The sequence below is a fragment of the Cupriavidus sp. C2SS-8b genome, assembly GCF_057073745.1.
The window spans coordinates 394139-451192 of record NZ_CP172716.1 but is presented as its reverse complement, the minus strand read 5'-3'; the positions used below and the strand labels follow the sequence as shown (position 1 = coordinate 451192).

The following is a 57054-nucleotide window of genomic DNA, read 5'->3' as shown; positions in this document are numbered from 1 at the left end:
GAAGTAGCCGCCCTCATGCTTGCGGAACACCAGCGCCGGGCTGGGGAATGGCTTCTCGACGCCGAACCATGCGAAATGGTTGGTCAGCATGCGGCGCGTGGTGCCGAAGCCGCCCTCGTTGGCCGTACGCAGCTGCGAGTTGATGCCGTCGGCACCGACGATCAGGTCCGCGTCGATGGCGTTGAAGTCGGCGATGCGCTTGTTGTAGGTGACCCGCACGCCGAGTTCGCGGGCGCGCTGCTGCAGCACGGCCAGCAGGCTGATGCGCGGGATCGCGCCGCCGCCCGCACCGGGCTTCTTCATGACGATCGGCTGCTCGTGGCACACGATCGCATGCTGGTCGTTGAACCGCATGACCGTGGCCAGGCGGTCGACCACGGTCGGCGATGCCGAGCGCAGGTTCGCCAGGCCGGTGTCGGCCAGCACCACGCCAAAGCCGAACGTGGCGTTCTCCGGGTTCTGCTCGAAGACGTCGATCTCGACATCCGGCAGGCGCTCCTTGAGCAGGATAGCGAGGAACAGCCCGGACGGCCCGCCGCCGATGATGGTCGCTTTCATTCCGAGACTCCCGGCGCGATCACCAGCGCGTCCATGTCGAACTGGCGGATCTCGCCCGCCAGGCCGCCGGTCAGGGCGCCGTACCACACGGCGGGCTTGAAGCCCAGTTCCTTGCGGCGGAACTGCAGCGTCGGGTTGCCGTCGATGCGCACATAGCCATTGCCGAGCGCCGTGGTGCGGTAGCCGTCGGTCTTGCGTGCCACGTCGATCAGCGGCGCGAACTCGGGGACGTCGAGCACATAGACCGACGCCTTGTCCTTGTCGACGCCCTGGCCCTCGATATTGCCGGCCTTGCGCTGCCAGACCGGCTCGATCGACGCGAATGCCGCGCCATCGTCGCGAGCCCGTTCCAGTTCGATCGCCGCGTCGATGGTGAGCGCCGCATCGCGCTGGTCGGCATCGCTGAACGGGCGCACCTGCCATGTGATCTCGATCGGGTAGCCGTTCGGGTCGTTGAAGTAGATCGATTCGATCACCTCGTGGCGGATCTGGTAGCGCAGCGGAATGCCCACGGCTTCGACGCGCTGACGCCATTGCAGCAGCTCGGCCTCATCGCGCACGCGCCACGCGGTGTGTGTGGCACGGTCCTGGTAGTGCTCGCGCACCGTCAGCCAGTCCGGCCGCTCGGTGCCGATGTAGTAGAAGAAGGCGATGGTGCTGCTGTTGCCGCTGTCGAAGAAGAAGTGCAGGAAATCGGCGTGGTTGTCCGGGCCCCAGCCCTTGGCCGAGATCGCGTGGACCAGCGGCAGGCCGAGCAGGTCGCGGTAGAAGTGCACGGTCTCGGCCAGCTTCCAGGTTGGCCGCGCGGTGTGGTGGACGCCGTGCAGCGCGACTGCGGGAATGGCGGCTTGCGTGGATTGGGTCATGTCTGTTCCTTGTTCACTGGCTTTGCTGAACGGCATCTTTGTCCGCGGCTTTTTCCGCCTCGGCTTGCAGGCACTGCACGATGCGGTCGCGCAGCAGCACCTTGCTGAGTTTTCCAGAGGCAGTCAGCGGAAACTCCGGAATGATCTCCAGCCGCTCCGGCCACTTGAATTTGGCAAGGCCGGCTTGTTCGAGGAACTGCGTCAGGGCTGGCAGCGTCAGTCCCGCTGCCACAGCGGCGGGCTTTAGCAGGACGAATGCGCACACGCGTTCGCCGTAGACCTTGTCTGGCATGCCGACCACGGCCGACGCCAGCACCGACGGGTGTTCGTTGATGACGTTCTCGAGTTCCTCGGCATTGATCTTTTCGCCGCCACGGTCGACCACGTCCTTGATGCGGCCGCGGAAGAAGTAGTAGCGCTTGCCGTCCACCACGGCCGACGACATCAGGTCGCCCGAGCGGTAGAAGCCATCGGCGGTGAAACGCGTGGCATCTTCCTTCTCGGACTTGTAGTAGCCGCGGATCGTGTACGGACCGCGGAACAGTGCCTCGCCAGCCTCGCCGTCGGGCACATCGTCCTCGGTGCCGGGATGGACGATGCGCACTTCGTCGGCCGCCGAGACCGGGCGGCCGACCGATTGCTCGCGGATCTCCTGCGGGTCCTCCGGACGCGTGAACATGATCACGCCTTCGGTCATGCCGAAGATGTGGTGCGTCGGCGACCCCGTCAGGCGCGTCAGGTTGGCCGCATTCTTGGGCACGATGAAATTGCGCCGCAGCCGCTCAGCCGGCGTCGATCGCAGCAGCACCGGCGCGATGCGGTTCAGGATCGGACCGGCGACGCCGAACCAGGTCGGCTCGTAGTCGCGCACCAGGGCCTGCAGCGTGTCTTCGGAGAGATCGGGCGCCACGGTCACGGTCGCGCCGCTCAACAGGAACGGCCCGAAGAAACAGCCCATGTTGAGGTTGTGCATGTACGGCGTGGGGAAGAACAGCACGTCGTCGGCCGTGTAGCGGTTCCATTCCGCCACCGCGCGCATGTTGTACAGGTACTCGTTCTGGAAGCGCGGAATGATCTTGGGCACGCCCGTGGTGCCGCCGGACAACTGGAACACCGCGGCCTGGAATGGCTCATGCGTGACGTCGGCCAGGATGCCCTGCGCGCGCGCCAGCGGCATGTCGCGAATCAGGTCTTCCAACAGCACGGCGCTACCGCGGCGTGTCCCACGTGCCTGGAGGATGAACGCAAGGCTCGGCACTTCGGCCTGCATGGCCTCGGCAAAGCCCACGTCGTCGAACTTCGGGTCATCGCCCTGCACGAAGTGCAGGCGCGCGTCGCACAGCTTGCCGAGATAGCCGATCTCGAGCTTGCGGAACGCCTGCAGCGAACACAGCGGGATGATGCCGGCCTTCAGGCAGCCAATGAAGGCCAGGAGCAGTTCATTGCAGTTGCCGCACTGGAAGATCGCGCGGTCGAGCGGCTTCAGCCCCAGTTGCAGCAGCGCGGCGCCGAGCCGGTCGGTCTGCTCGTCGAAGGCCTGGTAGGTGAACTCGCCTTCCGGCCCGACCAGCGCGAGCCGGTCCTTGTGGTCGCGGAACGACTGGCGGAAGGCACCGACCAGCGTCTCGGTGCCCAGGTAGCCGTCCGCCACATACTGGCGCAGCCGGTTTTCGTCGGGATAGCGCACGCCGTCGAGCAGCACTGACGGGCGCACGTGGGTGGGTTGCAGCATGTCTACCTCTGTCGTTTTATAGATTTGTCCGGCGGTGCCGGCTCAGGCCATCGTCTCGCGCAGCCACTCGACGATGTGCCGGCCAGCGATGCTTTGGCCGGACGGTTCCTCACGGCCGAGGGCCATGCCGTGGTGGTTGCCCCGCACGCGCAGGTGTCGCTTGCGGGCCGCGGGAATCTGCGCGTAGATCTCGCGGATATCGGCGGGAAAGGTGCACTGGTCGCCGGTGTATTCGATCAGCAGCGTGGGCTGGTGGAGCGTGCCCAGCGTCTTGTCCAGTGCGGCATTCGAGGACAGGCCCGACCACGTGGACAGCCACGACTCCGGCGTAACCGTGCGGCCAAAGCCGACGCTGCCCCAGTTCGACGTGAACGGGTCCTTGCCCCAGAGCGAACCGGTCTTCCGGTCCGACGGATCCAGCGTGATATCCCACGAGCGCAGGTCGGCGTCGGTGCGCCAGACCTGGAAGATCGGCGCATGCGCGCCCATGCGGCGATCGGCCTCCGTGGCGACGCCGGCCTTGAGCGCAGCGCGCGCTTCGTGCTTGGCGCGCAGCATCGCCCTGGCGCGCGCATCGATGCGTGCCACGCGCGCGGTTTGCGCTTCCCGGTAGCGGGTGACGAAGTCTGGGGCGTAGTGGCCCTTTCCGGTTTCGGCGTCAAACCCATTGGCCGTCGAAAACGGGTCCAGGGTCGGATCGGTCTGCATCGGATCGTCTTCATCGATGACGGATGGATCGATGCCGCTCATCAGCAACTTGCCCTGTCCCGGATGCGGGGACACGAGGATGAATGCGTCGACCTCTGGCATGTGCAGTTCGCCCAGGTTCGTCGGACGGCCAGCCGGCGTGCGCGCGATGCGCTGCTCGCGCGGTGTCAGCGCCTGCTGGTTGTAGAACGTATAGAGGCCGGCGCCCCCGGAGTTGCCGAGCATCACGATGTTCTCGTAGCCCAGTTCGCGCAGATGCGTCATGCCGGCGGCCACATCGAACAGCGCGATCTCATGCTCCAGGCGCAGGTCATTGCCGATCGAGCGCGGACCCTGCACCCAGCAAGCGCAGCCGGCATCGAGGACGAACGGCACGAGATAGTGCGTAATGGCCATCTCGCGCGGATGCATCAGCGTAACGACAGTCTTCTCCTTCCCGGTCGTGGTGAACAAGAAGCCAAGCGTGCGCTGGCCGTCGGCAGTGGTCAACGCATAAGGCACCATCTGGTATGGACGATCCATCAAGCGGGCGTCCCATGAGGCGCCTCGCATGCCGGCCGTCACTTGTGGCTTCTGGTGGTCTGTCACGCTGTCTCCTTCAATAAATGTCACCGTCTCAATAATCTAGGTGTTATTTGAGACTATGTCAAATAAATGTACGGCACTTCGAAAGGACGCACGGTTGCAACGCTTTGATATTTCGACTATATTCGAATAATGGAAACCGATAACGCCCTTGAAGCGCTTGCTGCGCTCGCCCACGCCATCCGCCTGGCCGTGTTCCGTCTGCTCGTGCAGGCCGGCCCCGAAGGCCTGCCGGCTGGCCGTATTGCCGAACTGATGGAGACGCCGGCGTCTTCGCTATCGTTCCACCTCAAGGAATTGCATCGCGCCGGATTGCTGGCGAGCCGCCAGGAGGGCCGGTCGATCATCTACATGGCTCGCTTCGAGACCATGAACGCCCTGCTGGGCTATCTCACGGAGAACTGCTGTGGTGGCAATCCGTGTTCGCCAGTGTCCTCTTGTTCCGTCGCCACGGCGTCCTGAACCATGAAGCGCTTCCACATCCAATGGTCGCCTTGATCCCGCACCATGTCTGAACTGATCACCCCCGTATCCGCCGAGGCACCGCAACCCAGCGCCATTGGCTTCTTCGAGCGCTATTTGACCGTCTGGGTGGCGCTCTGCATCGTCGCCGGCATCCTGCTCGGCCAATGGCTGCCGGGCGTCTTTCAGGCCATCGGTGCCATGGAAGTCGCACAGGTGAACCTGCCGGTCGGCATGCTGATCTGGGTCATGATCATCCCGATGCTGATCAAGATCGATTTCGGCGCGATGGGCCAGGTGGCGGGCCACTGGCGAGGCATCGGCGTGACGCTCTTCGTCAACTGGCTCGTCAAGCCGTTCTCGATGGCGCTCCTGGGCTGGATCTTCGTGCGCCATCTGTTCGCAGGCTGGCTGCCGGCCGACCAGCTCGACAGCTACATCGCGGGCCTGATCCTACTGGCGGCGGCGCCCTGCACGGCAATGGTGTTTGTCTGGTCGCAACTCTGCAAGGGCGATCCATACTTCACGCTGTCGCAGGTCGCACTCAACGACGCCATCATGGTCGTGGCCTTCGCGCCGGTCGTCGCGCTGCTGCTGGGTCTGTCGTCGATCACCGTGCCTTGGGACACGCTCATCACGTCGGTCGCGCTCTACATTGTGGTGCCGGTCCTGATCGCGCAGCTCATCCGCAAGGCGTTGCTGGCGCGGGGCGAAGTCACCTACAAGCGCGTTGTCGGTGCCCTCGGTCCCTACTCGATCACCGCCCTGCTGGCGACGCTCGTGCTGCTGTTCGGCTTCCAGGGCAATGCCATCGTCGAACAGCCACTGATCATCCTGCTGCTGGCCGCGCCCATCCTGATCCAGGTCTTGCTGAACTCCGGCCTGGCGTATTGGCTGAACCGCAAGCTCGGCGTGGCGCATTGCGTGGCCGGCCCATCGGCGCTGATCGGCGCGAGCAACTTCTTCGAGCTGGCCGTGGCCACGGCCATCAGCCTGTTCGGCTTCCAATCCGGCGCGGCGCTCGCCACCGTCGTCGGCGTGCTGATCGAAGTCCCCGTGATGCTGTTTGTTGTCGGCGTCGTCAACCGCTCGCAGCACTGGTACGAATCGCACTGAGGGATTCCCATGACCGTCACCATCTATCACAACCCGGCCTGTGGCACGTCGCGCAACACACTGGCCATGATCCGCAATGCCGGCATCGAGCCAAGCGTCATCGAGTACCTGGCCTTGCCGCCTGACCGGCAGACCTTGCAGGCGATGATCCGCGATGCCGGGCTCACCGTGCGCGAAGCCATTCGCGAGAAGGGCACGCCCTTTGCCGAGCTTGGCCTTGGCGATCCGGCGCTGACCGATGGCCAGTTGCTTGACGCGATGCTGGCCCATCCGATCCTGATCAACCGGCCCTTCGTCGTCACCGAACTTGGTGTGCGGCTGTGCAGGCCGTCGGAACTCGTGCTCGACATCCTGCCGGCGCCGCAGCAAGGCGCTTTCACCAAGGAAGACGGCGAGGCCGTGGTCGACACGCAAGGCCGGAGGATCCATTGACCGGCGAGCGAAGCCCAAACCGAAGACACCGATAGCGGTGAAGTGGAGTAGCGAGGGTTGGCCCTGCATGCGGCCACCCATCACCGCCTCTGCTAGCCGACGCGCCGAAGGTCCCTTCGCCGCCGGTCTCCCTTGCGCAGCGAATGCGTTCAGCAACCAGCGATATCACCGCTATCAGAGGTCGTCAGCAGCGCATACAGCATGCGCCCCATCAGCAACTGCGTGTCTTCATCGCCGAGGTACTCCGGCCGCATGAGCGCCATCGCGCGTGGTAATGCCAGGATGGTGTGAAATGCCATGAATCTGGCCTTGGTGCGATCCCGGACCCGGACCTCGTCGGGAAAGCGCTCCATCAGCGCGTCAGTCGCCATGGAGGTCCAGTATTGCTCCGGCTTCACCAGGTCGAGCCGCACCAGTTCGTCGTAGTGTGATGACTTCACGAACAGGTCCCGGTCGAGCAGAACCCATTTGTGCAGCATTGGGATGCCGATGTTGAGCAACAGCATGATGCCGTCGAACAACTTCGTTGATGGCGGCAATTCTTGCAGCTCCTCGATCAACCGCTGACGCGCTTCGGCACGAAAGTCATCGAAAATGGCGACGACCAGTGATTCCATGGTCGGGAAATACTCGTAGATCGAACTGACGGCCACCCCTGCGCGCACCGACAGCCGCTCCAGCGACAGCGCGGCGCGCCCTTCCTTTTCCAGAATCTCCCATCCGGCCTTCTTCAGCGCATCGACCAGCATCACCGAACGCTCTTGCCTTGGCCTCTTGCGCGGCCTCGCAGGCAAGTCAATCTGCAAAGTCTCGGCGGGTACGGGGGGTCTGCGAGATGTCATGGCCGGTACTCAACGGGCTGGAAAACGGGGAGCGAATGCCTGCGTTGGGCCAAGCAAGCGAGTTAGCTTGCCTGCAATGGCCAAGGCAGTCCCCTCCCAAATCGGATGCATCCGGAGCGGCGTTCCGCATGCGGAACGTGGCTATCCGAAACGCAGAGCCACCCCCTTCCTCATCATCCCGTTTTCCTTTTCATTCAAACACTTGCAACCAGAATCCGGCCTCGGGAATCCGGAGGAAAAATCGCGTTTCGCGCTCCTATACTGACCTGCCGGCAAAGAGCGGACGTCCTCCCGGCGAGGATTGCGTCGCTTCCCTTTTTCCCTGACCGGAATCCCAATCCAGTGAGCGAGTCTTGTCCATGTGCCCTGCGCAAGCATCCTTAGAGAAAAAAGTCGAACTGCTGCTGAACGACCCGGCGGCGCTCGCGAACCATAACGTCCATGCGTGGCAGCACCTGCCGCGAGCGGACGTCGACGCCATCCAGCTCGCGGCCCTCAAGCAGCGCTTCGCGTTGCTACGCGACCGCGTGCCCGTGCTGAAGAAGCTGGCCGACGCCGAGGGCGTGACGGAGGTCGAAAACTTTGACGATGTGGTGCCGCTGCTGTTCGAGCACACCGTCTTCAAGTCCTATCCGCCGTCACTGCTCGAGAAGAAGAGCTTCAGCCAGATCAACAAGTGGCTCGGCAAGCTGGTGACGCCGGAGATGTCCGACCGCATTGCCAGCGCGGACGTGAGCGAATGCAACGGCCTTGACGACTGGTTCGCCGCGATGGAACTGGCGGTGCCCGACCTTCGCATCAGCCATACGTCGGGTACCTCGGGTACCGTCTCCTTCCTGCCCAACAGCGTGCGCGAGTGGGAAAAGGCAGCCGCCGACCGCAAGCTGTTCGTGTGGCGGCAGGAAGGCCCGGACATGCCGGATCCCAACCTGCACACGGCCTACCCTTACTTCAAAAAAGGGTACCTCAGCCATGTGCGCGCCAATGAGTTCATGATCCGCGCGCTGCTGCCCGGGGAACAGAACTTTCACGCTGCGTATCCGGCCACGCTTTCCAGCGACGTCCTTCACCTCGGCGCCAAGATCCGCGCCGCCCACGCAAAGGGCACGCTCGACCGGCTGGAAATCAGTCCGGCAATGCTGCAAAAAAAGAAAGAATTCGACAAGCTGCAGGCCGAGATGCCACACCATCTCGCCGCATTCTTCGGCGAGATGGCAACGAAGCTGCGTGGCAAGCGCGTGTATATCGGCGCAACCTGGAACCTGTTGCACGGCATGGCCAAAGCGGGTCTGGAACGCGGACTGGAGGGCGTGTTTCACCCGGACTCGTTCATCTCCACCACCGGCGGCGCCAAGGGCGTCGTTCAGCCCGAAGGCTGGCGCGAGGATGTGATGCGATTCACGGGCGTCAGCTGGTTGAACGAGACCTACGCCATGTCCGAACTCGTGAGCGGCTCGAACCCGCGCTGCGAGCACGGCAACTTCCACTTCGCGCATACCGTGATCCCGTTCGTGCTCGATCCCGAAACGAGCCAGCCGCTTCCGCGCGAAGGCCGCGTGACGGGACGCGCGGCCTTCTACGACCTGGGTGCCGATATCCACTGGGGCGGCTTTATCACCGGCGATGAGGTCACCGTCGAATGGGACAAGCCTTGCGCGTGCGGCCGCCCGAGCCGCTATGTAACGGGCGGCGTGCAGCGCTACAGCGAGAAGAACGGTGGCGACGACAAGATCACGTGTGCCGCCACCGAAAGCTCGCACCGCGAAGCCATGGATTTCCTGAACACCATCGAGCAGTAACGCTGCCATCACTGGCACCAAGACCGAGACCTGATACATGTCCCAACCCAATACCCTTCCCATCGCACCGATGGTCATTCGTGGCCAGGTCATCACTGACCATCTCGTCGAAGTCGGCGGCCGCGGCGGCGACCTGACCTTCATGACCCCCGACGCGCACAAATATCTCGACAAGCTGCCGTTGGGCAATCCGGCGAGGCTTGCCGACCTGTACAAGCTCAGCTTCGACGACATCCTCGACTACGCCGAAGCGCTCGGCGAGCGTCTGAACCTGGCGACCAACCCGTACCTGCGGGAAGCCTGCGAACTGTCCTACCACACCGCGCCGGTGACGCCGACCATGGTCAAGGGCGGCTACATGGCGCTGCCCAACATGCTGTCACGCGCGGCGATCACCGAAGCCGTGGAAAGCACCGTGGGCATTCGGTACCTCGAAGGCTGGGTAAAGCAGAAACTGATCGACGGTACAGACCTCGAAGTGCGCTGCTTCGGCGCGCGCACGCTGCATATTGTCGCGGGCAATGCGGCCGGCCTGTCACTGGTCACCATCATCCGCAACATGGTGCTGCGCAGCGACGCGATCATCAAGGCGCCGTCCAATGACCCCTTCACGGCGCTGGCCATCGCCCGCACGATGATCGACATGGCGCCCGACCACCCGCTCACGCGGCACCTGAGCGTGGCCTACTGGAAGGGCGGTGACAAGGCGTTTGAAGCGCGCCTGTACCAGCCGCAGCACCTGGAGAAGATCGTCGCCTGGGGCGGCTATGCGTCCATGAAGCACGTAACGCAGTACATCCAGCCGGGCCTAGAACTGATCTCGCTCGACCCGAAGCGCAGTGCCAGCATCATCGGGCGCGAAACCTTCGCCAGCGAAGACGCCATGCGTGAAGCGGCATTGCGCTTGGCCAGCGACATCGGCGCACTGAACCAGAAGGGCTGCGTGTGCGCGCGCGTGGTCTATGTGCAGAGCGGCACCGACGACGATGGCCTGCGCAAGCTGAACACGTTCGGCCGCTATGTCTACGATGCGATGCTCGGCCTGCCCAACACGCTGTCGACCGCGCCCAAGCGCTATGACGCCGGACTCAAGGCCGAAGTCGACGCACTGCGGCTCGATGACGAGTGGTACCAGGTCATCGGCGGCAAGGATGGCGAAGGCGCGATCATCTGTTCGCAAATTCCGGAGCCGGTCTCCTTTGCCACGCTGCTTGACGACCGCACCGCCAACCTTGTGCCGGTCGATTCGCTCGATGAGGTGATGGCAGCCGTGGACGCCTACACGCAGACCGTCGGCATCTATCCGGAAAGCATCAAGGAAGAACTCAAGGACAAGCTGCCGCTGTACGGCGCGCAACGCATCGTCTCGCTTGGCTACGCTGCCGCAATGAAATGGGCCGCACCGCAGGACGCGATCGAGCCGCTGCGGCGCATGGGCAAATGGATCTCGAACCAGGTCGCCTCTCCCGAAACGTCACCCGCACCCTGGACACGCCCGAACATCGAGGCATAAGCACCGCCCGGTCCGGCCCGCATTTGCGGCCCGGACCCTTCTTCCTTCTTCGCTATGGAATCCGCGACCATGACCACCTGCAAAGCCTACGGTGCGTGCGAAGCGCACGCCGACCTCACCCCCATTGACATCGAGCGCCGAGGGCTGCGCGCCGACGATGTCGCCATCGCCATCGACTACTGCGGCATCTGCCACTCCGACGCCCACGCCGTCAACAATGACTGGGGTACGACCGTCTATCCCTGCGTGCCCGGGCACGAGATCGTCGGCCACGTCACCGCCGTGGGTCCGCAAGTCACGCAATACAAGGTCGGCGACCGTGTCGCCGTCGGCTGCATGGTCGACAGTTGCCAGGACTGCCCGTCCTGCGACGATGGCCACGAACAGCACTGCAGCAAGGGACTGACCGCCACCTACAACGGCAAGGACCGCCATACCGGCGCCATCACGCACGGCGGATATTCGGAGAGCATCGTCGTGCGGGAGAAGTTCGTGCTGCGCGTCCCCGATGCGCTCGACATGAGGTTTGCCGGCCCGCTGCTGTGCGCGGGCATCACCGTCTGGACACCGCTGCGCCGCCATGGCGTGGGCAAGGGGACGAAAGTGGCGGTGGTCGGCCTGGGTGGTCTCGGCCACATGGCAGTCAAGCTGGCCGTGGCCCTTGGCGCGGAAGTTACGGTCATCACAACCTCGGCCGGCAAGGCCGACGACGCCCGTGCCCTCGGCGCCACCGACGTGCTCCTGTCGAAGGAGCCGAAGGCCATGCAGGCAGCGGCCAATCGTTTCGACTTCATCCTCGACACCATCCCGACGAAGCACAACGCCAACCCATACCTGATGCTGCTGGGGCGCAATGGCGTGCTTGTGCTGGTGGGCGCGCTGGAACCGCTGGAGCCGATCCACGGCGCGCTGCTGGTCGTGAACAACCGCTCGATCTCCGGGTCGCTGATCGGCGGTCTGCCGGCAACGCAGGAGTTGCTCGACTTCTGCGCCGAGCACAAGGTGCTGCCCAGTTGCGAGATGGTGGACGTGCGCGAGATCAACGCCGCCTTCCAGCGCATGCAGGCCAACGACGTCAAGTACCGGTTCGTGATCGACATGGCGTCGTTGCGCGAGGTCTCCGCCGGCTAAGCGAGCGTCGACACCCGCCCTACCACGAATGCATCGCGGCGCCCTCGGGCGCCGCGATGCATTGCAAGGGGCCCGCGAGCCCCCATCGTTCAGGCAACGTTCCGGCCCTTGCCCTCCCAGTACTTGTCCCGCACCTGGCGCCGCAATACCTTGCCCACCACGCTGATCGGCAAGACTTCGACAAACGTGATTGACTTGGGCCCTTTGAACCGGCCGAGCCGCTCCTTGACGAACTCGATCAGCTCGTGTTCGCTGGTCTGCGCGCCGCTGCGCAACTGGACCTCGGCATGGACGGCTTCGCCCCATTCCTCGTGCGGCACGCCCACCGCGGCCGACATCGATACGGACGGATGCGCGTTCAGCGCCGCTTCCACTTCGATCGCATAGACGTTGAAGCCGCCGGTAATGATCATGTCCTTCTTGCGGTCGACAAGGTAGACGTAGCCGTCCTCGTCGAGATAGCCAAGGTCGCCCGACTTCCAGAAGCCGTCCTGGAACTCCGCTGCCGTCGCCTCGGGATTCTTGTAGTAGCCGGAGATCACTCCGCGGCTACGCGCCCAGATCTCGCCGACCGAGCCGAGCGGGGCATCATTGCCGTCGATGTCGACGATCCTGACTTCGACATGCGGCTGGAGGCGACCGGCAGAACCGAGCTGCTTGTCGGTAGCCGTCAGGTGGTCAGCCTTGCCGAGGATGCCAACCGACTGAAGGCTCTCCGTCGCGCCGTAATACTGCACGAACACATTGCCGAAGCGCTCCTGCGCACGGCGCAGCTTGGCCGGGCTCATGGGCGCGCCGCCGTAGGCGATGGTCTGCAGCGACGACAGGTCGTAGTTCGTGGCTTCCGGCATGTCGAGCAGCCGGTAGACCAGCGTCGGCAGCAGCAGCGTCATGGTGATCTTCTCGGCCTCGATGTTCTTGCACATCAGCGCCAGGTCCGGCAGGTTCTGCGTGACGGTGCAGGCGCCGCGGAACAGCGTGGCCAGCACACCAAAGCCGGAACCGTGGCTGATCGGCGCCATGTGGAGCATGCGGGTATCCGGCAGCTGGACCTGGTCGGCCTCCATGAACATCGTGTCGCGGCAGGCCAGCCAGTTGTCCATCGTATAGGCGGCGCATTTGCCCGCACCCGTCGTGCCGCCGGTGAAGCGGTAGACCAGGATGTCCTTCTCCGCGTCGCTCTCGACGCCCGGATTGTGGTCCGGCACGCCTTCCATCAAGTCCCAGAAATAATGCAGGCCGTCGCGCGGCCCGGCGGGCGGATCCATGCAGACCACCGTGCAGCCCAGTTCGCGCAGCATGCCGTAGTAGCGGTCGAGCAGTGCGGTCTCGATGAACACGACCTTGGGCCGGATGTACTCGGCCTGGCGGCGGTGCTCGTCGAACGAATCGCAGAAGTTGGTGTAGGCCGCCGCCGCGTCGCCCTTGAGCGCGGTCCAGAAATGCAGCAGCGACATATTGTCGTTTTCGAGCACGCACAGATAGATGTCGCCGCGGCGCAACTGCAGGCGGTCGCGCATCATGTTCACGATGCGGTTCGTTACCCCATGGAACTCGCGGTAAGTGTAGCGGCGGTTGCGCTCGATATTGACCAGCGCCTCCCGGTCGCCGAAGCGCAGCACCAGGTTGCCGAACAGGCGTGCGAAATTCGTCTTCATGTTCTGTCTCCTTTTTTGTCTGCCCGCACCGTAAGCCGGCCGCTTCGATGCGGATCGGGCATGCCAGTATGCAGAAAGGGAATCCCGCGCCGCTGGCCGGGATTCCCTTACTCATTACAATGCGCCCACAACAGCGAGCTCAGGCGGCCTTGGCATGCTGCATCATGGTGGAAACGAAAGCATGCACCTGATGGTTGGCATCGTCGCGGTAGACCGACGCGCTGAAGTCATTGATCTGCGCGAAGTGGGCCGCCACGGCATCGACCGACAGTTCCTGGCGCGCAATGTACACGGGCGCGGTTTCCTCCATGCGGATCGAGGAAAATACGCCGCCGCTCGCACCCAGGATCACCTTGTTCGGTGCGTCTTCGCTGACAAGATAGAGCGCACCCGGCGTGACCTGCTCCGGTCCGGTGGCCTTGAGAATATCTTCCGGCAGGACGTCTTCGGTCATGCGCGTGGCAGCCATGGGGGCCAGCGTGTTGATGCGGATGTTGTTCTTCTTGCCTTCGAGCACCAGCATGTTCATCAGGCCAACCACGGCCATCTTGGCGGCACCGTAGTTGGTCTGGCCGAAATTGCCAAACAGTCCCGCCGCCGACGTGGTCATCAGCACGCGGCCGTAGTTCTGCTCGCGCATCGTTTCCCAGACGGCCTTGGTGCAGTACACCGAACCCATCAGGTGCACATCGACCACGGCGCGGAAATCGGCCATCTCCATCTTGGAGAAGGTCTTGTCGCGCAGGATGCCGGCGTTGTTGATCAGGATGTCGACGCGGCCGAACTCGGCCTTGGCCTGCTCGACCATGGCGGTAGCCTGCTCGAAGTCCGCCACGTTGGCGCCGTTGGCAATGGCTTCGCCGCCGGCCTTGCGGATCTCCTCGACCACGGCCAGCGCGGCATCGGACGAACCGCCCTTGCCATCGCGGCTGCCGCCGAAATCATTGATCACGACCTTGGCGCCGAGGCGGGCCAGTTCCAGCGCGTGTACGCGGCCCAGGCCGTTGCCGGCACCCGTCACAATGGCCACACGGCCGTCGAAGCGAATCGTCATGGTAATTCCCCTAGCCGCATGCCAGTCCGGCATTGAGCGCGGCAAGTCCTTCGCCCGGAGCGCCCAGCACAGCGTCCGGCGCCACGCTGACGCCATCGAAGGTCAGTTCCTCGACCCAGGTGCCGTCGTGCAGCGGCAAGGGCTGGCGGCCCAGTCCCGGCGCATCGCCATCGACGAGCAGCAGCGTGATGCCGTCGGTATCCGCTACCCGGGCCGACACGATGAACGCATGGGCGCCGAGCGCGCCGAGCACGAGCGATTTGCGACCATGCAGCACATAGTGCTCGCCATCGCGCGCCGCGCTCAGGGCCACCGGTTCCGCCATGCCGCGCGATGCCGGTTCGCTGTAGGCCAGCGCGATGCGCAGCGATCCCGCGCCGAGCCGCGGCAGCAGGCGCTCCTTCTGCGCCACCGTGCCGCCCGCCGCCAGTGTCTGCGCGGCCATGACCGCGCAGCCGAGATAGGGCTCGACCACCAGGCCGCGCCCCAGCTCCTGCGCAATGATGGCGGTATCCTCCAGCGTGCCGCCGAGACCGCCGTATGCTTCCGGCAGCGCGGCCATCAGCCAGCCGTTCTCGGCGAACAGGCTCCAGTTGCCGGGGCTGCCGTTCCTGCCCGCTTTCAGCAAGGCAGTGCGCGCTTCGAAGCTGTACGCCTTGTCGACAAAGCGGCGCACGCTGTCCTGCAACAGCCGTTGTTCCGAACTCAGATCGAAGTCCATGCTATGTCCTTTGCGGCCGCCCGGGTGCCATACCACCGTCAGGCCGGCCATCTCAATACACTGGGCTGCAACACGCCAGGTCGTGGTGGACGCCAGCGCGCATTGGCGTGCGAAATCATCTTAGAGACGCGGGGCCGCTTTCTTCCCCTCCCCTTTTTGCAGGGGTATGGCATTCCCGCGGGGGGCCTTGCGCTAAACGGCAACCAGGACGTTGCGGCGGCGGCGCAGTTGCAACCGCCCCATGGCATCGATCTCACCCAGGTCCCGTGTTCTGAAGAACCCGTCCGGCGTCAGGCTGTCTGCGGTCTTTTCCCGGGCCTTGAAGTAACCCATCATCTGACCCGGGCTCTTGACCAGGACCTCGCCATTGCCGTCGACACGGCACCTCACACCCGGATTGCACTGGCCCACATATCCGTCGCGCCCTTGCCCCGGCACGCTGAGGTGCGAATAGCCGAAGTTTTCGGGAAGTCCATAGCCCTCGATCAGTTCAAGGCCAGCGGTGCGGAACCATGCCCGCACCGCAGGCGGCACCGGCGCGCCGGCGGCGAAGGCGATCCGCGTCTGGTCCAGCCCGATGCGGCGGCGCTGCAGCCAGCGCAGTGCGCGTGACAGCCCCGGCACGGACATCAGCCAATGATGGAGGCGTGGCGGCACCCAGGCACTGAACGGCAGGTCGCATAGCGCCCAGGCGCGGGGTATGGCGTGGAAAATGGTGGGCCGCGCGCGGCGCAGGTCCTGCAGGATCGTGTCGGGCCGTCCGGAGAAGTACACGCGGTAGCCAAAGCACAGCGACGCGCATTCCACGACCAGCCGGCCTGCGCACTGCGCGAGAGGCAGATAGGCCAGCAGGCGATCGGCCGAGGTACGCCCCTGCTGCCGCGGCAGCAGGCCGTCGAGCGCGCGCGGCACTTCACACAGCGTGCGAAAGCGGTGCATCACGCCCTTTAGGCGGCCGGTGCTGCCCGGCACATAGAGGATGGTCGCCAGCGTGTCGGGGTCGGGCAAGTCGATTTCCCGCAGCCGGGCGGTCGCCGCGACAATCGCATGCCAGGCGTCGCCGCGGCCGGGACTGGCCTGCGGCAGGCGGATCACCGGCAGTTCCGGCGGCAACGCCGCTTCCGCGGCGCGCCAGCGCGCCGCGTGCTCGCACGGCAGGCCGACGAATGCCAAGCGCGCTTCGCTATGGGCCAGCACATAGGCCACGCCGCGCCCGTCCGCGTCCGGGTACACCGGCACGCTGACGTGTCCCGCCATCCATATCGCCAGGTCGGCAATGATCCAGTGCGCGCTGTTCTGCCCGAGAATCGCAATCGCAGATTTCGGCGGCAGATCCAGCGCCAGCAGGTACGCCGCCATGCGCCGCGCCTCGTCGGCGACTTCGCACCAGCGGTAGTCCACCACCGTGCCGTCCGGTTGCGGCTGGGTCAGGTAGACCGCGAGCGGGGTTTTGTGCTCCCAATGCAGCAGGCAATGCACCGGGGTCGTCGGGGACAGCGGATCCGGCATGGTGGCGACTGGCTTCAATCCGGGCAGCCTTACAGCCCGCCCAGGCAGAGGTACTTCATTTCCAGGTACTCGTCGATGCCGTAGCGCGACCCTTCGCGTCCCAGGCCCGATTGCTTGACACCGCCAAACGGCGCGACTTCATTCGAAATCAGGCCGGTATTGATGCCGACCATGCCGTACTCCAGCGCTTCCGCCACGCGCCAGACGCGGCCGATGTCGCGGCTGTAGAAGTAGGAGGCCAGCCCCGACTCCGTGTTGTTGGCCATCGCCACGACTTCCGCTTCATCGCGGAAACGGAACATGGCAGCCACGGGCCCGAAGGTCTCTTCTGTGGCGATCAGCATGTCGTGCGTGGCCTCGGCGAGCACCGCCGGCCGGACAAAGCGCGCCGAGCCGCATCCGGCTACCAGATCGCCGCCGGTCACCAGCCGCGCGCCTTTGGCGAGAGCGTCGTCAATGTGTTCGCGCACCTTGGCCACGGCGGCATCGTCGATCAGCGGGCCCTGTGCCACACCGGGCTCGAAGCCGTCGCCGATCTGCAGTTCCGCAACCCGGCGCGCGAGCTTGTCGACGAAGGTGTCGTAGACCGAGTCATGCACGTAGAAGCGGTTCGTGCAGACGCAGGTCTGGCCAGCATTGCGGTATTTGGAGGCAATCGCCCCTTCGACCGCTGCGTCGATATCCGCATCGTCGAACACGATGAACGGCGCATGGCCACCAAGCTCCAGTGCGAGCTTCTTGACCGTGGACGCGCTCTGCTGCATCAGGATGCTGCCGACCGGCGTGGATCCGGTAAACGAAAGATGCCGGACAACGGGCGACTCGCATAACACCTTGCCGATCGCCGACGAGGCCGAACCGGTCGGCACCACATTGATGACGCCCGGCGGGATGCCGGCGCGGTGCGCCAGTTCCGCCAGCGCCAGCGCGCACAGCGGTGTCTGGCCAGCCGGCTTGATGACGATGGTGCATCCGGCGGCGAGCGCAGGGGCCGCCTTGCGGGTGATCATGGCGATCGGGAAGTTCCACGGCGTGATCGCGGCGCAGACGCCAATCGGCTGCTTGAGCACCATGAGCCGCTTGTCCGCTGCCGGCGAGGCCAGCACGTCACCGTCCACGCGCCTCGCTTCCTCGGCAAACCATTCGACGAACGACGCGCCGTAGCCGACTTCGCCGAGAGCCTCGGGCAGCGGCTTGCCCTGCTCGGCCGTCATGATGGCGGCGAGGTCCTGCGCATTCGCGGTCATCAGGTCGAACCAGCGCCGCAGGTACGCCGCGCGCTCCTTGCCGGTGCGCGCGCGCCATGCGGGCAACGCAGCCTCGGCGGCGGCAATGGCCGCCGTGGCTTCTTCAACGCCAAGGTTGGCCACGCGGACGATGGTGCGGTCGGTAGCGGGGTTCTGGACGGGGAAGGTGCTGCCGTCGCTGGCCGCCACCCAGTTGCCGTTGATGTAGGCCCGTTCGCGGATAAGCAGGCCGTCTTGGATGCGTGTGTGGAGGGAGGACATGATCTCGGAGGATTTCCGGCCAGGCATGCGTGGCCGCGTATGGTTCGCTGCGCCGAGATTAGCCGCCGCGCAGGCGTGCCGCCCCTCTCGCATGGGGAGGGGCGGCCCTGGCGCGGCACCGTCCCCTCTCCTCAGGGGAGGGGCATGACGAAAAACGGCACTCCTACACTGCTCCGGCAAGACCACCAGAAGAAAACCACGGAGACAGACAGCGATGAACATGGACTTCGCCCGCGCGATGGGGCAGGTGGCCGCGCAGTTCGCCGACCAGGAGGCCCTCGTCAATATCGAGCGCGGCCGGCGCTACCGCTTCCGCGAGCTGCATCAGTTGACCAACCGCATCGCCAACATGATGCTTACGCGCCTTGGCCTGCGCCTCGGCGATGTCGCGCTCTGCATCCTGGAGAACGACAACCTGTCGCTGCTGCATGCCTGGACCGCCTTCAAGGGCGAAGCCGCCGTCGCGCATACCAATATCCGCGACGCCTTCGACGAGCATCGCTGGCAGGTGGAGTTCATCCGCCCGAAGGTCGTGTTCCTGGAAACGCCGCTGCTCGATCGCTATGCCGACATGCTGCGCGAGCGCGGCGTGACCGTGGTGTGCATGGACGCCCCGCCGGAACCGCGCGATGGCGTGCATGTGTTCTGGGATCTGCTCGAAGGCATCTCCGATGCCGCACCGGGGGTGCAATCCGATACGCAATCCGACATCCTGATCTACCGCTTCACGGGGGGCACCACAGGCCGCAGCAAGTGCGCGCAGTACACCATCGACAACTGGCTTGCCGCGCGCGACACCATGTATGCCGACCCGGAGCAAAGCGTGGCGCTGAACCAGCGCACGCGCTACCTGCATATCGCGCCGGTCAGCCATGGTTCCGGCCTGTCGTTCCTGCCGACGCTGTTCCGCGGCGGCTGCACGCTGACGCAGAACGCGGCCGACCTCAAGGCGTGGTGCCGCAATGTCGAGACAGAGAAGGTGACCACCACGCTGATGGTGCCCACGCTCGTCAACATGCTGCTGGATCTTCCCGAGGCGTCCGCGCACGACTTGTCCAGCCTGCGCACGCTCTACTACGGCGCGGCACCCATGAGCCCGGCCAAGCTGGGCCAGGCGCAGCAGCGCTTTGGCAACATCTTCTTCCAGCTCTATGGCGCGACCGAATGCGCGCAGGCGGTCTGCACGCTGACGCAGGCCGACCATCTGACAGCGGTGGAGACCGGGCGGCTCGCTTCGGCTGGCCGACCGACCGTTGGCATCGAGATGCGGATCGTCGATGAGGCGGGCAACGATGTCCCATCTGGCGCCACCGGTGAAATCTGGCTGCGTGGCCGCGGCACGATCAACGGCTACTACGGCAACCCGGAAGGCACGGCGTCGGAGTTCTCCGATGGTTTCTGGAAATCTGGCGACCTGGGCTATGTCGACGACGCCGGCTATGTGTTCATCGTCGACCGCAAGAAGGACATGATCATCAGCGGCGGCTTCAACGTCTATGCCGTCGAGGTGGAGGCATCGCTCAATGCCCATCCTGCTGTGTTCATGTCGGCCGTGGTCGGCGTTCCGCATGACAAGTGGGGGGAAGCCGTGCACGCGGAGGTGGTGCTGCGGCCGGGCGCGGAAGTTGAAGCCGAGGCGCTGATCGAACACGTCAAGGACCGGCTCGGGCGCTTCAAGGCACCCAAGACGGTTGCCATGGTCGAGGCGCTGCCGGTCAGTGCGGTCGGCAAGGTCCTGCGCCGGCGGGTGCGAGAGAAATACTGGGCGGAACAGCCCAGGCAAGTGTCCTGAGCTACGTCTGGCGGCAGACGGCACGGCTTCGGGGGAGGTAGCGTTGCCGGCCTGCCGCCATCACAGTCTTCGCGCTTGATCTCCGCGTTGATTTGGCGCTCCGGCTTCGTGCCGGAGTTTTTTTTGGGTTCTTCGGCGAACTGCGGGGACGTTGTGCTTGGCAGGCGCAGCTGTTTCGCAGGCGCAGCCTGCGAGTCACTTTTTGTCCGAGCGACAAAAAGTAACCAAAAAACGCGTCGCTTGCCCTCACGGGCGAATATTGATCGTAGTGTGCGACGAATTTCGTACGGGTACTCGCTTCAGAGTCTGCCCCGCTGCCTGCCGCGTGGTGCGCGCCCGTATGTAGGCTCTCCCACAATGATTGAACGAGCCCTGAACCTGTCCGTGGCCCGCCAGTGGGCGCGATATCGCATCATCGCCTACGGCTGCTGCGCGGCTCAGTAAAAACCAAAAAAGCGGGTAACGGAAGCACCGTCGGCAGCGCCGCTGATGCCCTGACTAACCGACTAGTGAGACGCGTAGCAGCCGAAGGCGATGATGCGATGACGGTGGAAGCAGGGGCCACGGACAGGTTCGGGGCTGGTTCAATCACGGCTTGAAAGCCTGCATGCGGACGCGCACCATGCGGCAGGCAGCCAGGCACGCTCTGAAGTTCATACCCGTACAACACCCTCAGCACGCTACGATCAATATTCGCCCGTTAGGGCAAGTAAACGCGTTTTTTGGTTACTTTTTGTCGCTCGGACAAAAAGTGACTCGCCGGCTACGCCGGCGAAACAGCAGCGCCTGCCAAGCAAGACGTTCCCGCAATTCAGCAAGGGCCCGACTCAATATGCAGCCTGGTAGATAGCCAGCGCGTCAGCTTCCGTGAGAGGCCGCGGATTGTTGACCAGCAGCCGTGTCTGCAGCATCGCATCTTTCGCCAGGCGAGGCAGATCGGACTCGCCGACACCGACATCCCGCAGGCGCCGAGGAATTCCCGTCGCTTCGATCAGGCTCTCCAGGTGGCCTGTCAGCTTGCCAGCCAGTTCGCTCTCACTGCCCTTCGCATCGGGCAGCATGACCCGTGCCAGTTCCGCGTAAAGATCCGCGGCCGCGGGCGCATTGAACCGAAGCACGTGCGGCAGCACCAGCGCATTCGACAAGCCATGCGGAACATGAAATATCCCCCCGATCGGATAGGCCAGCGCATGCACCGCCGCCACCGGCGCGTTGGCAAACGCCTGCCCGGCGAACATTGCGCCCAGCAGCATCGCCTCGCGGGCTTCACGGTCGCCACCGTCATCGCAGGCGCGCAGCAGATGGCGCGACAGCAGCCGCAACGCCTGATGCGCCAGCATGGTCGATACCGGATTCTTCAAATGCACACTGGTGCAGGCCTCGATCGCATGGACCATGGCATCGATGCCGGTCGCCGCGGTGGCTTCGCGCGGCAGGCCCGTGGTGAGTTCGGCGTCGAGGATGGCCACGTCCGCCAGCAATTGCGGCGCGACCACACCGGTCTTGGTGGTCTCGCCCGTGGTGACAATGGAAACGGCCGTCACTTCCGAGCCGGTTCCCGCGGTGGTCGGCATCTGTACCAGCGGCAGGCGCCCGCCCCGGACCTGCTTCACACCGTAGATTTCCGGCAGCGACTGCTTGCCCGGCACCAGCACCGCGAGCAGCTTGGCCACGTCCATTGAAGAACCGCCACCCAGACCGAGCACGATTTCCACGCCCGCGGACCTGGCACGGTACGCGGCCTGAACCACGATGTGCTCGGGCGGGTCGGCGATCACGTCGTCGATCAACGTGACCTGCCAGCCATTGGATTCGAGATCCGCCAGCGCCGGCGCGATCAAACCGCTGCGGTGCAGGAAACCGTCGGTGACCACGCACAGGCGCGACAGGTCCGGATACTGCTCGCGCAGCAGCGCGCCAAGCCGGCGCGCCACACCGCACTCGACGACGATGGTCGGTACGGTCTGAAAGCGAAACGCGTTCACGATGATGTCTCCTGGGTTCTGTCAGCCCAGGCTGCGGGAAATGATGAGCTTCTGGATATGGCTGGTGCCCGCGCCGCATCGTTGATCAGGATCTGTTGCTCGGTGAGAAGTGCTGTGTTGATGTCTGCCATGGCGGTGATCGCTTGATGTCCAGTCGTACGGTGGCGGCGCGCGGCGGTACCGCCGTGCATTCCGCAGGAAACAGGCCCGCTGAGGCCCGGTTGCCAGCCGCAGCATAGAGGTCCACAAGCGCCCTTTCCCCTCCCGTGATTGGAGGGGTCGAGCACACTTGCGAGTGCGGCACGGCTGCAGCGGCGCGAAGGTCCAGCGCACAACGGGCAAGTTCGAGCAGCAGGCTGTGCCGGTCGTCGATCGCGGCATGGGCATGCGCCTCCGATTGTCTGGCCCGATCAGTCCGCCCGGTCCGAACAAGCCGCAGCAGCAGCGCGTCGCGCCGTTGCCGCAACGCCTGGAGCGAGGGCGATACGATGCCGGCGTCATGCGTCATGACATCCTCCGTCCGTTGCGCTCGCGTGCCGCTCAGGCGGCCGTCGGCGATCGCCTGGCGCTGTACCACACCACACCGTCCGCGTCGGCCAGAATCTCCAACTCGCCAAGCGCATTCAGGTAATTCAGGTGAGCCATGGCCTCTCCCGTGGCAAGCGCGTACTGCAGCGCGTCGTCTCCGTTCACGGGAATGGCGAACAGCACGGCAAAGAGGTCGATAACGCGCCGCGGTTCGCGCAGCGCCTCGCGCAGCCGCGCTACGCCGCGCCACAGCGCCTGCTCAAGGCGGTCGATGCGCGCATGGAGTCCTTCGAACGGTTCATTGTGGGCCGGCAGCACCAGCACGTCGGCCGGCACCATGCGCCGGATACGCGCGAGAGACGCTTCCCAGCCCACAAGCGGATTGGCGTCCGGCTCCATCGGGTGCACCGAGACATTGGGCGAGATGCGCGGCAGGACCTGGTCACCGGCAATCAGCACATGCAGATCGCGCGAATACAGGCAAGCATGCTCGGGCGTATGGCCGCGGCCGATCACCACCTGCCAGTCGTGCGCGCCGATGCGCACGACCGCGCCATCCTCCATGCGGCGAAAACTGCGCGGCAGACGCGAGACCATTCTCCCCGCACGGCCAAAACGGCTTCGGTAACCGGCCAGCGCGGCTTCGTCCCAGCCAGCGCGGCGGTAGAATGCGAGCCCTTCGGCCGGGACTTCCTGCCCGACCTCCGCAATCATGGCCAGGCTGTGCAGGTATTCCAGCTGCGTCATCCACAAGCGGCATCCGAAGCGTTCGGTGAGCCATCCCGCCATGCCGACATGGTCGGGATGCTGGTGCGTCACCAGCACGCGCGTAACCGGACGTCCGCCAAGCTGACCTGCCAGCAGCGCTTCCCACGCCTGTGCGGTTTCGGGCGAGAGCACGCCGGTATCGACGATCGCCCAGCCGTCGTCATCGTCGATGGCCCACACGTTGATGTGCTTCAGCACATTGGGCAGCGCCAGCCGCATCCACAGCACGCCGGGAGCGATCTCGAACGCCTGGCCAGGGCCCGGGGCTTCACCGCATGGATAATGCAGCCGTGCGGCCGGGCCGAAGTGTTCGGAATCAGGGCGATACATGGGGACTCCCGCAGTAGAACCATCGCAGCCGACCAGCGGGGCCAAACGGGTTCCGGATCAACATTGCCGGTGGCCTGCACCCTTTGCGCGGCCACCGTCCTTCTGTGCTTGCGATGAAAGGTAGCCCGTGGGCCGATCGCTATGCCCCTCCCTTTCGGACAGGGGGATGGAAACCAGGTGATTGCTCATGCCTGCGCGCTACCGGCCACTGTTGTTGTGTTCTGTCGACACACTGGTGAAATCCCTCACGGCCGCGCGATGCGCACGTGCCATCCTGCGCCATCGTGGCGCACGGCGGTCTCCGGGGACACTGCGTGCCACCGTGGCCGCAGCCGCCCACCCCTCCCCCTCCCTTTTTGATAGGCGAAGCCCAACCGCGCCATCTCTACTGTCAAAGCGCGCTGGCGCCCTGCTGACGGGCAGCGCTGCCGGCGTATCGCACGGACCGCCCGAGACAGGCACAAGCCTGCGTCGACGAAACAGAGACCAAAGGAATAAAAGGAGACTTCGGAGCATGAAGAAATCGCTTATCGCCCTAGCCGCGCTCAGCGCGGTGACAGGGGCGGCGAATGCCCAGACCAGCGTGACGCTGTATGGGGTGATTGACACGGGTATCGAGTACGTCAACCGGGTCGCCTCCGCACCGAGTGCCCTGTCGCCGACCAACGCCCTGAGCGGCGTTGCTCCCGCCGGCCCGCGGGTCGGCATGAATGGCAATGGCGGCCTGTCGGCTTCGCGCTGGGGCCTGCGCGGCCAGGAAGACCTCGGCGGTGGCCTGAAGGCCTCTTTCGTGCTGGAAAGCCAGTTCACGCCCGATACGGGCGCGTTCGCGGGCAATAGCGGCCTCTTCAACCGGCAGGCGTATGTCGCGCTGGCCAACCAGTACGGCAAGATCGGCTTCGGCAAGCAGTACTCGAGCCTCGCCGAGGGCATGCTGAACTTCTCGCCAACCCGCGCTGCGCCGGCTTATGAGCCGGGCGTGTGGTGGCTGGGCGTGAACTACCGGCCCGCCAACACCGTCAAGTACACGGGCAGCTTCGGCGCGCTGTCGGTGGCGGCCCACTACTCCTTTGGCGCCGGAACGGCGTTGTCGTCGCTCAGCGGCGGCGGCATTCTGTACGGCGGCGGCCTCGGCGAAACACCTGGCGCCTGGAAGGACAACACGGCGTGGGGCGCTTCGGCGACCTATCTGGGCGAGAACATCGGCCTCGGCATCGGCTACGACGAGTGGCATCCGGCCGTGACCGTTGGCAACCCGGGCAAGGTGCGCAAGCTTGCCGCAGCCGGCAGCTATACCACCGGTCCGCTAAAGTTCACCGCCGGATATCGCTGGGGCGAGCAGACCTACGCAAACGGCAACACCGGCATGCGCGACGACTACTGGTTCGGCGGCGTGAGCTATCGCTTCACCCCCGCATTCGATGTCCAGCTCGCCTACTTCTACACGAACATCAAGAAGCTGGCGCTGACCAACACCGCTGCGGCGACCAACCCTGCGAATCCGCAGCAAGTGAGCCTGGTGCTGGACTACGCCTTCAGCAAGCGAACCGACGTCTACCTGACCACGGCGTGGGCCCACAACGGCAGCCTCGCCAACGACGGCCCGTTCACCGGCTACCTGTTCAACTACGCCTCGGCGCCGGGCCAGAAGAACATGATCGGCACGATGGCCGGTATCCGTCACGTCTTCTGAGTTCGACGGCATGACATAGTCGCCGCGGGCACGCCGCCAGCCAATGGCGCCGCGGCGGCGACTGTCTCGCGCGAGCACACCGACCTTCCCCCCAACCACATCCAGCAGGAACCCATGGCAGTCCAACGCTTGTCCCGAACTATGCAGCCCTCGGCCCGCAACCGGCGCGCCGGCTCTCCGACCCCCGCGCGCCTGGCCGCCGGCCTGGTGATCGCGGTCCTCGTGCACGGCAACGTGCTGGCGCAAGCGGCGCCCGCGGCCACGCCGCAGCTGGCCACACCCAAGCCCGCGACAGCGGCGACGCGCGCGGCCAACGCCGCGGTACTCAAGGCGCTGCCATTCCAGGACAAGCAGGACTTCGAGGATGCGCAGCGCGGCCTGATCGCCGCGCCGGACCTGACGGAGTTGCGCGCCACGCACGGCAACGTCGGCGCGAGCCTGGCCGCGCTGCGTGCGCAGGTCGACGGCAAGCCGGTGCCCGACACAGTCAACCCGAGCCTCTGGCGCAATTCGCAGTTGCTGGCCAACTACGGGTTGTACAAGGTGACGGACCGCATCTACCAGGTACGCAGTCTTGACCTGGCCAACATGACCTTCATCCAGGGCGATACTGGCTGGATCGTGCTGGATACGCTGAGCTATTCGGAGACGGCCCGCGCGGCGTTCGATCTCGTGAGCAAGTATCTGGGCCAGCGCCCGATCGTGGCGGTGGTCTTCAGCCATTCGCACGGCGATCACTATGGCGGCATCCGTGGCATCGTCAGCGACGCCGACGTCAAGGCCGGCAAGGTGCGCATCGTCGCGCCGGAAGGCTTCATGGAGGAAGCCGTCAGCGAGAACGTGATCGCGGGCAACGCCATGAACCGCCGCGCGGTCTTCATGGGCGGTGCGCCACTGCCGGTGAATCCGCAGGGCCGCCTGGGGGCCGGCCTGGGCGTGTTCGGCGCTCCCGGCACGCTCTCGCTGATGTCGCCCACCGACACGATCTCGAAGGATGGCCAGGAAATGGTCATCGACGGCGTAAAGATGGTGTTCCAGCTTACGCCGGGCACCGAAGCCCCGGCGGAAATGAACACGTGGTTCCCGCAGTTCAAGGCCATGTGGATGGCCGAGAACACCACCAACACACTGCACAACCTGCTGACGCTGCGCGGCGCGCAGGTGCGCGACGCGACCAAGTGGGTCGATGGCGTCAACGCCACCATCGCGAATTACGGAAGCAACATCGAGGTCAAATTCCAGTCGCACCATTGGCCGATGTGGGGCCATGACCGCATCATCAGCTACTTCGAAAAGCAGCGCGACGCCTACAAGTACATCCATGACCAGTCGGTCCGGCTGATGAACGAAGGCTACATCGGCACTGAAATCGCGGAAGCCGTCAAGCTGCCGCCGGAGCTTTCCAACTTCTGGCCGAACCGGGGCTACTGGGGCACGGTCAAGCACAACACGCGTGCCGTGTACCAACGCTATCTGGGCTGGTATGACAGCAATCCGTCATCACTGGATCCGCTGCCCCCGGTGCCTGCGGCGAAGAAGTACGTGGAGTACATGGGTGGCGAGGCGGCGATCCTGGCGCGAGCGCGCAAGGATTTCGACAACGGCGAGTATCGCTGGCTGGCCGAGGCGCTGCGCCAGGTAGTCTATGCCAACCCCGGCAACAAGGAGGCCCGCGAACTGCTGGCGGATACCTACGAACAGCTCGGCTACCAGGCGGAAGCGCCATCGTGGCGAGCCGAATACCTGCAAGGCGCCTACGAACTGCGCAATGGCGTGCCCAACATCCGCCGCATGCAGAGCGCCTCGTCAGACACGGTGCGCGCCATGCCGCCGGAGATGCTGTTCAACTACATGGCGATCCGCCTGAACGGACCGAAGGCGGCAGGCAAGCATATCGTGCTGAACGTGGCGCTGACTGACCTGAACCAGCAGTACGCGCTCGAGGTCAAGAATGGGGTGCTCAACCACTTTCCCAAGGCAAGGCCGAAGGCCGACGTAACGCTGGCCTTGAGCAAGAACGTACTGGAGCGCCTGCAGCGAAAAGACCTGACGATCGAACAAGCGACAGCATCGGGGGATCTGCGCATTGAAGGCAAGCGAGATGCCTTCGTTCAGTTGCTGGCGATGCTCGACACGTTTCCCACGTGGTTCAACATCGTGACACCGAATCCGGAGCCAAGCTGAACGTCCACACAGCAGGTTTGCGTTCAGATTCCTTCTGCCGCCGAATGCCGACGGCAGAAGGAACTCATGCTCATGACAATGCTTTACGGTGTAAAGAAACCCAAAAACGTGTCCGACGAAAATTGACGGTCCAGATGTGAAAAAAGCCCGCTGCAAGCGGGCCTCAAGGTGAATCTTTACGAAACTAAGAACGGCGGCTTTAGAACGGAATATCGTCATCCATATCCTCGAAGCCGTTCGACGGTGCCTGCTGCTGGCGTCGCGCGCCGCCTTGCTGGCCGCCACCGCCCTGGCCACCACCGCCCTGGCCGCCTCGGCCGCCGTAGCCGCCACCGCCACCACCCGACGATTCACGGCTGTAGCCGCCGCCACCGCCACCACCACCGCCGTAGCCGCCTTCATCGCCGCCACCACCAGCGCTCTGGCGCCCGCCCAGCATTTGCATCTGGTCGGCGACGATTTCGGTGCTGTACTTGTCCTGGCCGCTCTGGTCCTGCCACTTGCGGGTGCGAATGCGGCCTTCGATATAGACCGACGAGCCCTTGCGCAGGTACTGGGCCGCGATTTCGGCCAGCTTGCCGAACATCGAGACACGGTGCCACTCAGTGGCTTCCTTCATTTCGCCGGACTGCTTGTCCTTGTAGCGGTCAGTGGTTGCCAGGCGCAGGTTGGTCACGGCGTCGCCGCTGGGCATGTAACGGGTTTCCGGGTCCGCGCCCAGGTTGCCGACGAGAATGACTTTGTTGACCGATGCCATGTGATAGTTCTCCAAAAGCCACGCGCTGTGCTGAAAAGCGTGGCATACGCTCAGTATGTAGATTGAATCGGATTGCTGCAGCTGCGGCGACCACGGGGCCATCCCCTACCAGGATCCCGCAGCCATTGCGACGCTCGTGACGATGTGACGACTGCAAAAGCGACAACGTAAACGAACAACGCGCCCCCGGCCAGATAGTCGGGAGGCGCGGTCATGCTAGGCCATATTCGGCCAGAAACTGTTGCAAAGTGATGCGGCTGACACCGCGTCAGGCTGCCGCCTGTGGACTTGCCTGCCCCCTGGCCGGCGGCGGCTTCATGCTCCAGGCGATTATAAGCCAGACCAGAAGCACCACCGCGCAACCGACGAACACCGCGCTGCGCCCTTCATGCTTGAGCAGCCAGCCGCCCACCGCGCCGCCCAGGAACAGGCCCAGCGCCTGCGTGGTGTTGTAAACGCCGAGCGCCGCACCGCGCGAGGCGGCCGCGTAGCGCGACACCAGCGACGGCTGCATGGCCTCCAGCACGTTGAAGGCGACAAAGAAAAACAGCAGGACGACGACGATCGCCCACAGGCCGTGCACGGCGGCGAACAGCAGCTGGACCGCGGTCATCAGTCCCACCGCGCTCAGCAGCACCGGCCGCACGCGGCCATAGCGCTCCGCGGCCATCATCGGCCCAAGCATCAGCACGAACGACACCAGCACCACCGGCAGGTAGACCTTCCAGTGCTGGTCGAGCGGCATGCCCGCGTCGGCCAGCATGGCGGGCACCACCATGAACATGGCAACCTGCGAGGCGTGCAGCGCCAGCACGCCGACGTTCAGGCGCACGAGGTCCGGATTGAGCAGCACCTGGCGGAACGGCAGCCGGACCGGATGCGGCGGCGGCGGGCTCGGCACCACGAACAGCGTCACGATGATGGCCACGGCGCCCAGCACCGACATCAGCCCGAAGATGCCCGGCATGCCGATGGCATGCAGCAGCGGCGAGGCAATCACCAGCGACAGCGCGAAGGTCAGCCCGATGCTGCCGCCCACCATGGCCATGGCCTTGGTGCGGTGGCGTTCGCGCGTCAGGTCGGCGATGCAGGCCGTGATGGCCGCGGAAATCGCGCCGGTACCCTGCAGCGCCCGGCCCAGCGTGATGCCGAACAGCGTGTGCGAGAACGCGGCCACCAGGCCGCCGGCCACGAACAGCAGCAAGCCGGCCACCATGACCGGCTTGCGGCCGATGCGGTCCGACAGCCAGCCGAGCGGGATGTGCAGGAAAGCCTGCATCAGGCCGTAGATGCCCATGGCCAGGCCGACGCGCTGGGCATCATGGCCATCCGGCAGGCCGCGCGCGTACTCCGCGAAGACCGGCAGGATCAGGAACAGGCCCAGCATGCGCAGCGCGAAGATGCTGGCCAGCGAGAGGCTGGCGCGCAACTCGGTACGCGTCATGCGTTCGCGCTGGGGCTCGGTCTTGGAATCGCCGGCAACGGCGGCATCTGGGGAAGAAGACGGGATCGGCGACATGGCGATCGTGGGAATGGGTCAGGCTGGTTGCCGGCGCTGGCGGCAATGGCTGTTTCGATCGGCATCCGGGGCAGAAGTTGCCATCCCGGTCGACCAGGCACGCGCGGCATTCAGCCCGGTTCCCACAGGTGCGCGCCTTGTGCAGGCAACCCGGGAAACCGAAGTTCGGTATATTAACAGGTTTGCTTCTCCGCGCTCCCGGGGTCACCCGGCTGCGGCGGGCGACCGCCGGCGCGTGCATCGGCCGGCAGATCGCGGTGATCGGAACGATCCGCGGCATCGCTCGCGGATGGCGCATAGAGCACCCGCTTTCCAGCAAATTCAGTTTGGGATTTCCGTCAGACCGACTGTCCATGCGCGCCGCGCTGGCCGTCGGCCTGCCCGGCGACGACTTTTCGGCCTTTTGGGCATATGGAAGAAATCAAGATCCGTGGGGCCCGTACCCACAACCTGAAGAACATCAATCTCGACCTGCCGCGCAACCGGCTGATCGTGATTACCGGCCTGTCGGGCTCGGGCAAGTCGTCGCTGGCATTCGATACCCTGTACGCGGAAGGCCAGCGCCGCTACGTGGAATCGCTCTCGGCCTACGCGCGCCAGTTCCTGCAACTGATGGAAAAGCCGGACGTGGACCTGATCGAGGGCCTGTCGCCCGCCATCTCGATCGAGCAGAAGGCCACCAGCCACAACCCGCGCTCGACGGTCGGCACGGTGACCGAGATCCACGACTACCTGCGCCTGCTGTACGCGCGCGCCGGCACGCCCTATTGCCCCGACCACAACCTGCCGCTGCAGGCGCAGAGCGTGGCGCAGATGGTGGATGCCGCGCTGGCACTGCCCGAAGACACCAAGCTGATGATCCTGGCGCCGGTCGTGTCCGACCGCAAGGGCGAGCACTCGGACCTGTTCGACACCATGCAGGCGCAGGGCTTCGTACGCTTTCGCATCCGCTCGGGCGGCGGCACCACGCACGAGGCCGAGGCCAAGGTCTATGAGGTCGACGCGCTGCCCAAGCTGAAGAAGACGGAGAAGCACACCATCGAAGTCGTGGTGGACCGCGTCAAGGTGCGCCCGGACATCAAGCAACGCCTGGCCGAATCGTTCGAGACCGCGCTGCGCCTGGCCGATGGCCGCGCCCTCGCGCTGGAACTCGACACCGGCAAGGTGCACATGTTCAGCTCGCGCTTCGCTTGCCCGATCTGCTCGTATTCGCTGCAGGAACTCGAACCGCGCCTGTTCTCGTTCAACAACCCGATGGGCGCCTGCCCGAGCTGCGACGGCCTGGGCCAGATCACGTTCTTCGACCCGAAGCGCGTGGTGGCCTTCCCGAACCTGTCGCTGGCCTCCGGCGCGATCAAGGGCTGGGACCGGCGCAACCAGTTCTACTTCCAGATGCTGCAGAGCCTGGCGGCCTTCTACGAATTCGACACCGATACCGCGTTCGAAGAGCTGCCGGCCAAGGTGCAGCAGGTGGTGCTGCACGGCTCGGGCGAAGAGGAAATCCCGTTCACCTATATGAACGAACGCGGCCGCACCACGGTGCGCGCGCATGGGTTCGAAGGGATCATCCCGAACCTGGAGCGCCGCTACCGCGAGACCGATTCGGTCGCCGTGCGCGAGGAACTGGCCAAGTACCAGAACAACCAGCCCTGCCCGGTCTGCCATGGCACGCGCCTGCGCACCGAGGCGCGCCACGTCAAGGTCGGCGAAGGCGAGCAGGCGCGCGCCATCTTCGAGATCAACGGCTGGCCGCTGCGCGAGGCGCTGACGTACTTCCTCACGCTCGACATGCATGGCGCCAAGCGCGAGATCGGTGACAAGATCATCAAGGAAATCACCGCGCGGCTGAACTTCCTCAACAACGTGGGGCTCGACTACCTGTCGCTCGAACGCAGCGCCGACACGCTGTCGGGCGGCGAGGCGCAGCGCATCCGGCTGGCCTCGCAGATCGGTTCGGGCCTGACCGGCGTGATGTACGTGCTCGACGAGCCATCGATCGGCCTGCACCAGCGCGACAACGACCGCCTGATCGACACGCTCAAGCATCTGCGCGACATCGGCAATTCGGTGCTGGTGGTCGAGCATGACGAAGACATGATCCGCGCGAGCGACTACGTGGTCGACATCGGCCCAGGCGCCGGCGTGCACGGCGGCATGATCGTGGCCGAGGGCACGCCGCGCCAGATCGAGGACTCGCCCGCTTCACTGACAGGGCAGTACCTCTCGGGCCAGCGACGCATCGAAGTCCCGGGCAACCGCGCGGCGCCTGACGACGAACGCCTGCTGCGCATCGTCAATGCGAGCGGCAACAACCTGCGCAACGTCACGGCGGAGGTGCCGGTCGGGCTGCTGACCTGCATCACTGGCGTGTCGGGCTCGGGCAAGTCCACGCTGATCAACGACACGCTCTACCACGCGGTGGCGCGCCACCTGTACGGCTCCACGGCGGAGCCCGCGCAGCATGACCGTATCGAGGGACTGGAGCATTTCGACAAGGTCATCAACGTCGACCAGAGTCCGATCGGGCGCACGCCGCGCTCGAATCCGGCCACCTATACGGGCCTGTTCACGCCGATCCGCGAATTGTTCGCCGGCGTGCCGTCGGCCAAGGAACGCGGTTACGATCCGGGCCGCTTCTCGTTCAACGTCAAGGGTGGGCGCTGCGAGTCCTGCCAGGGCGACGGCGTGCTAAAGGTCGAGATGCACTTCCTGCCCGACGTCTACGTGCCGTGCGACGTGTGCCACGGCAAGCGCTACAACCGCGAGACGCTGGAAGTCCTGTACAAGGGCAAGAACATTTCCGAGGTGCTGGAGCTGACGGTCGAGCAGTCGGTCGAGTTCTTCAGCGCGGTGCCGGTGGTGCGCCGCAAGCTGCAGACGCTGCTCGACGTGGGTCTTGGATATATCCGCCTGGGCCAGTCGGCCACCACGCTGTCGGGTGGCGAGGCGCAGCGCGTGAAGCTGTCGCTGGAGCTGTCCAAGCGCGACACCGGCCGCACGCTCTATATCCTGGACGAACCCACCACGGGCCTGCATTTCCACGATATCGAACTGCTGCTCAAGGTCATCCACAAGCTGCGCGACCAGGGCAATACCGTGGTGATCATCGAACACAACCTGGACGTGATCAAGACCGCGGACTGGCTGATCGACATGGGTCCCGAAGGCGGTGCCGGCGGCGGGCAGGTGATTGCGCGCGGCACGCCGGAGGATGTGGCGAAGAGCAAGGCGAGCTTTACGGGGAAGTATCTGAAGCCGTTGCTGGCGCGGCCCTAAGCCGCGGCGGCAACGCCTTGCATTCGGTGCCCCAAGGCCTACCATGAACGGCGAGGGACGGCCACAAAGGCCGTCGCCGCCAACACCTGGAGGCCCGCCATGGAACTCCTGTCAGTCCCGGTCACCAAGCCGGAAGCGACCAACTTCATCTTCGGCCAGTCGCACTTCATCAAGACAGTGGAAGACCTGCATGAAGCGCTCGTTGGCACCGTACCCGGCATCCGCTTCGGACTGGCGTTCTGCGAGTCTTCGGGCAAGCGGCTGGTGCGCTGGTCGGGCAACGACGAGGCGCTGATCGACCTGGCCTGCGAGAACGCCCGCACGATCGGCGCGGGACATTCGTTCTTCATCTTCCTGGGCGACGGTTTCTTCCCCGTCAATGTGCTCGGCGTCGTGCGTACGGTGCCGGAGGTCTGCCGGATCTACTGCGCGACGGCAAATCCCACCGAGGTCATCATCGCGCAGACCGATGGCGGTCGGGCCGTGCTGGGCGTGGTGGATGGCGCATCGCCGCTGGGCATCGAGACCGATGCCGATGTCCGTGAGCGGCGGGACCTGCTGCGCAAGATCGGCTACAAGCTCTAGCTTACTGCCGCGCCGCGGTGCTCAGCTGTTGCATCGGCGGTGCGCCGGGCGCATCGTCTTCCCTCATGCGGCTGCGGTTCAGCACACCGGCCTGCTCGAGCACCGGGTAGGCCGTGGCGCAGAACAGCGAGTTCAGGCGCTTGAGTTCGCTGATCACGTCCAGGTGCAGCGAACTCGTCTCTATGCTTTCCGCGGTCTGCACAGCCACACGGTGCAAGTGGGTGCGCGCGTATTTCTGCTCGAGTTCGCGGAAGTTGGCCTTCTCGGCCATCAGCGTCTGCGCGCTCTTGAGATCGCCATTGAGGAACACCGACAGGCCGATCCGCAGGTTGGCCACGAGCCGCGCATGCATCTCGGCGATTTCCTGCATGCCTGCTTCGGAGAACATCAGGTTGTGGGCGATCTTCTTTTCCTTCGCGTCGACCAGCACGCGTTCGATGATGTCGCCCGCGTGTTCCAGGTTGATGGTCAGCGAGATGATTTCCGTCCAGCGCTGGCCGTCGCGCTCGTCCAGCGCTTCCAGGCTGATGCGGGTCAGGTAGAGCTTGATGGCGGTGTAGAGATCGTCCACCTCGTTGTCGATGCGGCAGGTGGCGGTCGCCAGCTTGGCGTCGTTGGTGCGCAGCACGCGCAGCATGTTGTCTAGCATCTGCTCGATGCGGTCGCCGATGCGCAGCACCTCGCGTGCGGCGTTGGCCAGCGCGAGCGTCGGCGTGGGCAAGGCGGCGGGGTCGAGGTGGCGCGGCGTGACCTGGCTTTCGCCGGTGTTCCGGCCGGGCAGCACCGCTTCGCACAGCCTGGCCAGCGGCGCGGTCGCGCCCAGCAGCAGGATGGCCAGCGCCACGTTGAACAACAAGTGGAAATTGACGATCAGGCGCTGCGGATCATGGTCAATCAGCGCGAGCAGGCGCTCGGCCTCGCTCAGGAACGGCAACGCGACCAGGCAGCCGAGCAGGCGCGACAGCAGGTTGCCGAGCGTGACGCGCTTGCCGGGCTGGTTGTTGCCTGACGTGGTCAGCAATGCTGAGATCCCCGACCCGAGGTTCGCACCCAGCACCAGCGCGAGCGCCACATGGATCGACACCACGCCGGCGGAGGCCAGCGCGCCGCAGAACAGCACCACGGCCAAACTCGAATAGCACAGGATGGTCAGGAACGCGCCGATCAGCATGTCCAGCGCCGCATCGCCGGTCAGCGTGCCGAACAGCACCTTGACGCCCGCGGCCTGCACCATGGGGCGCGTGGCGATCGAAATCAGTTCCAGCGCCAGCGTGATCAGACCCAGGCCGATCAATACGCGGCCCACGTGGCCAGGCTTGCTGCCCTTCCAGGACAGGTGGAGGATCACGCCGACGAAGATCAGCAGCGGCGACAGCCACGACAGGTCCAGCGAGAAGACCTGCACCATGATCGCGGTGCCCACGTTGGCGCCGAGCATGATGGCCAGTGCCGGTGCCACGGCGATCAGGCCCTGCCCCACGAAGGAACTGACGATGACGGCGGTGGCGTTGCTGCTCTGGACGAGCCCGGTGACGCCCAGCCCGGCCGCGAAGGCGGTGAACCGGTTGGCGACGCTGGTCGAGAGCACGTGTCGGAGATTGGCGCCATAGACGCGCAGGATCCCGACCTTGACGATGTTCGTGCCCCAGACAAGCAGGGCCACGCCGGATAGAAGATGCAGAAGTACGCCCATCGTGCGCCCCTGTGTGACCGGTGACGGCTACAGCTCGGAGGCTCCGCCCGGTCATCATGTTGTTGTCAAGGACTCATTATGCGCGCGACAGGGGGGCGGGGCAACGCCATGGGGCGTGCAGCGCACGCATGCGGCGCGCCCCGGATGCGTCGGTAAAGCGTCTGTTCAGGGCAGCGCGACCTTGATGCCCAGGCCGACGAAGATCGCGCCGGCCGCGCGATCGAGCCAGCGCCCCGTGGCCGGACGCCGGCGCAGCCATGCACCGAGCCACCCCGCGCACAGGCCGAACAGCGAGAACACCACGGCGGTCTGCAGCATGAACACCAGCCCCAGCAGCACGAACTGCAGCGCCGGGTGCGCGGCGTCCGCATGCACGAACTGCGGCAGGAACACGAGGAAGAACAGCGTGACCTTCGGGTTCATCATGTTGCCCAGCACGCTCTGGCGGAACACTTTGCGCAGCGGCACTGCGGCCACGTCGCCACCTTGCGCAAGCCCGCTCTTCGCGCGCAGTGCCTGGATGCCGATCCAGATCAGGTAGGCGGCGCCCGCATACTTGATCAGCTGGAACGCCAGCGGCGACGAACGCAAGACCGCCGCCAGGCCGACCGCGGCAATCATCGTGTGGAACAAGCAACCGACCGCAAACCCGAGCGCCGCCACCACGCCCGCGCGCCGGCCCTGCGCCATGCCGCGCGCCAGTACTTGCAGGTTGTCCGGACCCGGGGCGAGGGTGATGGCGATCGAGGTCACCAGGAACAGCAGCAAGTCGGGCATGGGGTCTCCGTCGGAATCGATCGTGCGGCTGGCGCGTCAGCGCGTGGCCATATCAGTGGCCGTCGAACCGGCACACCGTGAACAGCGGCAGCCCGCCGTTCTGCAGCAGGCGCGAGCCGCCCAGCTCGGGCAGGTCGACGATCGCGGCGCCCTCCACCACCGTGGCGCCCAGCCGCTCCAGCAGCTTGCGTCCGGCCATCATGGTGCCGCCGGTGGCGATCAGGTCGTCGACCAGCAGCACGCGGTCGCCGGGCTTGCAGGCATCGGCGTGGATCTCGACGGTGGCGCTGCCGTATTCGAGCTCGTACTCCTCGGCCACGGTCTGGAACGGCAGCTTGCCCTTCTTGCGGATCGGCACGAAACCGAGGTTCAGCTCATACGCGACGATGGCGCCGAGGATGAAGCCGCGCGCGTCGATGCCCGCGACCAGGTCGAGCTGCGCATCCATGTAGCGGTGCACGAAGACGTCGATCAGCACGCGCAGGGTCTTGGGGTCCTGCAGCAGCGGCGTGATGTCGCGAAACTGCACGCCGGGCAAGGGCCAGTCCGGCACGGTACGGATGCGGTCGCGCAGGTAGCCGGTGACGTCGCCGAGCTCGGGGGACTGGATGATGGAATCTGCCATGGGAATCGTGAAATGTAGGTTGCGCCACGCGCGCCCCGGGGCAGGCCGGCCGTGGTAACGGGTTACCACCCCGACCGCGAGGGCCGCACGCAAAATGGCCCTGCCGGTGCCATGCCGTGCCATGCCGTGCCAACAAGGCCGGCCGAAACACCCGTAACCATACAGGAGACCGCGATGGCAAAAAAGATTCTGATGCTGGTGGGCGACTTCGCCGAAGACTACGAGACGATGGTCCCGTTCCAGGCGCTGCAGATGGTGGGCCACACCGTGCATGCGGTATGCCCGGACAAGAAAGCCGGCGACAGTTGCGCCACCGCCATCCACGATTTCGAAGGCGACCAGACCTACACCGAAAAGCGCGGCCACAACTTCGCGCTCAATGCGACCTTTTCCGAGATCGATCCGGCCGCCTATGACGCGCTGGTCATCCCCGGCGGACGCGCGCCGGAATACCTGCGCCTGAACGCGCGCGTGCTGGAGATCGTCCAGCACTTTGCCAGCGCCAACAAACCCATCGCGGCGGTCTGCCATGGCGCCCAGTTGCTGGCCGCCGCCGGCGTGCTGGAAGGCCGCGCCTGCTCCGCCTACCCCGCTTGCGCGCCCGAAGTGAAGCTGGCCGGCGGCAAGTATGCGGATATCCCGGTCGACCAGGCCCACACCGACGGCAACCTCGTCACGGCGCCAGCATGGCCCGCGCACCCGGCATGGCTGGCCCAGTTCCTTGCCGTGCTGGGGACGCGGATCGTACATTAGAGGCTTCCGAACACGGCGCGGCCACACCTGGCAGGCGCCGCCAGCACGGGAGTTACGATGTGTGAGATCTTCATCCGCGCCAACCCGCAGTCGTACGAATGCCAGGCGCGATCGCTGCGGCTGCATGGCGTTGCCACGAGCATCCGGCTGGAAAACCTGTTCTGGGAAGTGCTCGACGAACTCGCGCAGCGCGACGGCATGAGCGTCAACCAGCTCATTACCCGGCTGCACGATGAACTGACGGCGCATCGCGGCGACGAGGCGGTGGCTGGCAATTTCTCGTCATTCCTGCGGGTGTGCTGCCTGCGCTACCTGATGCTGCAAGGCGAGGGGCGCATCCCTGCCGACAAGGGCGTTCCGATCCGCTCGCTGGACGCACACGCTGTGTTGGACAGCTTGCCGCCGTCTTGGGTGGAGGCACCGGCAGGAGCGGCGCACTAGGCGCTCGCACGCCGCTGTGATTCCGCTCAGTCGCTGAGGATCCGCGACTCCGCTGCCTCAAGCGCCTCCGGCGTGCCGCGCAGCACGACGATATCGCCCGCTTCGAGCACCGTGTCCGGCTCCGGGTCGAAGGCGCTGATGCCACGGCGGCGCACGGCCGTGACCTCAGCCCCGATCCGCTCCAGTCCCAGCGCCCCGATGCGCCGTCCGACGGACGTCGCGGCCGCCCCGAGCGACACCGAATGCAGGCGCACCGAATCGCGCTCGACCATGTCTTCCTCGTCATCGCGGCCGTGGAAGTAGCCGCGCAGCAGGCTGTAGCGCGCATCGCGCGCTTCCTGCACGCCGCGCAGCACATGCCGCATGGGCACGCCGAGCAGCACCAGCGCATGCGAGGCCAGCATCAGGCTGCCCTCGATGATCTCCGGCACGACTTCGGTCGCGCCCGCCTTCTGCAGCGTGTCGAGCTCCGAATCATCGACCGTGCGCACGATCACCGGCAGCGCCGGCGCCAGTTCCTGCACGTGGTGCAGCACCTTGAGCGCGGACGGCGTGTTCGCGTACGTGACGACAATCGCCGCGGCGCGGTGGATACCTGCCGCGATCAGCGCCTCGCGCCGGCCGGCGTCGCCATAGACCACGGTATCGCCGGCCGCCGCGGCTTCGCGCACGCGGTCCGGGTCGAGGTCGAGCGCCACGTAGGTGATGCCCTCCCTCTCCAGCATATGGGCCAGGTTCTGGCCGCTGCGCCCATAACCGCAGATGATGGCGTGCTTCTCGGTCTGCAGGCTTTGCGCGGCGATGCGGGTCATGTTCAGCGACTGCATCAGCCATTCGTTCGCGGCAAAGCGCAGCACGATGGCGTCGCTGTACTGGATCAGGAACGGCGCGGCCAGCATCGACAGCAGCATCGACGCCAGGATCACCTGGATCAGCACCGGGTCCACGAGGTTCAGCCCGTCGATCTGGTTGAGCAGCACGAAGCCGAATTCGCCGGCCTGCGCGAGCCCCAGGCCGGTACGGATCGCCACGCCCTGGCGCGAGCCGAACAGTCTTGCCAGCACGGCAATCAGCACCAGCTTGAACAGGATCGGCACCGCCAGCAGCAACAGCACCAGCCAGACGTGCTCGAGCACCACCTGGATATTGAGCAGCATGCCGATGGTGACGAAGAACAGCCCGAGCAGCACGTCGCGGAAGGGCTTGATGTCCTCTTCCACCTGGTGCCGGTACGGCGTTTCGGAGATCAGCATGCCGGCCATGAACGCACCGAGCGCCATCGACAAGCCCAGCCGTTCGGTCAGCGCGGCCATGCCGAGCGTGACCAGCAGCAGGTTCAGCATGAACAGTTCCTGCGAGCGCCGCGCCGCCACCACGTGGAACCAGCGGCTCATCAGGCGCTGGCCGAGGAAGAAAATCGCGCCCAGCGCCACGGCGATCTTGGCGGTGGCCAGGCCCAGCGCCACCACCAGGTCGCCCGGATCGCGCGACAGCGCCGGGATCACGATCAGCAGCGGCACCACGGCCAGATCCTGGAACAGCAGCACGCTGATGATGTTGCGGCCGTGCTCGCTTTCCAGCTCCACGCGCTCGGACAGCATCTTCGAGACGATCGCCGTGGACGACATCGCCAGCGCGCCGCCGAGCGCCACCGAAGCCTGCCAGGACAGCGGGAACAGCCAGTTGAACAGCCAGCTCGCCGGCACCACGGCCAGCATCGACAGCACCACCTGGGAGCCGCCCAGCCCGAACACGAGCCGTTTCATGGCGCGCAGCTTGCTCAGGCTGAATTCCAGGCCGATCGAGAACATCAGGAAGACCACGCCGAACTCGGCCAGGTACTTGGTCTGCGCCGTGTCGCTGGCCAGGCCCAGTGCGTGCGGGCCGATCAGGATGCCGACCGCCAGGTAACCGAGCATGGGTGGCAGCTGCAGCATGCGGAACGCGACCACGCCGAATACGGCGGCAGCCAGCAGCACCAGGGTCAGTTCCAGCGGAGAATGCATCAAGATGCTCAGGAAGAACCGGCAGGGCTGGCCGGCGCCGTGCCCCGGCACGGGCGCCCTGCCGGCGGAACACGGCAAGCGCGGCGCTCGCCGGGACGGCCCCGGGCGTCGCCGCATTCGTTGGTATACTTCGTCGCCATGATAGCCAATTTCGATGCGGATCGAGCACTCAGGCTCGCCCGCAGTACCCTCCAGATTGAAGCCGACGCGGTTGCCGCGCTCTCCGGGCGCCTGACCGCCGACTTCGCGCACGCCGTGCAGCTCGTCCTGCAGTGCAGCGGACGCGTCGTGGTGTCGGGCATCGGCAAGTCGGGCCATATCGGCCGCAAGGTGGCGGCCACGCTGGCCTCCACGGGTACGCCCTCGTTCTTCGTGCACCCGGCCGAGGCCAGCCATGGCGATCTCGGCATGGTCACGCGCGAGGACGTGCTGATTGCCTTCTCCAACTCCGGCGAGACCGGCGAGCTGCTGTCGATCATCCCGATCGTCAAGCGCATCGGCGCGCGGCTGATCTCGGTCACCGGCAACCCGGAATCGAACCTGGCCAAGCTGGCTGACGCCCACCTGGATGCCGGCGTGGAAAAGGAAGCCTGTCCGCTGAACCTGGCCCCCACGGCCAGCACCACCGCGGCGCTGGCGCTCGGCGACGCGCTGGCGGTGGCGGTGCTCGATGCACGCGGCTTCGGCGAAGAAGACTTTGCCCGCTCGCATCCGGGCGGCGCACTTGGCCGCAAGCTGCTGACCCACGTGCGCGATGTCATGCGCACTGGCAACGCCGTGCCGGAAGTCCGCGAGAACACGCCGCTGGCCCAGGCACTGATGGAAATCACGCGCAAGGGCATGGCCATGACCGCGGTGGTCGACCCGGACGGCATCGCCATCGGCGTGTTCACCGACGGCGACCTGCGCCGCCTGCTGGAAACCCCGCGCGACTGGAAGACCGTGCCGATCGGCGAGGTGATGCACCGGAACCCGCAAGTGGTCCATGAAGACCAGCTCGCCGTCGAAGCCGTGCAGGTCATGGAGGCCAACCGCATCAACCAGCTGCTGGTGGTGGACCATGACGGGCGCCTGGTGGGCGCGCTGCACATTCACGACCTGACCCGCGCCAAGGTCATCTGAAGCGCACCGCGAACGCAACGAGACCATGCAGGCACTCCTGTCCTCCCTCACCGGGATCGTCCTGCGGCTGCTGCCGCTGCTGCTGATGGCCGTGGTGGCCGGGAGCACGTTCTGGCTGGTGCAAGTCAATACGCAGCAGGAAGGCACCAAGGCGCCGACCGTGCGCAAGCACGAGCCCGACTACTACATGGAGCGTTTCTCGGCCACCGAACTCGCGCAGGACGGCAGCACCAAGATGCGCTTCACCGGCGACAAGATGGTCCATTACGACGACGACCAGACCTACGAGTTCACCCGTCCCGCCATGCGCGCCTACCAGCCCGAGCGTCCGCCGGTCACCGCGCGCGCCGATCGCGGCCGCATGAATGCCGAAGGCTCGGTGATCGACCTGTACGGCAACGGCTTCATCGAGCGGCAAAAGGGCGCCGATGCCGCAAAGGACCCGCTGATGACGGCCGCGTCGGAGTACTTCCAGGTCCTGGTCAATGACGACATCGTCAAGACCGACAAGGCCGTGAAGCTCACGCGCGGCCCGTCGGTCATGACCGCCAACGGGCTGGTCTTCAACAACGTTACCCGCGAAGTACAATTGCTGGGCAACGTACGCGGCACCATCATCACCGGTGCGCCCACCCGGACTCCGGGATCCTGACAACAACAGCCGCCCGCGCCCGACGGGGCGGCACCGCGGACCTGAGCATCGCGCCCGACCCTCCGCTTTTCTGCGACCCTTGCCAACATGATTGCTTCCCTGACGACCCTGTCCCGCCGGAGCGCCGCCCCGCTGCTGCTGGCCGTGGCCACCGCGATTGCCGCGCTGGCGCCGCTGGGCGCCCATGCCGAACGCGCGGACAAGGACAAGCCGCTGGTCCTGGAAGCCGACAACGCCAGCTACGACGACGTCAAGCAGATCTACACGCTGACCGGCAACGTGGTCCTGACCAAGGGCACCATGGTGCTGAAGTCGGACGCGGCCGAGATCCGCACCGACCCCGAGGGCTACCAGTACGCGGTGGCCACGGCCAAGGGCGGCAAGCAGGCCTATATCCGCCAGAAGCGTGAAGGCGTGGACGAGTACATGGACGGCTGGGGCGACCGCATCGAATACGATGGCAAGCAGGAGGTGTCCAAGCTGATCGGCCACGCGCGCATGGCGCGGCTGCAGGGGGCCAAGCTGGTCGACGAGATCCGCGGCGCGGTCCTGACCTATGACAGCCGCAACGAGTTCTACACCGCCGCCGGCGGCGGCGACAACACGTCGGCCGGCAATCCGTCGGGACGCGTGCGCGCCGTGCTCTCGCCGCGCCAGGAGGCCAGCGGTGCGGCCGCCAGCCCGCCCCTCGACCTGAAGTCGGCACCCGCGCCGTCCAGCAAGCCCTGAATCACGCGCCCGAACGCATCACCGCCACCATGACCGATACCGCAATGCTCGCCCCCACGCCCGCTTCCGCCGCTCCCGACGCCCGTGCCGACAGCAGCACGATGGTCGTGCGCCACCTGAAGAAGCGCTACGGGTCGCGCACGGTGGTGAAGGACGTATCGCTCGAGGTGAAGAGCGGCGAGGTGGTGGGCCTGCTCGGCCCCAATGGCGCGGGCAAGACCACGTCGTTCTACATGATCGTGGGCCTCGTCGCGCTGGACGAGGGCGATATCGTGCTCGACGGCCAGCACATCAGCGGCCTGGCCATCCACGAGCGCGCGCGCATGGGCCTCTCCTACCTGCCGCAGGAAGCGTCGGTGTTCCGCAAGCTCAATGTGGAAGAGAACATCCGCGCGGTGCTGGAGCTGCAGCTGGTCAACGGCAAGCCGCTGCCGAAGGCCGAGATCGACAGCCGCCTCGATACGCTGCTCGACGACCTGCAGATCGCCCACCTGCGCAACAACCCTGCGCTGTCGCTGTCGGGCGGCGAGCGCCGCCGCGTGGAAATCGCCCGCGCGCTGGCTTCCTCGCCACGCTTCATCCTGCTCGATGAACCGTTCGCCGGCGTGGACCCGATCGCGGTCGGCGAGATCCAGCGCATCGTCAGCTTCCTCAAGGCGCGCAATATCGGCGTGCTGATCACCGACCACAACGTGCGCGAGACGCTTGGCATCTGCGACCACGCGTACATCATCAGCGAAGGCACCGTACTCGCATCGGGCCAGCCCGACGAAATCATCGCCAACGAGTCGGTGCGCCGCGTCTACCTGGGCGAAAACTTCCGCATGTGAAGCCGGGGCGGCAGGTGCGCTTGGCAGAGACGATCAGGCAGCATCAGCGATAGCAATTTCCGTTCCAACATCGGTTGGATGCGCATAGAATAGGTCGCATGAAACCGTCGCTACAGCTCCGTCTCTCCCAGCATCTGGCACTCACGCCGCAACTGCAGCAGTCGATCCGGCTGCTGCAACTTTCTACGCTTGAGCTGCAGCAGGAAGTCGAGCAGGCCTTGACGGAAAACCCGCTGCTGGAGCGCGAGAACGACTGGATCGACAGCCCGCTGCGCGTGGCGGCCGATGGCTCGGTCAACCTGCAGAGCGCACCCGCGCCCGCACCGGCCGAACCGCAGGGCAACAGCGACGCGAACGCCAGCAGCCCGGCCAGCGAGGATGAGAGCTATAGCGACAGCGGTAGCGAAGATTACGGCAGCGACTGGAGCCTGGACGATTTCGCGCGGCGCCCGCAGGGTGAGGACGACGAGAAGACGCCCATGCAGCTGCGCGACGCCGAACCCACCCTGCGCGAACACCTGATGGAGCAGCTCGCGCCGCTGAAGATCTCGACGCGCGACAAGGGCCTGGCGATCTTCCTGATCGAATCGCTCGACGACGATGGCTACCTGAGCGCGTCGCTCGACGAGATCTGCACCGAGTTGCCCGAGGAACTCGAATTCGAGGTCGACGAATTGCAGGCGATCCTCACGCTGCTGCAAAGCTTCGACCCGCCCGGCGTGGGCGCGCGCAATGCCGCCGAATGCCTGAGCTTGCAACTGCGCCGGCTGCAGCATCCGCAGCGCGAGCTGGCGCTCTCGATCGTCAACCATCATCTCGAACTGCTTGCCGTGCGCGACTACACGCGCCTGAAAAAAGCACTGCAGGTGGATGAAGCAGCGCTCAAGGCCGCGCATGAACTGATCCGCTCGCTCGCGCCCTACCCGGGCCACGCATACAGCCGCCCTGAAGCGGACTTCGTGGTGCCCGACGTATTCGTGCGCAAGGGCGGCGGCGGCTGGATCGCGCAGCTCAATCCGGATGTGATGCCGCGCCTGCGCATCAACGACATGTACGCGCAGATCCTGCGTGGCGCCAAGGGAGAATCCGGTGCCGCGGGGCTGCAGCAAAAGCTGCAGGAAGCGCGCTGGCTGATCAAGAATATCCAGCAAAGGTTCGACACGATCCTGCGAGTTTCGCAGGCGATTGTCGAGCGTCAGAAGAACTTCTTCACGCACGGGGAAATCGCGATGCGCCCCTTGGTTTTGCGGGAGATTGCCGATACACTGGGATTACACGAGTCAACCATATCCCGGGTGACGACCAATAAATACATGGCAACGCCGATGGGTACTTTCGAACTGAAGTACTTTTTTGGCAGCCACGTTTCCACCGAAACCGGTGGGGCGGCTTCCTCAACGGCGATCCGCGCCTTGATCAAGCAACTTATAGGAGCCGAAGACCCGAGGAGTCCTCTTTCCGACAGCCGAATTGCCGAATTGCTGGGTGAACAAGGCTTCGTTGTCGCGCGCCGTACCGTCGCCAAGTATCGCGAAGCCCTGAAGATCCCTGCTGTCAATCTCCGCAAGACTTTGTAGCCGAGTTGCACCGCCTGCCTGGTGCAGCTCTTTCAGAAGGAGAAGCGCTATGAACTTCAAGATCAGTGGACACCACCTGGACATCACGCCGCCGCTGCGTGAGTACGTGGAAACGAAGCTGGAGCGTATCGTCAGGCATTTCGATCAAGTCATTGGCGTCAGCGTGCTACTCTCAGTCGACAATCACAAGGAAAAGGACAGGCGTCAGTACGCGGAAATCAATTTGCACCTTCGGGGCAAGGACATTTTTGTGGAAGCCCATCACGAAGACCTGTATGCGGCCATCGACGCACTTGTCGACAAGCTGGACCGCCAGGTGCTTCGCTATAAGGACCGCGTTCAAGGCCACGACCGCGAAGCGGTCAAGTACCAGATGGCCGAGTCTCAACTACAGCAGCAATGATCAAGCCTGCCAGCCGCAAGGCTGGGCATTGAAACAGGACTGATAAAAGCAAGCCGCGCCATGTAGCGCGGCTTTTTTGCATCTGTAGCCCTGACCTGGCGCGCGTCCTGGACACAAGTGTTCGCAACTGGCGCAGCACGGTGTATGCTCTCCAAGACATCGCGCGTGGCGACTCCGGCGCGGCCACCGTACCCAGGTGTGGCGGCACCAGCACGGACCGGGCCATACAGGGGCCCGGCGCTGCATTGCACAAGGACAGGGGAGACGCTGCTCTATAATGGCCGAACGCCTGGTGAGCCATGGCGTGGCCGCAAACCGGCCCCACTTCGTTTCCGGGCTGAGCAGTCCGATCTGCCTGCTAACTGAAATCCTCGCATCGCCCATGAATCGTTTGGCCAAACTGCTGCCACCCGGCAACATCAACCTCGACGTCAGCGTCACCAGCAAGAAGCGTGTATTCGAGCAAGCCGGGCTCTTATTCGAGAACAACCATGGCGTGGCGCGGGCGACCGTGACCGACAACCTGTTCGCGCGCGAGTCGCTCGGTTCGACCGGCCTGGGCGCGGGCGTGGCCATTCCGCACGGGCGCATCAAGGGACTGAAGCAACCGCTGGCGGCCTTCATGCGGCTGGCCGAGCCGATCCCGTTCGAATCGCCGGATGGCAAGCCGGTCTCGCTGCTGATCTTCCTGCTGGTGCCGGAACAGGCTACGCAGCAGCATCTCGAGATTCTTTCCGAAATCGCCCAGCTGCTGTCGGATCGCGACATGCGCGAAGGCCTGGCAACCCTGGCCACGCCGGACGCGGTCCATGAACTCCTGACGCAGTGGCATCCCTGATCCCTCCCCTGGGCTGGCAACAGACCGGACCATCGTAAAATCCGGCACAGTCCCCGCCCCGAAAGTCATCACGCATGGAACTCACCGGCGTCACCTCCCAGTCGATCTTCGACGACAACGCAGCCGACATCAAACTCTCGTGGGTGGCTGGCCTGGAGGGTGCGGATCGCGCCTTCGACGTGGAGTTTGCCCGCGAGGCCACCTCGGCCGCGGACCTGGTCGGCCACCTGAACCTGATTCACCCGAACCGGATCCAGGTGCTCGGCAAGCCCGAAATCACCTATTACCAGCGCCTCGACGACGAGACCCGCAAGCGCCAGATGGGCGAGCTGATCCTGCTCGAGCCGCCGTTCCTGGTCGTGGCCGACGGCATGGAGCCGCCGCCGGACCTGGAACTGCGCTGCACGCGCTCTTCCACGCCGCTGTTCACCACGCCGGTCTCCTCGGCGGCGGTCATCGACCACCTGCGGCTGTACCTGTCGCGAATCTCGGCGCCGCGCGTGACCATGCACGGCGTGTTCCTCGACATCCTCGGCATGGGCGTGCTGGTCATGGGCGAGTCGGGCCTGGGCAAGAGCGAACTCGGCCTGGAACTGATCTCGCGCGGCCACGGCCTGGTCGCCGACGACGCGGTGGATTTCGTGCGCCTGGGACCGGATTTCATTGAAGGCCGCTGCCCGCCGCTGCTGCAGAACCTGCTCGAAGTACGCGGCCTGGGCCTGCTCGATATCAAGACGATCTTCGGCGAGACCGCCGTACGGCGGAAGATGAAGATGAAGCTGGTGGTCCAGCTGGTGCGCCGCAACGACGGCGAGTTCGAACGCCTGCCGCTCGATTCGCAGTACCTCGACGTGCTGGGCCTGCCGATCCATATGGTCAAGATCCAGGTGGCGGCCGGCCGAAACCTCGCCGTGCTGGTCGAGGCCGCCGTGCGCAACACCATCCTGCGCCTGCGCGGCATCGATACGCTGCGCGATTTCATGGATCGGCAGCGCGCCGCGATGCAGGCCGATGCGGTCTCGCGCGGGCAAGGCAGGCTGCTCTGAGGCATCGGGGCCCGTTTTCAATTGCTTACATCGCCGTTGACAAATTGGTCAACGGGGTGGGGACTTCCATCGTTTTGTGCTGTAATGGGCATGGAGCCCAGTTCGGCGCCGCGGCGCCAGCCTTGAGCCAGCAAACCGCGGCCATGAAGTTTTCCACACCCAGGAGAGCAAGCATGAAGAAACTGATCGCGATGTGTGTGCTGGTGACGCCGCTGCTGGCCACTGGCGTCATGGCACAGCCTGCAACACCTGCTACGCCCGCCAAGCCCGCTACGCCGGCTACCCCCGCTGCGCCCGCCACTCCCGCAAACCCCGCCATGCCGGCAGCTCCGGGCCCGGGCGACAAGGCTATGCCCGCATCGTCGGCCAAGGCGCCCACCGCGCAGCAGCAAAAGATGAAGGACTGCAACGATCAGGCTGCCGGCAAGAAGGGCGACGATCGCAAGGCCTTCATGAAGCAGTGCCTCTCGGCCAAGGGCGTGCAGCCGACCAAGACCCAGCAGGAAAAGATGTCAGCGTGCAGCAAGGAAGGCAAGGGCAAGAAGGGCGACGAATACAAGGCGTACATGAAGGAATGCCTGTCGAAGTAATCGGCGGTCGATCCCGACAAAATGGCGAACCGCGCGGTTCGCCATTTTTGTCAGCGCGGCCGCTGTCATGACGTGGCCACTTCCGGATGCTATGCTTCCGATGCTATGCGCATCATCCTCATCACCGGCATCTCCGGCTCCGGCAAATCCGTCGCACTGAACGTGCTTGAAGATGCAGGCTACTATTGCGTCGATAACCTGCCGGCCCAATTCATCCCCGACCTGGCCCGCTATCTTGCAGGCGAGGGCTATACGCACCTTGGCGTCGCCACCGATATCCGCAGCCGCGAATCGCTGGACCACCTGCCCGACACGGTTCGTCAACTGGCGGAGACCCATCAGGTCGAGGTCGTGTTCCTCACGGCCAGCACCGACGCACTGGTGCAGCGCTACTCGGAAACGCGTCGCCGCCATCCGCTGTCGATTCTGACCAACGGCGCGCCCCGCTCCGAGGAAGAACGGGCGGCGTTCAATGACCGCGGGCTGATGGAAGCCATCGAGATGGAGCGCGAACTGCTCAGCCCGCTGGCCGAGTCTGCGCACCGCATCGATACTAGCAACGTGCGCACCAATACGCTGCGCAGCTGGATCAAGGAGCTGATCCGCGAGGACAGCCAGCGTCTGACGCTGCTGTTCGAGTCGTTCGGCTTCAAGCACGGCGTGCCCAGCGACGCCGACATGGTCTTCGACGTGCGCTCGCTGCCCAACCCTTACTACGACCTGGCGCTGCGCCCGCTGACCGGTCGCGATGCCCCGGTGATCGACTTCCTCCAGGCCCAGCCGATGGTGCTGGCCATGGCCGAAGACATCCGCGCCTATGTCGAAAAGTGGCTGCCAAGCTTCATTGCGGATAACCGCAGCTACCTGACCGTCGCCATCGGCTGCACCGGCGGACAGCACCGTTCGGTCTATATTGCGGAAAGGCTCGCCAACTATTTCCGCGCGCATGGTAATGTGCTGGTGAGACACCGGGAACTCGCTCCGGCGGCATAGCCGCCTGCGTGCGTGGTTTTCCCGTGTCGCCAGGTACGTCTAGCCTGGCAGCATGGCGGTCGCCGCGCCCGATCCGGCGGCCGGTTTCCCCGATCCAGTGGAACACCAGCCATCGCATGTCCTCGACAGACCTTCTCCGCCACACCGCCCCCGTCGACGCGACGCCGCCGACGCTGGACAACCTGCCCCTCTTTCCGCTGCACACGGTGCTGTTCCCCGACGGCCGCCTGCCGCTGCGCGTATTCGAGAAGCGCTATGTGGACATGGTGCGCAATTGCCTGCGCGATGCGGCACCGTTCGGTGTATGCCTGATCGCCAGTGGCGAGGAAGTCGCGCGCTCGGGCAAGCCAACCGTGCCGGAATCGATCGGTTGCCTGGCCGAGATCATCGATTGCAATATGGAGCAGCTTGGCGTGCTGCTGATCGAAACGCGCGGACGGCAGCGATTCCGCGTGCTCGAGCACCACAAGCGCGACGACGGCCTGATCGTGGCCAGCGCCGAGCTGCTGCCCGCGGACATCATCGACTGCAAGCTGGAACTGCTGGGCGAATGCCTGACGGTGCTGCGCCGGATCGTCACGCGGCTGCATGCCGAGCAGCCCGACCGCATGCCGGTTGCCGAGCCCTACCTGTGGGACGACCCAAGCTGGGTCACCAACCGCCTGTGCGAACTGCTGCCGGTGCCGCTCAAGGCCAAGCAGATGCTGATGGAACTGCCCGACGCGGGCATGCGCATCGAGATCGTGCACCGCTACATGCGGCAGCACCACATGGTGTAGCCATTCCGGTTCGCCGAGCGCGAATCAGAACAGGCCGCCGCGGGCCTGCAGTTCGAGCAGCTTGCGCACCGGTGCGGGCGTGCCGAGCGCGTCGAGATCATCGAGCGAAAGCCATCGTTGGGCCGGCCCCGAATCGGGTTCACGCAGCGACAGCGCGGCCATGTCGACCCGGATCGCTCGGATCTGCAGCCGGAAATGCGTAAAGACATGGACCAGTTCGCCGGCCAGCGCCGCGCGCGCGGGTTGTCCGAAGGCGCGCGCATAGCCCAGCGCATCGTCCTCTGCGAGTTCCGCATCGAACGGCACCGTTGCCACGGGCATTTCGGGCAGGCTCCACAGGCCGCCCCAGACACCGCTGTCTGGGCGAAGCTGCAGCAGCACGTCGCGGCCATGGCGCACCATGACCATCACGGTACTGCGCTCCGGTATCGCCGCGCGCGGCTTGGGTGTTGGCAACGTCCCGGTCAGGCCATCGCGGCGCGCCACGCAGTCCGCCGACAGCGGGCAAGCCGCGGCATCGGCCAGGCATGCCGGCTTGCCGCGCGAACAGACGGTGGCGCCCAGGTCCATCAGGCCCTGCGTGTAGGCCACCATATCTTCAGCCTGGCGCGGCCCGGCCGCGGGTAGCGCGGCCTCTGCCAGTTCCCACATGCGTTTTTCGATGGCGCGCTCGCCCGGATGGCCGTGAATGCCGAAGACGCGCGCAAAGACGCGCTTGACGTTGCCGTCGAGGATCGGCGATCGCACGCCCGCGCTGAAGGCCGCTACCGCCGCCGCGGTGGAGCGGCCAATGCCGGGCAGCGTGACCAGCACGGCGGGATCAGTCGGAAACCGGCCACCATGGTCACTGACGACCTGCATGGCGCAACGGTGCAGGTTGCGCGCGCGCGAGTAGTAGCCCAGCCCTGCCCACAGCGCCATCACCTGGTCCGCCGGCGCGGCGGCCAGCGCCTGCACGGTCGGAAGTTGCGCGATGAAGCGCTGGAAGTAGTCGATGACCGCGCTCACCTGGGTCTGCTGCAGCATGATCTCCGACAGCCAGATCCGGTACGGGTCGCGCGTGTTCTGCCACGGCAGGTCGTGCCGGCCGTGCACGCGCTGCCAGTCGACCACGCGCGCACCGAAGTCGGCGGGGACATGGATGTCGGACTGCAACGCGGCATTGGCGTTGACGGTGGCGGACGAGACAGCGGGGGCGGACTTGCGGGGCATCGGGACAATCAGGCGCATGAATCGCACGGCAGGCAAACAGGCCGCGCAAAAGAAAAAGCGCCGCTCGAAGGCGGCGCCACATGATATACCGCCCGGCCCCGGATCAGGCCACGGCGAGCTGCGCGCCCTTCGTGTCAGTCCCGTCCGGACGGATGATGCGCTGGATATGGGCCTCGATGCGCCCGCTGCGTTCATCCAGGCCGTTGAGCACTTCTTCCAGGTCGGCGATCCGGCTTTCCAGCGTGTCGGTAGCCTCGTGGATGCGTTCGATCGAATCGACACGGCGGCGCAGCTGCTTCTGGTGCTCGCGCACCTGCGCTTCCAGCGGCGTCATCACGGACTTGAGCCAGACTTCGATATCACGGTTCAGGTCGCGGAAATTCTCCAGCACGCGGCTGGCCATGGTATCGAACGCGCCCTGCACCAGGTTTGGCCTTGAGCGCGTCAGCATGCTGACCGCGCCGAAGTGCGTCTGCACGAGCTGCAGGATCTCGCCGAGTTCGGCGACATAGCGCGAGGTCACGAACTGCATCGGCGCCGGCAGCGTGAAGCCATGCTCGGCATTGAAGCGCCGGTACATGCTGTCGATGAGCTGGTGCAGCTGGCCGATCTTGTTATCCGCGTCGGTGATCAGCGTGGTCAGCCGCGCGAACAGCGCGTCCATGTCTTCACGCAGGCCGCGCGAAAAGAAGCGCTCCTTCATCTGCTCGCGCGCGTCGCGCATGGTGCGGCGCACGTCGCGCAGTTGCAGGCTCTTGATGATGTCCGCGCTGTGGCGGCCGAACACCAGCCGCAACGCCTGGAACTTGCTGATGCTCTGCTCGAACTCTTCCTTCTCGCTCTGCACGCGCATCAGCATGTGCTTGACCATCGCGTGGTTCTTTCCACGCAGGCCGCGCAGCTCGAACAGCTGTTCGACGATGTCGCGGCGGCGGCTCTGCAGCAGTTGCTGCGCGCCGCGCGCCATGTCCTGCACCGAGCGATGGACCTGGTCGGCGACGATCTCGCGCCGGCGCGGAATCAGCTGGTCGGACAGCACGTGCTCGAAATTCGGCAGGCCGCTGCGTGCCAGCAGCGTCTGGTCATGCGTGACCTTGGCCACCAGGCCCTTCTGCGCCGATACCGGATAAACGCGCCCTTGCTCGATGCCAAGCACCTGCGCCGTCGAGGTGACCTGGCCCGAGATCTCCTTGGCGATCTCGGCCTGCGACTTCAGCGGGTCCCACAAGCCGTCGATCTTGTTCAGTACGGCCAGGCAGCCGCGGCGATGGCCGGCGCCCACGTGCCCGCGCCAGAGCTCCAGGTCGCTCTTGGTCACGCCGGCGTCCGCGGCCAGCACGAACACCACCACGTGTGCATCCGGGATCAGGCGCAGCGTCAGCTCAGGCTCGGTGCCGATAGCGTTCAGTCCCGGCGTATCGAGGATCACCAGCCCCTGGCGCAGCAGGGGATGCGGGAAATTGATGACTGCGTGGCGCCAGCGCGATATCTCGACCATGCCTTCGGCATCCACCGCATAGGCGGCGTCCGGGTCTTCCTCGTGGTACAGGCCCAGCGCTTCGGCCTGGGCCGGCGGCACGCGGATGGTCTCGACCACATGCTGGAACGCCGCCAGCATGCCCTCGGGCGATGACGGGTCCAGCGGCACCGAATGCCAGTGCGAGGCCGAAGTGCCGGCCTCCAGGAAGTCCGCGGTCGAGGCTTCCTGCAGCCGGGTTTCGATCGGCAGCAGGCGGATGCTGGGCGGCTCGTGCTCGTCGTAGCGCAGCTCCGTCGGGCACATGGTGGTGCGCCCGGCCGATGACGGCAGGATGCGACGCCCGTAGTCGGCGAAGAAGATGGCGTTGATCAGTTCGCTCTTGCCGCGCGAGAACTCGGCAATGAACGCGACCTTGAGCCGGTCGCTGCGCAGCACGTTCTGGATGCGCTGCACGCGTTCTTCGGCGGTCGCGTCGTAGAGGTCGTGCTGCTGCAGCCACGACTGGAATTCGGCCAACGCCTGGAGTACCCCGGTTCTCCAGGCGCCGTATTGTTCAAATTGGTGTGCGAGCGTGGTCATGGCGGCGGTTCGGCTGGGTTCCTGTCCGGCAATCTGGCGCAAGTGCCGACTTTGCAAGCGTGCGGTGTTTTTGTAACTTTTTATGACTGCGCACAAGATACAGGTTTCCGGGGCGCTTTTGTGGCGCTTTTGTGGTGCTTTTGTAGATTTCGCGCCCCTTGGCCGGAGAGTGTTGCGCCGAGCCATCGGCACACGGCGGGACGCGCCGCTGGCCGCCAGGGCGCCGCGATTCAATGCTGGCAGTGCGTACAGTAGAAGGTCGAACGCTGGCCCTGGACGATCTGCCGCACCGGCGTGCCGCAGATCCGGCAAGGCTCTCCGGCGCGGTCGTAGACGAAGCAATCAAGCTGGAAATAACCGCTCGCGCCGTCGCTGCCGACAAAGTCGCGCAGCGTGCTGCCACCGCGTTCGATGGCCTGCGCCAGTGTTTCGCGCACCGCCAGCGCCAGCCGTTCGCAGCGCGCGAGGCTCAGGCGGCCGGCCGGCGTGGTCGGGCGGATACCCGCGCGGAACAGGCTTTCGGAGGCGTAGATATTGCCCACGCCCACCACGATATTGCCGGCCAGCAGCACGGTCTTGATCGCCGCGGAACGCCCGCGCGTATGACGGTGCAACCAACCACCGTCAAAATGCGGATCGAACGGCTCAATGCCGAGCCCGCGCAGCAGCGGGTGTCCGGGCAGCATGGCCTCGCTCAGCGGACTCCAGAGTACGGCGCCGAAACGGCGCGGATCGCGAAAGCGCAGCACGATGCGGCTGCCACCGGCATCGTCCAGCGCAAGGTCCAGGTGGTCGTGGGTGCCGGCGGCCGGCGCATCGGGCAGCACGCGCAGCGTCCCGGTCATGCCCAGGTGGACCAGCAACCAGCCGGCATCGCCTGTGGCTTCATCTACGCACTCCAGCAGCAGGTACTTGCCGCGCCGCTCGATACGCTGCACCAGGCGGCCGGCCAGGCGTGCCTCCAGGTCGTCGTCGATCGGCCAGCGCAAGCCGCGATGGCGCACGATCACGTCGGCAATACGCCGCCCCACCACATGCGGCAGCAGGCCGCGTCGGGTCACTTCGACCTCCGGCAATTCAGGCATCGAACCTCTCCGTTGGTTACCGCTCCAAACTCCTGCCGGAAGCGCGCACGCCTTGCTGCGCCGGCAAGCAGCGCATTGTAGCGGCACGCTACAATGCCCCTATCATTCGAACGCCTGAACGCGCCGGAGCAATCATCACATGTCGGAACTTTTTCCGGATCCCGTTGCGAGACCCGCTGCCATGGACTTCCCCGCGAAGGCCATCACTGTGCGCCCAGGCATGTCCGCTCGGTCGGCGGCCAGTACCGGGCGCCACATCCGGTCCCTGATCGCTGGCGCCTGCCTGGCGCTTGCCGCGGTCGGCGCGGTCCAGGCCGCGCCGGCGCAGCCCGACAAGTCGCCCGCCGGCGTCACGCTGCCGAACGTATCGCTGACCGGCGACATCATGTACAGCGTGATGGCCGCCGAGATCTCGCTGCAGCGCGGCCTGGTCGGCCCGGCCTACCGCACTTACGTCGAACTGGCCCGCTCCACGCGCGACCCGCGCTTTGCCCAGCGCGCGACGGAGATCGCCTTCAATGCGCGCATCCCGCAGCAGGCGCTCGATGCCGCGCGGCTGTGGAGCGACATCGCGCCCGGCTCGCCGGCGGCGCGCCAGGTGCTATCAACCCTGCTGGTGCTCAACGGCCGCTGGAGCGAAGCACGGCCGCTGCTGGTCCAGCAGTTGGCCGGCGTGCCCGCCAACCATCGTGCCGAGGGCATCCTCCAGCTTCAACAGCAGATGTCGCGCACAAGCGATCCCGCCGGCGCCGCGGCGCTGCTGCAGGAGCTGACCCGCGACGATGCACGGCTGCCCGAAACACAGCTTGCCATGGCCCGGGCGCAGGAGATCGCGGGCAACATGCCGGCCGCACTCGCGGCGCTCGACGAAGCGCTGCGGCTGCGCCCCGATTTCGAGCCCGCGGCGCTGATGGCAGCCGAATTGCGCGCCGAGAGCGAGCCCGACAAGGCGGTTTCCGGCCTGCGCCGCTTCCTCGACAAGTCGCCGCGGTCAGTCAGCGGCCACATCACGCTGGCGCGGCTGTACCTGATGCGCAATGACATGCCGGCCGCGCGCCAGGAATTCGAGACGCTGCGCAAGGTTGCGCCAAACGACCCGCGCGTGCCGCTCGCGCTGGGGCTGACCAGCCTCCAGGCCCGGGATTTCGGCGAAGCCGAGCAGTACCTCAAGGAATACCTGCAGCTGGCCGAGAAGGTGCCCACCGCCAATCCGGACATCGCTTTCCAATACCTGGCGCAGATTGCCGAGGAACGCAAGGACTACGCCGGCGCGATCCAGTGGCTCGAACGCATCGAGGACAGCCGCCTGGCACCGGCCGCCGCGGCCAAGCGCGCGCAGCTGCTCGCACGCATGGGCAAGCTCGACGATGCCCAGGCCATCTTCGGCGACATGCTCAGCGATGCCGAGGACATCCCCGATCCGGCCCAGCGCTCGCAGCGCATGATGGCGATCCGCCAGGCCGAGGTCGCCACGCTGATGGAGACCAAGTCCTACGATCGCGCGCGCAAGCTGCTCGACGAACGCATCACGGCCGAGCCCGAGAATGCCGACTGGATCTACGAGCTTGCCATGCTGGACGAGCGCCAGAAGCGCTACGACCGGATGGAGCAGGGCCTGCGCCGCGTGATCGCGCTGCAGCCCGAGCAAAAGCAGGGCTACAACGCGCTCGGCTACTCGCTGGCCGACCGCAACGTACGCCTGCCCGAAGCGCGCAAGCTGCTCGAACGCGCCTCCGAGCTCGGGCCGGATGATCCGTACATCATGGATAGCCTGGCCTGGGTGAAATTCCGCATGGGCGAATTGCAGCCGGCGGCGGAACTGCTCAAGAACGCCTACGCCAAGGCGCCCGAGGCCGAGATCGGCGCGCACCTGGGCGAAGTGCTGTGGCAGCTCGGCGAGCGCGACGAAGCCCGCAAGACATGGACCGAAGCCGCCAAGATCGAGCCAGAAAACGAAATCCTGGTCGATACCCTGCGCCGCTACAACGTCCTGCTGTCCAAGTAAGCCCGGGCCGGTCCGTGCGACCGGCCGCGCCATCTGCCGCGGGCCGTCCCACCAGGGCGGCCCCGCTTTCCTGAATGCCTAACATGAACCGATCCCGCCGCCTGGCCCTGCTTTGCCTTGGCGCGCCCATGCTGCTGACAGCCTGCGCCAGCGTCGCGCCTTCGCGCGGCTTCGATGCCGGCGAAACCGCCGCAAGCCGGCACTACTCCGGCCGCTTTTCCGCAAACTACGTTCGCTATGGCCGCGACGAAGGCGTGCAGGGCAGTTTCCGCTGGGAGGAACAGGGCCGCAACGTTCGCCTTGACCTGCTCTCGCCGCTGGGCCAGACGCTGGCCGTCGTCACCGCCACGCCTTCGGGCGCGACCCTCGACCTGCCCAACAAGCCGCCGCGCAATGCGCCGGAAGTCGACAGCCTGCTCGAGGACGCGCTCGGCTTTGCGCTGCCGGTGGCCGGCATGCGCGACTGGCTGCACGGGCGCCCTTCGGCCGGGCGGCCGGCCAAGGCCACGCGCGATGCCCAGGGGCGCCTCGCCACGCTGGCGCAGGACGGCTGGAGCGTGCGCTACGTGGCCTGGCAGGATGCGCCCGACAGCGCGCAGATGACGACCGCGCGACCACGCCGCATCGACCTGGAGCGCGACGGCGGCCCTACGCCGCTGTCGGTCAAACTCGTGATCGACCCGGAGGAAACACCTTGACCAGCACCACCCAGCTGCCGCCGCCGCAACTGCGCGATTGCCCGGCGCCGGCCAAGCTCAACCTGTTCCTGCACGTCACCGGCCGGCGCCCGGATGGCTACCACACGCTGCAGACCGTGTTCCAGCTCGTGGACTGGTGCGATACGCTGCATTTCCAGCGCCGCGACGACGGTATCGTGACGCGCGCCACGGACATCCCCGGCGTGCCGGCGGAGACCGACCTCGTCGTGCGTGCAGCGCGCGCGCTGCAGCAGGCGACGGGCACGCGCTACGGCGCCGACATCGAGATCGACAAGATCCTGCCGATGGGCGGCGGCATCGGCGGCGGCTCCTCCGACGCGGCCACCACGCTGCTGGCGCTGAACCACCTGTGGGGACTTGGCCTGGCGCGCGCGGAGCTGATGCGCATCGGGCTGACGCTGGGTGCGGACGTGCCCGTGTTCGTGTTCGGGCAAAACGCCTTCGCCGAAGGCATCGGCGAAGAACTGACGCCCGTCGAGCTGCCTGACAGCTGGTTCGTGATCATCCAT

At 65.6% G+C, this 57054-nt stretch carries 49 protein-coding genes (2 of these 49 only partly in view); 27 read left to right on the top strand and 22 right to left on the bottom strand.

Annotated elements, in window-relative coordinates:
- The 4 genes in view from ACIGJB_RS02065 to ACIGJB_RS02050 are tightly spaced (at most 42 nt apart) and all read right to left on the bottom strand, a layout consistent with a single transcriptional unit that may run on beyond the window.
- A protein-coding gene (locus ACIGJB_RS02065; RefSeq protein ID WP_483731168.1) for an FAD-dependent monooxygenase crosses the window boundary here: on the bottom strand, positions 1-558 show its start. 603 nt of this gene lie to the left of the window's left edge; only the first 558 of its 1161 coding nucleotides appear in the window; the start codon lies at positions 556-558; the stop codon falls past the left edge of the window.
- Positions 555-1424, bottom strand: coding sequence for a VOC family protein (locus ACIGJB_RS02060; protein ID WP_483731167.1), 870 nt, complete (start codon positions 1422-1424; stop codon positions 555-557). Before ACIGJB_RS02060 ends, ACIGJB_RS02065 begins: the two co-directional genes overlap by 4 nt.
- A gap of 13 nt (positions 1425-1437) precedes the next feature.
- Complete coding sequence (locus ACIGJB_RS02055; RefSeq protein ID WP_483731166.1) at positions 1438-3156, bottom strand: AMP-binding protein; 1719 nt, start codon at positions 3154-3156, stop codon at positions 1438-1440.
- A gap of 42 nt (positions 3157-3198) precedes the next feature.
- A complete protein-coding gene (locus ACIGJB_RS02050; RefSeq protein WP_483731165.1) occupies positions 3199-4452 on the bottom strand; it encodes an alpha/beta hydrolase in 1254 nt (417 codons plus the stop codon).
- A 129-nt stretch (positions 4453-4581) separates the two neighbouring features.
- Between ACIGJB_RS02050 and ACIGJB_RS02045 the strand changes: the two genes are divergently transcribed.
- The 3 genes from ACIGJB_RS02045 to arsC are packed head-to-tail and all read left to right on the top strand — an operon-like array spanning position 4582 to position 6459.
- Entirely contained in the window at positions 4582-4911 is a 330-nt protein-coding gene (locus tag ACIGJB_RS02045) for an ArsR/SmtB family transcription factor (protein ID WP_483731164.1), read from the top strand.
- A 45-nt stretch (positions 4912-4956) separates the two neighbouring features.
- Positions 4957-6027, top strand: coding sequence for an ACR3 family arsenite efflux transporter (gene arsB, locus ACIGJB_RS02040; RefSeq protein WP_483731163.1), 1071 nt, complete (start codon positions 4957-4959; stop codon positions 6025-6027).
- A 9-nt stretch (positions 6028-6036) separates the two neighbouring features.
- On the top strand, positions 6037-6459 hold the full coding sequence (gene arsC, locus ACIGJB_RS02035; RefSeq protein ID WP_483731162.1) for an arsenate reductase (glutaredoxin): 423 nt from the start codon (positions 6037-6039) through the stop codon (positions 6457-6459).
- Positions 6460-6608: 149 nt separating this feature from the next.
- Here the strand turns inward: arsC and ACIGJB_RS02030 are convergent, their stop codons facing one another.
- A complete protein-coding gene (locus ACIGJB_RS02030) occupies positions 6609-7208 on the bottom strand; it encodes a TetR/AcrR family transcriptional regulator (RefSeq protein WP_483732235.1) in 600 nt (199 codons plus the stop codon).
- Positions 7209-7660: 452 nt separating this feature from the next.
- Here ACIGJB_RS02030 and ACIGJB_RS02025 point away from each other — a divergent pair, with 452 nt between their 5' ends.
- The 3 genes from ACIGJB_RS02025 (at position 7661) to ACIGJB_RS02015 (ending at position 11744) form a co-directional block, all read left to right on the top strand.
- Positions 7661-9100: a hypothetical protein gene (locus ACIGJB_RS02025; protein WP_483731161.1), complete on the top strand. Its 1440-nt coding sequence runs from the start codon at positions 7661-7663 to the stop codon at positions 9098-9100.
- A 37-nt stretch (positions 9101-9137) separates the two neighbouring features.
- Entirely contained in the window at positions 9138-10613 is a 1476-nt protein-coding gene (locus ACIGJB_RS02020) for an acyl-CoA reductase (RefSeq protein WP_483731160.1), read from the top strand.
- Between the two features lie 69 nt (positions 10614-10682).
- Positions 10683-11744 carry an NAD(P)-dependent alcohol dehydrogenase gene (locus ACIGJB_RS02015; RefSeq protein ID WP_483731159.1) on the top strand — a complete coding sequence of 354 codons (1062 nt, stop codon included), beginning with the start codon at positions 10683-10685 and terminating at the stop codon, positions 11742-11744.
- An 89-nt stretch (positions 11745-11833) separates the two neighbouring features.
- Here ACIGJB_RS02015 and ACIGJB_RS02010 read toward each other — a convergent pair whose 3' ends face one another.
- From ACIGJB_RS02010 to ACIGJB_RS01990, 5 genes are all read right to left on the bottom strand, one after another.
- Entirely contained in the window at positions 11834-13402 is a 1569-nt protein-coding gene (locus ACIGJB_RS02010; RefSeq protein WP_483731158.1) for a class I adenylate-forming enzyme family protein, read from the bottom strand.
- 139 nt (positions 13403-13541) lie between these two features.
- Positions 13542-14456, bottom strand: a complete 915-nt coding sequence (locus ACIGJB_RS02005; RefSeq protein ID WP_483731157.1) for an SDR family NAD(P)-dependent oxidoreductase — start codon at positions 14454-14456, stop codon at positions 13542-13544.
- A 10-nt stretch (positions 14457-14466) separates the two neighbouring features.
- Positions 14467-15177, bottom strand: a complete 711-nt coding sequence (locus ACIGJB_RS02000) for an acyl-CoA dehydrogenase family protein (RefSeq protein ID WP_483731156.1) — start codon at positions 15175-15177, stop codon at positions 14467-14469.
- Between the two features lie 192 nt (positions 15178-15369).
- Positions 15370-16704 (bottom strand): AMP-binding protein, encoded by a 1335-nt coding sequence (locus ACIGJB_RS01995; protein WP_483731155.1) that lies wholly within the window; start codon positions 16702-16704, stop codon positions 15370-15372.
- 11 nt (positions 16705-16715) lie between these two features.
- Positions 16716-18194 (bottom strand): NAD-dependent succinate-semialdehyde dehydrogenase, encoded by a 1479-nt coding sequence (locus ACIGJB_RS01990; protein WP_483731154.1) that lies wholly within the window; start codon positions 18192-18194, stop codon positions 16716-16718.
- Between the two features lie 214 nt (positions 18195-18408).
- Between ACIGJB_RS01990 and ACIGJB_RS01985 the strand changes: the two genes are divergently transcribed.
- Positions 18409-19986 (top strand): class I adenylate-forming enzyme family protein, encoded by a 1578-nt coding sequence (locus ACIGJB_RS01985; RefSeq protein WP_483731153.1) that lies wholly within the window; start codon positions 18409-18411, stop codon positions 19984-19986.
- Positions 19987-20813: 827 nt separating this feature from the next.
- On the opposite strand, the gene ACIGJB_RS01980 is transcribed toward ACIGJB_RS01985, so the two are convergent.
- The 3 genes from ACIGJB_RS01980 to ACIGJB_RS01970 all read right to left on the bottom strand — a co-directional run bounded on the left by ACIGJB_RS01980 (position 20814) and on the right by ACIGJB_RS01970 (position 23597).
- On the bottom strand, positions 20814-21971 hold the full coding sequence (locus tag ACIGJB_RS01980) for an iron-containing alcohol dehydrogenase (RefSeq protein WP_483731152.1): 1158 nt from the start codon (positions 21969-21971) through the stop codon (positions 20814-20816).
- Positions 21972-22056: 85 nt separating this feature from the next.
- Positions 22057-22479, bottom strand: coding sequence for a hypothetical protein (locus ACIGJB_RS01975; RefSeq protein ID WP_483731151.1), 423 nt, complete (start codon positions 22477-22479; stop codon positions 22057-22059).
- 32 nt (positions 22480-22511) lie between these two features.
- The gene (locus ACIGJB_RS01970; protein WP_483731150.1) at positions 22512-23597 is read right to left on the bottom strand and encodes an MBL fold metallo-hydrolase; all 1086 of its coding nucleotides are present in this window, start codon (positions 23595-23597) and stop codon (positions 22512-22514) included.
- A gap of 514 nt (positions 23598-24111) precedes the next feature.
- On the opposite strand from ACIGJB_RS01970, the gene ACIGJB_RS01965 reads away from it, so the two are divergent.
- Positions 24112-25290, top strand: coding sequence for a porin (locus ACIGJB_RS01965; protein WP_483731149.1), 1179 nt, complete (start codon positions 24112-24114; stop codon positions 25288-25290).
- A gap of 114 nt (positions 25291-25404) precedes the next feature.
- Entirely contained in the window at positions 25405-27474 is a 2070-nt protein-coding gene (locus ACIGJB_RS01960; protein WP_483731148.1) for an alkyl/aryl-sulfatase, read from the top strand.
- Positions 27475-27673: 199 nt separating this feature from the next.
- On the opposite strand, the gene ACIGJB_RS01955 is transcribed toward ACIGJB_RS01960, so the two are convergent.
- Together ACIGJB_RS01955 and ACIGJB_RS01950 are read right to left on the bottom strand one after the other, a co-directional pair.
- Positions 27674-28231, bottom strand: coding sequence for a single-stranded DNA-binding protein (locus ACIGJB_RS01955; protein WP_483731147.1), 558 nt, complete (start codon positions 28229-28231; stop codon positions 27674-27676).
- Between the two features lie 268 nt (positions 28232-28499).
- Entirely contained in the window at positions 28500-29750 is a 1251-nt protein-coding gene (locus ACIGJB_RS01950; RefSeq protein WP_483731146.1) for an MFS transporter, read from the bottom strand.
- Between the two features lie 411 nt (positions 29751-30161).
- Between ACIGJB_RS01950 and uvrA the strand changes: the two genes are divergently transcribed.
- Positions 30162-33026 (top strand): excinuclease ABC subunit UvrA, encoded by a 2865-nt coding sequence (gene uvrA / locus ACIGJB_RS01945; protein WP_483731145.1) that lies wholly within the window; start codon positions 30162-30164, stop codon positions 33024-33026.
- A gap of 99 nt (positions 33027-33125) precedes the next feature.
- Positions 33126-33611 (top strand): adenosine-specific kinase, encoded by a 486-nt coding sequence (locus ACIGJB_RS01940; protein ID WP_483731144.1) that lies wholly within the window; start codon positions 33126-33128, stop codon positions 33609-33611.
- Between the two features lies 1 nt (position 33612).
- Here ACIGJB_RS01940 and ACIGJB_RS01935 read toward each other — a convergent pair whose 3' ends face one another.
- The 3 genes from ACIGJB_RS01935 to ACIGJB_RS01925 form a co-directional block, all read right to left on the bottom strand.
- A complete protein-coding gene (locus tag ACIGJB_RS01935) occupies positions 33613-35304 on the bottom strand; it encodes a Na/Pi cotransporter family protein (RefSeq protein ID WP_483731143.1) in 1692 nt (563 codons plus the stop codon).
- 165 nt (positions 35305-35469) lie between these two features.
- On the bottom strand, positions 35470-36081 hold the full coding sequence (locus tag ACIGJB_RS01930) for a LysE family translocator (protein WP_483731142.1): 612 nt from the start codon (positions 36079-36081) through the stop codon (positions 35470-35472).
- Between the two features lie 52 nt (positions 36082-36133).
- Positions 36134-36706 (bottom strand): adenine phosphoribosyltransferase, encoded by a 573-nt coding sequence (locus ACIGJB_RS01925; RefSeq protein ID WP_483731141.1) that lies wholly within the window; start codon positions 36704-36706, stop codon positions 36134-36136.
- Between the two features lie 174 nt (positions 36707-36880).
- On the opposite strand from ACIGJB_RS01925, the gene ACIGJB_RS01920 reads away from it, so the two are divergent.
- A complete protein-coding gene (locus tag ACIGJB_RS01920; RefSeq protein WP_483731140.1) occupies positions 36881-37459 on the top strand; it encodes a DJ-1/PfpI family protein in 579 nt (192 codons plus the stop codon).
- Between the two features lie 57 nt (positions 37460-37516).
- Positions 37517-37900 carry a ribbon-helix-helix domain-containing protein gene (locus tag ACIGJB_RS01915; RefSeq protein WP_483731139.1) on the top strand — a complete coding sequence of 128 codons (384 nt, stop codon included), beginning with the start codon at positions 37517-37519 and terminating at the stop codon, positions 37898-37900.
- A 26-nt stretch (positions 37901-37926) separates the two neighbouring features.
- Here the strand turns inward: ACIGJB_RS01915 and ACIGJB_RS01910 are convergent, their stop codons facing one another.
- Positions 37927-39906 (bottom strand): monovalent cation:proton antiporter family protein, encoded by a 1980-nt coding sequence (locus ACIGJB_RS01910; protein WP_483731138.1) that lies wholly within the window; start codon positions 39904-39906, stop codon positions 37927-37929.
- A 138-nt stretch (positions 39907-40044) separates the two neighbouring features.
- On the opposite strand from ACIGJB_RS01910, the gene ACIGJB_RS01905 reads away from it, so the two are divergent.
- The 11 genes from ACIGJB_RS01905 to ACIGJB_RS01855 all read left to right on the top strand — a co-directional run bounded on the left by ACIGJB_RS01905 (position 40045) and on the right by ACIGJB_RS01855 (position 49465).
- Positions 40045-41028: a KpsF/GutQ family sugar-phosphate isomerase gene (locus ACIGJB_RS01905; protein WP_483731137.1), complete on the top strand. Its 984-nt coding sequence runs from the start codon at positions 40045-40047 to the stop codon at positions 41026-41028.
- A 25-nt stretch (positions 41029-41053) separates the two neighbouring features.
- Positions 41054-41680 carry an LPS export ABC transporter periplasmic protein LptC gene (gene lptC, locus ACIGJB_RS01900; protein WP_483731136.1) on the top strand — a complete coding sequence of 209 codons (627 nt, stop codon included), beginning with the start codon at positions 41054-41056 and terminating at the stop codon, positions 41678-41680.
- Between the two features lie 87 nt (positions 41681-41767).
- Positions 41768-42409, top strand: a complete 642-nt coding sequence (gene lptA / locus ACIGJB_RS01895) for a lipopolysaccharide transport periplasmic protein LptA (RefSeq protein WP_483731135.1) — start codon at positions 41768-41770, stop codon at positions 42407-42409.
- Between the two features lie 29 nt (positions 42410-42438).
- Positions 42439-43239, top strand: coding sequence for an LPS export ABC transporter ATP-binding protein (lptB, locus tag ACIGJB_RS01890; protein ID WP_483710340.1), 801 nt, complete (start codon positions 42439-42441; stop codon positions 43237-43239).
- A gap of 98 nt (positions 43240-43337) precedes the next feature.
- Entirely contained in the window at positions 43338-44816 is a 1479-nt protein-coding gene (locus ACIGJB_RS01885) for an RNA polymerase factor sigma-54 (protein ID WP_483731134.1), read from the top strand.
- A gap of 49 nt (positions 44817-44865) precedes the next feature.
- Positions 44866-45219 (top strand): ribosome hibernation-promoting factor, HPF/YfiA family, encoded by a 354-nt coding sequence (gene hpf / locus ACIGJB_RS01880; RefSeq protein WP_483731133.1) that lies wholly within the window; start codon positions 44866-44868, stop codon positions 45217-45219.
- Between the two features lie 382 nt (positions 45220-45601).
- Positions 45602-46057 (top strand): PTS sugar transporter subunit IIA, encoded by a 456-nt coding sequence (locus ACIGJB_RS01875; protein WP_483710338.1) that lies wholly within the window; start codon positions 45602-45604, stop codon positions 46055-46057.
- Between the two features lie 74 nt (positions 46058-46131).
- Positions 46132-47103 (top strand): HPr(Ser) kinase/phosphatase, encoded by a 972-nt coding sequence (gene hprK, locus ACIGJB_RS01870; RefSeq protein ID WP_483710337.1) that lies wholly within the window; start codon positions 46132-46134, stop codon positions 47101-47103.
- 173 nt (positions 47104-47276) lie between these two features.
- Positions 47277-47693: a PsiF family protein gene (locus tag ACIGJB_RS01865; protein WP_483731132.1), complete on the top strand. Its 417-nt coding sequence runs from the start codon at positions 47277-47279 to the stop codon at positions 47691-47693.
- Between the two features lie 105 nt (positions 47694-47798).
- The gene (gene rapZ / locus ACIGJB_RS01860) at positions 47799-48686 is read left to right on the top strand and encodes an RNase adapter RapZ (protein WP_483731131.1); all 888 of its coding nucleotides are present in this window, start codon (positions 47799-47801) and stop codon (positions 48684-48686) included.
- Between the two features lie 116 nt (positions 48687-48802).
- Positions 48803-49465 (top strand): LON peptidase substrate-binding domain-containing protein, encoded by a 663-nt coding sequence (locus tag ACIGJB_RS01855; protein WP_483731130.1) that lies wholly within the window; start codon positions 48803-48805, stop codon positions 49463-49465.
- A gap of 24 nt (positions 49466-49489) precedes the next feature.
- Here ACIGJB_RS01855 and mutY read toward each other — a convergent pair whose 3' ends face one another.
- The 3 genes from mutY to mutM form a co-directional block, all read right to left on the bottom strand.
- A complete protein-coding gene (gene mutY, locus ACIGJB_RS01850; protein ID WP_483732234.1) occupies positions 49490-50677 on the bottom strand; it encodes an A/G-specific adenine glycosylase in 1188 nt (395 codons plus the stop codon).
- 103 nt (positions 50678-50780) lie between these two features.
- On the bottom strand, positions 50781-52736 hold the full coding sequence (locus ACIGJB_RS01845; protein ID WP_483731129.1) for a dynamin family protein: 1956 nt from the start codon (positions 52734-52736) through the stop codon (positions 50781-50783).
- 230 nt (positions 52737-52966) lie between these two features.
- A complete protein-coding gene (gene mutM, locus ACIGJB_RS01840) occupies positions 52967-53821 on the bottom strand; it encodes a bifunctional DNA-formamidopyrimidine glycosylase/DNA-(apurinic or apyrimidinic site) lyase (protein ID WP_483731128.1) in 855 nt (284 codons plus the stop codon).
- A 139-nt stretch (positions 53822-53960) separates the two neighbouring features.
- Between mutM and ACIGJB_RS01835 the strand changes: the two genes are divergently transcribed.
- The 3 genes from ACIGJB_RS01835 to ispE all read left to right on the top strand — a co-directional run.
- Positions 53961-55826: a tetratricopeptide repeat protein gene (locus ACIGJB_RS01835; RefSeq protein ID WP_483731127.1), complete on the top strand. Its 1866-nt coding sequence runs from the start codon at positions 53961-53963 to the stop codon at positions 55824-55826.
- Positions 55827-55909: 83 nt separating this feature from the next.
- Positions 55910-56524 carry a lipoprotein insertase outer membrane protein LolB gene (gene lolB, locus ACIGJB_RS01830; protein WP_483731126.1) on the top strand — a complete coding sequence of 205 codons (615 nt, stop codon included), beginning with the start codon at positions 55910-55912 and terminating at the stop codon, positions 56522-56524.
- Positions 56521-57054, top strand: partial view of a 4-(cytidine 5'-diphospho)-2-C-methyl-D-erythritol kinase gene (ispE, locus tag ACIGJB_RS01825; protein WP_483731125.1) — the 5' portion only. It continues 345 nt past the right edge of the window; 534 of the gene's 879 nt are visible here — the first part of the coding sequence; it begins with the start codon at positions 56521-56523; its stop codon lies beyond the right edge, outside the window. Before lolB ends, ispE begins: the two co-directional genes overlap by 4 nt.

What these genes read in the sequence shown, in the direction of transcription:
- ACIGJB_RS02060 (WP_483731167.1), bottom strand. Translation starts at nt 1,424, where the DNA reads ATGACCCAATCCACGCAAGCCGCCATTCCCGCAGTCGCGCTGCACGGC.
- ACIGJB_RS02055 (WP_483731166.1), bottom strand. Translation starts at nt 3,156, where the DNA reads ATGCTGCAACCCACCCACGTGCGCCCGTCAGTGCTGCTCGACGGCGTG.
- ACIGJB_RS02045 (WP_483731164.1), top strand. Translation starts at nt 4,582, where the DNA reads ATGGAAACCGATAACGCCCTTGAAGCGCTTGCTGCGCTCGCCCACGCC.
- arsB (WP_483731163.1), top strand. Translation starts at nt 4,957, where the DNA reads ATGTCTGAACTGATCACCCCCGTATCCGCCGAGGCACCGCAACCCAGC.
- arsC (WP_483731162.1), top strand. Translation starts at nt 6,037, where the DNA reads ATGACCGTCACCATCTATCACAACCCGGCCTGTGGCACGTCGCGCAAC.
- ACIGJB_RS02030 (WP_483732235.1), bottom strand. Translation starts at nt 7,208, where the DNA reads ATGCTGGTCGATGCGCTGAAGAAGGCCGGATGGGAGATTCTGGAAAAG.
- ACIGJB_RS02025 (WP_483731161.1), top strand. Translation starts at nt 7,661, where the DNA reads ATGTGCCCTGCGCAAGCATCCTTAGAGAAAAAAGTCGAACTGCTGCTG.
- ACIGJB_RS02020 (WP_483731160.1), top strand. Translation starts at nt 9,138, where the DNA reads ATGTCCCAACCCAATACCCTTCCCATCGCACCGATGGTCATTCGTGGC.
- ACIGJB_RS02015 (WP_483731159.1), top strand. Translation starts at nt 10,683, where the DNA reads ATGACCACCTGCAAAGCCTACGGTGCGTGCGAAGCGCACGCCGACCTC.
- ACIGJB_RS02010 (WP_483731158.1), bottom strand. Translation starts at nt 13,402, where the DNA reads ATGAAGACGAATTTCGCACGCCTGTTCGGCAACCTGGTGCTGCGCTTC.
- ACIGJB_RS02005 (WP_483731157.1), bottom strand. Translation starts at nt 14,456, where the DNA reads ATGACGATTCGCTTCGACGGCCGTGTGGCCATTGTGACGGGTGCCGGC.
- ACIGJB_RS02000 (WP_483731156.1), bottom strand. Translation starts at nt 15,177, where the DNA reads ATGGACTTCGATCTGAGTTCGGAACAACGGCTGTTGCAGGACAGCGTG.
- ACIGJB_RS01990 (WP_483731154.1), bottom strand. Translation starts at nt 18,194, where the DNA reads ATGTCCTCCCTCCACACACGCATCCAAGACGGCCTGCTTATCCGCGAA.
- ACIGJB_RS01985 (WP_483731153.1), top strand. Translation starts at nt 18,409, where the DNA reads ATGAACATGGACTTCGCCCGCGCGATGGGGCAGGTGGCCGCGCAGTTC.
- ACIGJB_RS01975 (WP_483731151.1), bottom strand. Translation starts at nt 22,479, where the DNA reads ATGACGCATGACGCCGGCATCGTATCGCCCTCGCTCCAGGCGTTGCGG.
- ACIGJB_RS01970 (WP_483731150.1), bottom strand. Translation starts at nt 23,597, where the DNA reads ATGTATCGCCCTGATTCCGAACACTTCGGCCCGGCCGCACGGCTGCAT.
- ACIGJB_RS01965 (WP_483731149.1), top strand. Translation starts at nt 24,112, where the DNA reads ATGAAGAAATCGCTTATCGCCCTAGCCGCGCTCAGCGCGGTGACAGGG.
- ACIGJB_RS01960 (WP_483731148.1), top strand. Translation starts at nt 25,405, where the DNA reads ATGGCAGTCCAACGCTTGTCCCGAACTATGCAGCCCTCGGCCCGCAAC.
- ACIGJB_RS01955 (WP_483731147.1), bottom strand. Translation starts at nt 28,231, where the DNA reads ATGGCATCGGTCAACAAAGTCATTCTCGTCGGCAACCTGGGCGCGGAC.
- ACIGJB_RS01950 (WP_483731146.1), bottom strand. Translation starts at nt 29,750, where the DNA reads ATGTCGCCGATCCCGTCTTCTTCCCCAGATGCCGCCGTTGCCGGCGAT.
- uvrA (WP_483731145.1), top strand. Translation starts at nt 30,162, where the DNA reads ATGGAAGAAATCAAGATCCGTGGGGCCCGTACCCACAACCTGAAGAAC.
- ACIGJB_RS01940 (WP_483731144.1), top strand. Translation starts at nt 33,126, where the DNA reads ATGGAACTCCTGTCAGTCCCGGTCACCAAGCCGGAAGCGACCAACTTC.
- ACIGJB_RS01935 (WP_483731143.1), bottom strand. Translation starts at nt 35,304, where the DNA reads ATGGGCGTACTTCTGCATCTTCTATCCGGCGTGGCCCTGCTTGTCTGG.
- ACIGJB_RS01930 (WP_483731142.1), bottom strand. Translation starts at nt 36,081, where the DNA reads ATGCCCGACTTGCTGCTGTTCCTGGTGACCTCGATCGCCATCACCCTC.
- ACIGJB_RS01925 (WP_483731141.1), bottom strand. Translation starts at nt 36,706, where the DNA reads ATGGCAGATTCCATCATCCAGTCCCCCGAGCTCGGCGACGTCACCGGC.
- ACIGJB_RS01920 (WP_483731140.1), top strand. Translation starts at nt 36,881, where the DNA reads ATGGCAAAAAAGATTCTGATGCTGGTGGGCGACTTCGCCGAAGACTAC.
- ACIGJB_RS01915 (WP_483731139.1), top strand. Translation starts at nt 37,517, where the DNA reads ATGTGTGAGATCTTCATCCGCGCCAACCCGCAGTCGTACGAATGCCAG.
- ACIGJB_RS01910 (WP_483731138.1), bottom strand. Translation starts at nt 39,906, where the DNA reads ATGCATTCTCCGCTGGAACTGACCCTGGTGCTGCTGGCTGCCGCCGTA.
- ACIGJB_RS01905 (WP_483731137.1), top strand. Translation starts at nt 40,045, where the DNA reads ATGATAGCCAATTTCGATGCGGATCGAGCACTCAGGCTCGCCCGCAGT.
- lptC (WP_483731136.1), top strand. Translation starts at nt 41,054, where the DNA reads ATGCAGGCACTCCTGTCCTCCCTCACCGGGATCGTCCTGCGGCTGCTG.
- lptA (WP_483731135.1), top strand. Translation starts at nt 41,768, where the DNA reads ATGATTGCTTCCCTGACGACCCTGTCCCGCCGGAGCGCCGCCCCGCTG.
- lptB (WP_483710340.1), top strand. Translation starts at nt 42,439, where the DNA reads ATGACCGATACCGCAATGCTCGCCCCCACGCCCGCTTCCGCCGCTCCC.
- ACIGJB_RS01885 (WP_483731134.1), top strand. Translation starts at nt 43,338, where the DNA reads ATGAAACCGTCGCTACAGCTCCGTCTCTCCCAGCATCTGGCACTCACG.
- hpf (WP_483731133.1), top strand. Translation starts at nt 44,866, where the DNA reads ATGAACTTCAAGATCAGTGGACACCACCTGGACATCACGCCGCCGCTG.
- ACIGJB_RS01875 (WP_483710338.1), top strand. Translation starts at nt 45,602, where the DNA reads ATGAATCGTTTGGCCAAACTGCTGCCACCCGGCAACATCAACCTCGAC.
- hprK (WP_483710337.1), top strand. Translation starts at nt 46,132, where the DNA reads ATGGAACTCACCGGCGTCACCTCCCAGTCGATCTTCGACGACAACGCA.
- ACIGJB_RS01865 (WP_483731132.1), top strand. Translation starts at nt 47,277, where the DNA reads ATGAAGAAACTGATCGCGATGTGTGTGCTGGTGACGCCGCTGCTGGCC.
- rapZ (WP_483731131.1), top strand. Translation starts at nt 47,799, where the DNA reads ATGCGCATCATCCTCATCACCGGCATCTCCGGCTCCGGCAAATCCGTC.
- ACIGJB_RS01855 (WP_483731130.1), top strand. Translation starts at nt 48,803, where the DNA reads ATGTCCTCGACAGACCTTCTCCGCCACACCGCCCCCGTCGACGCGACG.
- mutY (WP_483732234.1), bottom strand. Translation starts at nt 50,677, where the DNA reads ATGCCCCGCAAGTCCGCCCCCGCTGTCTCGTCCGCCACCGTCAACGCC.
- ACIGJB_RS01845 (WP_483731129.1), bottom strand. Translation starts at nt 52,736, where the DNA reads ATGACCACGCTCGCACACCAATTTGAACAATACGGCGCCTGGAGAACC.
- mutM (WP_483731128.1), bottom strand. Translation starts at nt 53,821, where the DNA reads ATGCCTGAATTGCCGGAGGTCGAAGTGACCCGACGCGGCCTGCTGCCG.
- ACIGJB_RS01835 (WP_483731127.1), top strand. Translation starts at nt 53,961, where the DNA reads ATGTCGGAACTTTTTCCGGATCCCGTTGCGAGACCCGCTGCCATGGAC.
- lolB (WP_483731126.1), top strand. Translation starts at nt 55,910, where the DNA reads ATGAACCGATCCCGCCGCCTGGCCCTGCTTTGCCTTGGCGCGCCCATG.